The organism is Faecalibacter macacae (genome assembly GCF_003687725.1).
In the GTDB taxonomy this organism is placed as follows: Bacteria; Bacteroidota; Bacteroidia; order Flavobacteriales; family Weeksellaceae; genus Empedobacter; species Empedobacter macacae.
Genome location: NZ_RDOJ01000001.1, coordinates 178,209 through 235,879 on the forward strand (window position 1 = coordinate 178,209; position 57,671 = coordinate 235,879).

At 31.4% G+C, this 57,671-nt stretch carries 62 protein-coding genes and 1 other RNA gene (2 of these 63 cut by a window edge); 44 read left to right on the top strand and 19 right to left on the bottom strand.

Translation table 11 applies throughout. The annotated features are described in order from the left end of the window. The 7 genes in view from EAH69_RS00840 to EAH69_RS00870 are tightly spaced (at most 6 nt apart) and all read left to right on the top strand, a layout consistent with a single transcriptional unit that may run on beyond the window. On the top strand, positions 1-528 hold the 3' portion of the coding sequence (locus EAH69_RS00840) for a glycosyltransferase family 2 protein (protein WP_121933311.1). Its footprint begins 462 nt before the window's first position; the window shows 528 of its 990 coding nt (coding positions 463-990); its start codon lies off the left edge, out of view; its stop codon occupies positions 526-528. A 6-nt stretch (positions 529-534) separates the two neighbouring features. Then, the gene (locus EAH69_RS00845) at positions 535-1,653 is read left to right on the top strand and encodes an EpsG family protein (protein ID WP_121933312.1); all 1,119 of its coding nucleotides are present in this window, start codon (positions 535-537) and stop codon (positions 1,651-1,653) included. Continuing rightward, positions 1,641-2,390 carry a glycosyltransferase family 2 protein gene (locus EAH69_RS00850; RefSeq protein WP_121933313.1) on the top strand — a complete coding sequence of 250 codons (750 nt, stop codon included), beginning with the start codon at positions 1,641-1,643 and terminating at the stop codon, positions 2,388-2,390. The genes EAH69_RS00845 and EAH69_RS00850 overlap by 13 nt, the downstream gene beginning before the upstream one ends. After that, positions 2,377-3,474 carry a glycosyltransferase family 4 protein gene (locus tag EAH69_RS00855; RefSeq protein ID WP_121933314.1) on the top strand — a complete coding sequence of 366 codons (1,098 nt, stop codon included), beginning with the start codon at positions 2,377-2,379 and terminating at the stop codon, positions 3,472-3,474. Before EAH69_RS00850 ends, EAH69_RS00855 begins: the two co-directional genes overlap by 14 nt. A 5-nt stretch (positions 3,475-3,479) precedes the next feature. Then, positions 3,480-4,286 carry a polysaccharide biosynthesis/export family protein gene (locus tag EAH69_RS00860; protein WP_230466652.1) on the top strand — a complete coding sequence of 269 codons (807 nt, stop codon included), beginning with the start codon at positions 3,480-3,482 and terminating at the stop codon, positions 4,284-4,286. After that, positions 4,286-6,733: an exopolysaccharide transport family protein gene (locus EAH69_RS00865; RefSeq protein WP_121933315.1), complete on the top strand. Its 2,448-nt coding sequence runs from the start codon at positions 4,286-4,288 to the stop codon at positions 6,731-6,733. The genes EAH69_RS00860 and EAH69_RS00865 overlap by 1 nt, the downstream gene beginning before the upstream one ends. 2 nt (positions 6,734-6,735) lie before the next feature. Beyond that, positions 6,736-7,308, top strand: a complete 573-nt coding sequence (locus tag EAH69_RS00870) for a sugar transferase (protein ID WP_121933316.1) — start codon at positions 6,736-6,738, stop codon at positions 7,306-7,308. A 39-nt stretch (positions 7,309-7,347) separates the two neighbouring features. Here the strand turns inward: EAH69_RS00870 and EAH69_RS00875 are convergent, their stop codons facing one another. The 4 genes from EAH69_RS00875 to glmM all read right to left on the bottom strand — a co-directional run bounded on the left by EAH69_RS00875 (position 7,348) and on the right by glmM (position 12,499). Next, on the bottom strand, positions 7,348-8,976 hold the full coding sequence (locus tag EAH69_RS00875; protein WP_121933317.1) for an acyl-CoA carboxylase subunit beta: 1,629 nt from the start codon (positions 8,974-8,976) through the stop codon (positions 7,348-7,350). Between the two features lie 56 nt (positions 8,977-9,032). Next, complete coding sequence (locus EAH69_RS00880) at positions 9,033-9,617, bottom strand: acyl carrier protein phosphodiesterase (protein WP_121933318.1); 585 nt, start codon at positions 9,615-9,617, stop codon at positions 9,033-9,035. 59 nt (positions 9,618-9,676) lie between these two features. Then, positions 9,677-11,029: a tetratricopeptide repeat protein gene (locus EAH69_RS00885; RefSeq protein ID WP_121933319.1), complete on the bottom strand. Its 1,353-nt coding sequence runs from the start codon at positions 11,027-11,029 to the stop codon at positions 9,677-9,679. Positions 11,030-11,116: 87 nt separating this feature from the next. Further along, positions 11,117-12,499: a phosphoglucosamine mutase gene (gene glmM, locus EAH69_RS00890; RefSeq protein ID WP_121933320.1), complete on the bottom strand. Its 1,383-nt coding sequence runs from the start codon at positions 12,497-12,499 to the stop codon at positions 11,117-11,119. 127 nt (positions 12,500-12,626) lie between these two features. Between glmM and EAH69_RS00895 the strand changes: the two genes are divergently transcribed. After that, positions 12,627-12,911: a GlsB/YeaQ/YmgE family stress response membrane protein gene (locus EAH69_RS00895; protein ID WP_121933321.1), complete on the top strand. Its 285-nt coding sequence runs from the start codon at positions 12,627-12,629 to the stop codon at positions 12,909-12,911. A gap of 59 nt (positions 12,912-12,970) precedes the next feature. Here EAH69_RS00895 and EAH69_RS00900 read toward each other — a convergent pair whose 3' ends face one another. The 4 genes from EAH69_RS00900 to ffs all read right to left on the bottom strand — a co-directional run bounded on the left by EAH69_RS00900 (position 12,971) and on the right by ffs (position 17,475). Further along, complete coding sequence (locus EAH69_RS00900) at positions 12,971-13,540, bottom strand: acetate uptake transporter (protein ID WP_121933322.1); 570 nt, start codon at positions 13,538-13,540, stop codon at positions 12,971-12,973. A gap of 284 nt (positions 13,541-13,824) precedes the next feature. Next, positions 13,825-15,666, bottom strand: coding sequence for a membrane protein insertase YidC (yidC, locus tag EAH69_RS00905; protein ID WP_121933323.1), 1,842 nt, complete (start codon positions 15,664-15,666; stop codon positions 13,825-13,827). Beyond that, a complete protein-coding gene (locus EAH69_RS00910) occupies positions 15,644-17,296 on the bottom strand; it encodes a CTP synthase (RefSeq protein WP_121933324.1) in 1,653 nt (550 codons plus the stop codon). Before EAH69_RS00910 ends, yidC begins: the two co-directional genes overlap by 23 nt. Positions 17,297-17,376: 80 nt before the next feature. Then, positions 17,377-17,475, bottom strand: an RNA gene (gene ffs, locus EAH69_RS00915) — signal recognition particle sRNA small type. A 248-nt stretch (positions 17,476-17,723) separates the two neighbouring features. Here ffs and EAH69_RS00920 point away from each other — a divergent pair. From EAH69_RS00920 to EAH69_RS00935, 4 genes are read left to right on the top strand one after another with little or no spacing between them, the layout of a single operon-like run. Next, on the top strand, positions 17,724-18,290 hold the full coding sequence (locus EAH69_RS00920) for a DUF4199 domain-containing protein (protein WP_121933325.1): 567 nt from the start codon (positions 17,724-17,726) through the stop codon (positions 18,288-18,290). A gap of 4 nt (positions 18,291-18,294) precedes the next feature. After that, complete coding sequence (locus EAH69_RS00925) at positions 18,295-19,257, top strand: glycosyltransferase family 2 protein (RefSeq protein ID WP_121933326.1); 963 nt, start codon at positions 18,295-18,297, stop codon at positions 19,255-19,257. Between the two features lie 24 nt (positions 19,258-19,281). Beyond that, the gene (locus EAH69_RS00930; RefSeq protein ID WP_121933327.1) at positions 19,282-19,986 is read left to right on the top strand and encodes a GIN domain-containing protein; all 705 of its coding nucleotides are present in this window, start codon (positions 19,282-19,284) and stop codon (positions 19,984-19,986) included. Between the two features lie 8 nt (positions 19,987-19,994). After that, on the top strand, positions 19,995-21,710 hold the full coding sequence (locus tag EAH69_RS00935; RefSeq protein WP_121933328.1) for a phospho-sugar mutase: 1,716 nt from the start codon (positions 19,995-19,997) through the stop codon (positions 21,708-21,710). A 79-nt stretch (positions 21,711-21,789) separates the two neighbouring features. Here the strand turns inward: EAH69_RS00935 and EAH69_RS00940 are convergent, their stop codons facing one another. From EAH69_RS00940 to EAH69_RS00950, 3 genes are all read right to left on the bottom strand, one after another. Next, complete coding sequence (locus EAH69_RS00940) at positions 21,790-22,887, bottom strand: inorganic phosphate transporter (protein WP_121933329.1); 1,098 nt, start codon at positions 22,885-22,887, stop codon at positions 21,790-21,792. 103 nt (positions 22,888-22,990) lie between these two features. Continuing rightward, positions 22,991-24,103 carry an inorganic phosphate transporter gene (locus tag EAH69_RS00945; RefSeq protein WP_230466653.1) on the bottom strand — a complete coding sequence of 371 codons (1,113 nt, stop codon included), beginning with the start codon at positions 24,101-24,103 and terminating at the stop codon, positions 22,991-22,993. A 26-nt stretch (positions 24,104-24,129) separates the two neighbouring features. Then, positions 24,130-24,774 (bottom strand): DUF47 domain-containing protein, encoded by a 645-nt coding sequence (locus tag EAH69_RS00950; RefSeq protein WP_121933330.1) that lies wholly within the window; start codon positions 24,772-24,774, stop codon positions 24,130-24,132. A gap of 331 nt (positions 24,775-25,105) precedes the next feature. Between EAH69_RS00950 and rpsL the strand changes: the two genes are divergently transcribed. The 32 genes from rpsL (at position 25,106) to rplQ (ending at position 42,517) form a co-directional block, all read left to right on the top strand. Beyond that, a complete protein-coding gene (gene rpsL, locus EAH69_RS00955; RefSeq protein ID WP_019974211.1) occupies positions 25,106-25,489 on the top strand; it encodes a 30S ribosomal protein S12 in 384 nt (127 codons plus the stop codon). 8 nt (positions 25,490-25,497) lie between these two features. Then, on the top strand, positions 25,498-25,974 hold the full coding sequence (rpsG, locus tag EAH69_RS00960; RefSeq protein ID WP_121933331.1) for a 30S ribosomal protein S7: 477 nt from the start codon (positions 25,498-25,500) through the stop codon (positions 25,972-25,974). Positions 25,975-25,980: 6 nt separating this feature from the next. Next, positions 25,981-28,101: an elongation factor G gene (gene fusA, locus EAH69_RS00965; RefSeq protein WP_121933332.1), complete on the top strand. Its 2,121-nt coding sequence runs from the start codon at positions 25,981-25,983 to the stop codon at positions 28,099-28,101. Positions 28,102-28,121: 20 nt separating this feature from the next. Further along, positions 28,122-28,427, top strand: a complete 306-nt coding sequence (rpsJ, locus tag EAH69_RS00970) for a 30S ribosomal protein S10 (RefSeq protein WP_121933333.1) — start codon at positions 28,122-28,124, stop codon at positions 28,425-28,427. A gap of 243 nt (positions 28,428-28,670) precedes the next feature. Continuing rightward, positions 28,671-29,300, top strand: coding sequence for a 50S ribosomal protein L3 (rplC, locus tag EAH69_RS00975; protein ID WP_121933334.1), 630 nt, complete (start codon positions 28,671-28,673; stop codon positions 29,298-29,300). Beyond that, positions 29,300-29,929, top strand: coding sequence for a 50S ribosomal protein L4 (gene rplD, locus EAH69_RS00980; protein WP_121933335.1), 630 nt, complete (start codon positions 29,300-29,302; stop codon positions 29,927-29,929). The genes rplC and rplD overlap by 1 nt, the downstream gene beginning before the upstream one ends. Before the next feature lie 8 nt (positions 29,930-29,937). Next, on the top strand, positions 29,938-30,222 hold the full coding sequence (rplW, locus tag EAH69_RS00985) for a 50S ribosomal protein L23 (RefSeq protein WP_121933336.1): 285 nt from the start codon (positions 29,938-29,940) through the stop codon (positions 30,220-30,222). A gap of 15 nt (positions 30,223-30,237) precedes the next feature. Beyond that, positions 30,238-31,062 (top strand): 50S ribosomal protein L2, encoded by an 825-nt coding sequence (rplB, locus tag EAH69_RS00990; RefSeq protein WP_121933337.1) that lies wholly within the window; start codon positions 30,238-30,240, stop codon positions 31,060-31,062. A 3-nt stretch (positions 31,063-31,065) separates the two neighbouring features. Beyond that, on the top strand, positions 31,066-31,344 hold the full coding sequence (gene rpsS, locus EAH69_RS00995) for a 30S ribosomal protein S19 (protein ID WP_121933338.1): 279 nt from the start codon (positions 31,066-31,068) through the stop codon (positions 31,342-31,344). A gap of 9 nt (positions 31,345-31,353) precedes the next feature. After that, entirely contained in the window at positions 31,354-31,770 is a 417-nt protein-coding gene (gene rplV, locus EAH69_RS01000; RefSeq protein ID WP_121933339.1) for a 50S ribosomal protein L22, read from the top strand. Between the two features lie 4 nt (positions 31,771-31,774). Then, complete coding sequence (gene rpsC / locus EAH69_RS01005; protein WP_121933340.1) at positions 31,775-32,494, top strand: 30S ribosomal protein S3; 720 nt, start codon at positions 31,775-31,777, stop codon at positions 32,492-32,494. 36 nt (positions 32,495-32,530) lie between these two features. Beyond that, complete coding sequence (gene rplP / locus EAH69_RS01010) at positions 32,531-32,950, top strand: 50S ribosomal protein L16 (RefSeq protein WP_121933341.1); 420 nt, start codon at positions 32,531-32,533, stop codon at positions 32,948-32,950. Positions 32,951-32,974: 24 nt separating this feature from the next. Beyond that, a complete protein-coding gene (gene rpmC, locus EAH69_RS01015) occupies positions 32,975-33,163 on the top strand; it encodes a 50S ribosomal protein L29 (protein WP_121933342.1) in 189 nt (62 codons plus the stop codon). Between the two features lie 16 nt (positions 33,164-33,179). Beyond that, on the top strand, positions 33,180-33,434 hold the full coding sequence (gene rpsQ, locus EAH69_RS01020; RefSeq protein WP_121933343.1) for a 30S ribosomal protein S17: 255 nt from the start codon (positions 33,180-33,182) through the stop codon (positions 33,432-33,434). A gap of 8 nt (positions 33,435-33,442) precedes the next feature. Beyond that, positions 33,443-33,811, top strand: coding sequence for a 50S ribosomal protein L14 (gene rplN / locus EAH69_RS01025; protein WP_092907634.1), 369 nt, complete (start codon positions 33,443-33,445; stop codon positions 33,809-33,811). 9 nt (positions 33,812-33,820) lie between these two features. Continuing rightward, positions 33,821-34,135 carry a 50S ribosomal protein L24 gene (gene rplX / locus EAH69_RS01030; RefSeq protein ID WP_121933344.1) on the top strand — a complete coding sequence of 105 codons (315 nt, stop codon included), beginning with the start codon at positions 33,821-33,823 and terminating at the stop codon, positions 34,133-34,135. A gap of 2 nt (positions 34,136-34,137) precedes the next feature. Next, complete coding sequence (gene rplE, locus EAH69_RS01035; RefSeq protein ID WP_121933345.1) at positions 34,138-34,701, top strand: 50S ribosomal protein L5; 564 nt, start codon at positions 34,138-34,140, stop codon at positions 34,699-34,701. Between the two features lie 3 nt (positions 34,702-34,704). Continuing rightward, complete coding sequence (gene rpsN, locus EAH69_RS01040) at positions 34,705-34,974, top strand: 30S ribosomal protein S14 (RefSeq protein ID WP_121933346.1); 270 nt, start codon at positions 34,705-34,707, stop codon at positions 34,972-34,974. A 247-nt stretch (positions 34,975-35,221) separates the two neighbouring features. Continuing rightward, positions 35,222-35,623, top strand: coding sequence for a 30S ribosomal protein S8 (rpsH, locus tag EAH69_RS01045; RefSeq protein ID WP_121933347.1), 402 nt, complete (start codon positions 35,222-35,224; stop codon positions 35,621-35,623). Positions 35,624-35,642: 19 nt separating this feature from the next. Next, positions 35,643-36,188, top strand: a complete 546-nt coding sequence (rplF, locus tag EAH69_RS01050) for a 50S ribosomal protein L6 (protein ID WP_121933348.1) — start codon at positions 35,643-35,645, stop codon at positions 36,186-36,188. 13 nt (positions 36,189-36,201) lie between these two features. Beyond that, on the top strand, positions 36,202-36,549 hold the full coding sequence (rplR, locus tag EAH69_RS01055; protein ID WP_121933349.1) for a 50S ribosomal protein L18: 348 nt from the start codon (positions 36,202-36,204) through the stop codon (positions 36,547-36,549). Between the two features lie 16 nt (positions 36,550-36,565). After that, entirely contained in the window at positions 36,566-37,090 is a 525-nt protein-coding gene (gene rpsE / locus EAH69_RS01060; protein WP_394338555.1) for a 30S ribosomal protein S5, read from the top strand. An 8-nt stretch (positions 37,091-37,098) separates the two neighbouring features. After that, complete coding sequence (gene rpmD, locus EAH69_RS01065) at positions 37,099-37,275, top strand: 50S ribosomal protein L30 (RefSeq protein WP_394338556.1); 177 nt, start codon at positions 37,099-37,101, stop codon at positions 37,273-37,275. A 29-nt stretch (positions 37,276-37,304) separates the two neighbouring features. Continuing rightward, positions 37,305-37,763: a 50S ribosomal protein L15 gene (gene rplO / locus EAH69_RS01070; protein ID WP_121933352.1), complete on the top strand. Its 459-nt coding sequence runs from the start codon at positions 37,305-37,307 to the stop codon at positions 37,761-37,763. A 13-nt stretch (positions 37,764-37,776) separates the two neighbouring features. After that, positions 37,777-39,150 carry a preprotein translocase subunit SecY gene (secY, locus tag EAH69_RS01075; RefSeq protein ID WP_121933353.1) on the top strand — a complete coding sequence of 458 codons (1,374 nt, stop codon included), beginning with the start codon at positions 37,777-37,779 and terminating at the stop codon, positions 39,148-39,150. A 12-nt stretch (positions 39,151-39,162) separates the two neighbouring features. Next, positions 39,163-39,378 (top strand): translation initiation factor IF-1, encoded by a 216-nt coding sequence (gene infA, locus EAH69_RS01080; RefSeq protein WP_121933354.1) that lies wholly within the window; start codon positions 39,163-39,165, stop codon positions 39,376-39,378. Positions 39,379-39,462: 84 nt separating this feature from the next. Further along, positions 39,463-39,579 carry a type B 50S ribosomal protein L36 gene (gene ykgO, locus EAH69_RS01085; protein ID WP_013598490.1) on the top strand — a complete coding sequence of 39 codons (117 nt, stop codon included), beginning with the start codon at positions 39,463-39,465 and terminating at the stop codon, positions 39,577-39,579. A gap of 12 nt (positions 39,580-39,591) precedes the next feature. Beyond that, positions 39,592-39,969: a 30S ribosomal protein S13 gene (gene rpsM, locus EAH69_RS01090; protein WP_121933355.1), complete on the top strand. Its 378-nt coding sequence runs from the start codon at positions 39,592-39,594 to the stop codon at positions 39,967-39,969. Between the two features lie 10 nt (positions 39,970-39,979). After that, entirely contained in the window at positions 39,980-40,369 is a 390-nt protein-coding gene (gene rpsK / locus EAH69_RS01095; protein WP_121933356.1) for a 30S ribosomal protein S11, read from the top strand. Between the two features lie 46 nt (positions 40,370-40,415). Then, complete coding sequence (rpsD, locus tag EAH69_RS01100) at positions 40,416-41,018, top strand: 30S ribosomal protein S4 (RefSeq protein WP_121933357.1); 603 nt, start codon at positions 40,416-40,418, stop codon at positions 41,016-41,018. A gap of 22 nt (positions 41,019-41,040) precedes the next feature. Continuing rightward, positions 41,041-42,033, top strand: coding sequence for a DNA-directed RNA polymerase subunit alpha (locus EAH69_RS01105; protein ID WP_121933358.1), 993 nt, complete (start codon positions 41,041-41,043; stop codon positions 42,031-42,033). Between the two features lie 10 nt (positions 42,034-42,043). Next, positions 42,044-42,517: a 50S ribosomal protein L17 gene (gene rplQ / locus EAH69_RS01110; RefSeq protein ID WP_121933359.1), complete on the top strand. Its 474-nt coding sequence runs from the start codon at positions 42,044-42,046 to the stop codon at positions 42,515-42,517. Between the two features lie 70 nt (positions 42,518-42,587). Here the strand turns inward: rplQ and EAH69_RS01115 are convergent, their stop codons facing one another. From EAH69_RS01115 to dnaK, 8 genes are all read right to left on the bottom strand, one after another. Next, a complete protein-coding gene (locus EAH69_RS01115) occupies positions 42,588-44,852 on the bottom strand; it encodes an NADP-dependent malic enzyme (protein ID WP_121933360.1) in 2,265 nt (754 codons plus the stop codon). 230 nt (positions 44,853-45,082) lie between these two features. Continuing rightward, positions 45,083-46,003 carry a T9SS type A sorting domain-containing protein gene (locus EAH69_RS01120; protein WP_121933361.1) on the bottom strand — a complete coding sequence of 307 codons (921 nt, stop codon included), beginning with the start codon at positions 46,001-46,003 and terminating at the stop codon, positions 45,083-45,085. A gap of 80 nt (positions 46,004-46,083) precedes the next feature. Next, positions 46,084-47,376: a glycosyltransferase gene (locus EAH69_RS01125; protein ID WP_121933362.1), complete on the bottom strand. Its 1,293-nt coding sequence runs from the start codon at positions 47,374-47,376 to the stop codon at positions 46,084-46,086. 6 nt (positions 47,377-47,382) lie between these two features. Continuing rightward, positions 47,383-50,034, bottom strand: a complete 2,652-nt coding sequence (locus EAH69_RS01130) for a YfhO family protein (protein WP_121933363.1) — start codon at positions 50,032-50,034, stop codon at positions 47,383-47,385. After that, positions 50,024-50,290: a hypothetical protein gene (locus tag EAH69_RS01135; protein WP_121933364.1), complete on the bottom strand. Its 267-nt coding sequence runs from the start codon at positions 50,288-50,290 to the stop codon at positions 50,024-50,026. The genes EAH69_RS01130 and EAH69_RS01135 overlap by 11 nt, the downstream gene beginning before the upstream one ends. 5 nt (positions 50,291-50,295) lie before the next feature. Next, positions 50,296-51,348, bottom strand: a complete 1,053-nt coding sequence (locus tag EAH69_RS01140) for a DUF6263 family protein (RefSeq protein WP_121933365.1) — start codon at positions 51,346-51,348, stop codon at positions 50,296-50,298. A 162-nt stretch (positions 51,349-51,510) separates the two neighbouring features. Next, positions 51,511-57,525 (bottom strand): alpha-2-macroglobulin family protein, encoded by a 6,015-nt coding sequence (locus EAH69_RS01145; RefSeq protein ID WP_121933366.1) that lies wholly within the window; start codon positions 57,523-57,525, stop codon positions 51,511-51,513. Positions 57,526-57,624: 99 nt separating this feature from the next. After that, a protein-coding gene (gene dnaK / locus EAH69_RS01150) for a molecular chaperone DnaK (protein ID WP_121933367.1) crosses the window boundary here: on the bottom strand, positions 57,625-57,671 show its end. The gene runs 1,840 nt beyond the window's last position; only the last 47 of its 1,887 coding nucleotides appear in the window; its start codon lies beyond the right edge, outside the window; its stop codon occupies positions 57,625-57,627.

The window sequence follows — 57,671 nt, forward strand, 5'->3', positions numbered from 1 at the left end:
GAAATGAGTTGTTTTGCGTGTAATAAGATATTTAAGAAATCATTATTTAATAATCATAGATTTAAAAAAGGAATTCATTTTGAAGATATTGAATTGATTCCTAAATTGATCTTAGATTCTAAAATAATATCAAAAATTAACGAACCTTTTTATAAATATTTTGAAAGGCAAGATTCTATAACAAAAACACATACTAATAAAGGTTTAGATATGTTTGTAGCTGTTGAAGCGGTGTCAAATTATTTTAAAAAATCGGAATATTCTAATCAACTAAACGAATTGAAAAGATTTCAGATTATTCAGGGATATTATTCATTTTTAGCTTATGTCGCTTATGTAAAAGATAAGAAACTAAAATCTGAAATGATTAATAAATTAAATGAGTTTACAATTTTAAATTCAATTAAAAAGTCAGACATTATTAATTATAGAAGATTTAATGTAAATTACTTAGTTTCTTTACCATTAAGAAAAAAGATATATTATTTTATATCTATTTTAGATCTTAACTTACTGAAAAGATTGTAATTAATTATGAGTTTTATTTACTACTTTATATTCTCTTTATTAGTTATTACCTCTCTAATAGAATTTAATAAAAATGAAAGAGGAAACAAGTACTGGTATTCAATTATTGTTATAATAATGATTTTGACTGCTGGTTTAGGTTATGATTTAAGTCCAGATTGGGTAGCTTATCATGAAACATTTAAGTTATTACAAAAAACAGATTGGTCTCAATTGACTAGATTCTCTGATATGGCTTCCATGGAAGTTGGTTATCTAAGTCTTAATAAAATATTAGGGTCTTTTAAATTTGATTTTGGAGCTGTTACTTTATTGATGGCAACACTATCTTTAATTTTAAAATCGACAACTTTTTACAAGTATGGAGGAATACCATTTTTTGTTTTATTTATGTATGCTATGCCTAATTATATGTTTGAGGATCATATACATATTAGACAAGGTTTGGCTACAGCTATTGCCGTATATTCAGTTAAATATATCATAGATAGAAAATTATTGAAATTTTTAGTCTGTATTGTAATTGGTTATCAGTTTCATGAATCTATAATAGTTTTTATTCTTGCATATTGGGTAGTAAAGGTTAAGTTTAATGAAATTGTTATTGGTTGGTTAGTTACTTTAACTATTATAGCAAATTATGTAGGAGCTTTATCAGTAATTGAAATTGTTATGCAATATATGCCTATAGCTCAAGAGAAATTTGAAGATTATCAATATCAACTTGTAGGAAACGAAACTGGTGTTGCTTTAGGGGATATTGTTAAAATATTAACTGTAATAGCTATATTAGTTTACAATAAATATGCAGATCATGATAAACTATATTGTATATTTAGAAATATATTTATAGTTGGAGTATTGATGTATTTTTTCTTTGGTAAAGGAATTTTTGGTATTCGACTACCTGGGTATTTTTTAATTTTCTTAGGATTAACTTTAGGTAGAATGCTTTATGTTTTTACAGGAGATAAATTATTTAGAGCATTTGTTTATTTTAGTTTCTTAATTTATACAATAGCATTAATATTTTGGTTTCAAGTACAACAGGGTAGTGTTACAAACTTTGATAAATATAGAACATTTTTTAGCTCAGGATCAGTGTACGGATTATGGAAAGATTAATATCAATAATAACACCTTGCTATAATTCTGAAAAATTTATACAAGAAACTTACTACTCGATTTATCATCAATCTTATACAAATTGGGAATGGATTATTGTTGATGATAATTCTACAGATGATTCTGTGAAAATTATTAAAGAATTTAATGATAAAAGGATCATTTTAATAAGAAATAAAAGTAATAAAGGAGCTGCTTTTTCAAGGAATGTTGCATTACGTCAAGCCAAGGGTAGATTTATCACATTTATTGATAGTGACGATTTGTGGGAAAAAGAATTTTTAGAGAAGTCTTTAAATTTTTTAAATGATAATAATGAAGAATTAGTCTATTCATCTTATAAAAGGGTTGATGAAAGCTTGAATCCTATATTGGATGATTTTATAGCGGAAGATTATATCAATTCAAAAAGAATATTATTTAATTGTCCAATACCAATGTTAACTTCAATGTACGATTCGAAAAGAATTGGAAAAGTTTATTTTCCAGAAGTAGAGTTAAGAGAAGATCATGCAATGTGGATTGAATTATTAAAGAAGATTAAATTTGCTAGAGCAAATAAGGAATCTTTGGGTATATATAGGATGCGAGCAAATTCAGTATCTAGGAATAAGTTAGATATAGCTCATAAACAATTTAATTTATACTACAATCACTTAAATATGAATCTAATAAAATCTCTGTATTATACTTTTAATTGGGGGATAAATGGTTTGAAAAAATATGGAAAACTTTAAATTACTAGAATATTTATATCATTTAAATATATCACCTATTTATATTAATATTTTTGGAGCATTTTTCTTTGCTTTTGTAATAGTACAGGTAGCAATACCCAAAATTATTCAGATATCTCATAAAAAAGGATTGATGGATGATCCAAATGAAAGAAGCTCTCATTCTCATAAAGTACCAACTTTAGGTGGTGTTGCTTTATTCTTTGGTTTAGTTGTTTCAACTTCTATTTTTGCTACAGAATTAGGAGTAAATTATGCGTTCTTTTTATCAGCTATTACAATATTATTTTTTGTAGGTCTAATGGATGATTTATTAGTTGTAGCTCCCGATAAAAAATTATATGCACAAATTATAAGTACGACGTTTATTATTTTTGGATCAGGTATAATGATAAATTCATTATACGGTTTATTTGGAATATATGGAATTCCATATTGGTTGGGTGTTTTGTTAACACTTATTGTGTTCATTGTTTTAATAAATGCGTATAATTTAATTGATGGGGTAGATGGATTAGCATCAGGTATAGGTATTGTTATTTCCTTAGCATTTATATTTATATTTTATAGAATATATGACTATAGTATAGGAATATTGGCAGTATCGGTTGTTGCAGTTTTACTTAGTTTCTTGAAATTTAATTTGTCAAAAAATAAACGAATATTCATGGGAGATACTGGATCAATGGTTATTGGTTTTATATTAACTTTTATGGCTATTAGATTCCTCTACGTATCTGGATTGCCAAGTTATAGTATTCAAGCAGCACCGGTAATATTACTTTTTATATTTTGTATTCCAGTTATTGATACATTAAATGTGTTTGTTATTAGAATATTAAATAAAACAAATCCATTACATCCAGATAAAAATCATTTACATCACCAATTTTTAGAATTAGGATTTAATCATTTTCAAACGTCTATTTGTTTGGTTATAATAAATGTAATATTTGTAATTATTGGTTATACATTACGCTATATAGAAATTAATAAACTTTTTTTGATATTTTTATTACTTTCAGTTAGCTTTGTTGTCATAGTAAAGTATTTTACTATTAAAAAAAAGAAACTTACTAAATAAAATCTATGAAAAAGATTATTTCAAAAATCTTATTATTTTATGTCTTTTTAATGATAGCTTCATGTGTATCACTGCAAGATATAAAACTAATACAGCCAGATGAAAAATTAAAACTTGATAATAAAGGAATGATCGAATTTACTGTTCCTGAATATTATATACAAAAAAATGATTTAATAGCTATTAATGTGTCTTCTGTTGATCCAACTACATTAGGGATTTTAAGTGATTTTACTGCAAAAGGAAATGGAGCTTTATTAAATAGTGCTCAATCTAACATTATGTATCAGAATCAAGGTATTCTAGTTAGAGAAGATGGTAACATTGAATTACCAAGAATTGGTAAAATTCATTTAGAAGGATTAACCATTAAAGAAGCAAGAGAAAAAGTTAAATTAGAATTTTATAAAATCTATAAACCAGAGGGAACATACATTGATGTAAATTTAGCAGGTATAGAATATACTATTGTAGGGGAAGCTAATAATGGTGTTTTTAGAGCGACTCGAAGAGATTTAACAATTATAGAAGCATTTGCACAATCTGGAGGAAATAATATTTATGCAGATTTAAAAAATGTTAGAATAATTAGAACGACTCCTGATGGTACTAAACAAGCTTATATTGATTTAACAAAGGAATCTGTAATGAATTCAGAATATTACTGGATACAGAATAATGATATAATTGTAGTAAATCCTAGAAATGAAAAAGTATGGGGTGTTGGGTTAAATCCACTTTCAGTTGTAACAGCAATAGTAGGAGGTTTAAGTGCTATTTTAGGTATAATATTGGTTTTTGATAGATTTTAATGGATACTACAAAAAAGAAAAAATCGGTTGATTTAATTGATTTAGAAAGATTATTACCAAGATTATTATATGCTTGGCCTTTATATATCATTTCTATAATCATATGTTTATTAATAGCTTTTTATTTAAATAATTGGAAATTTGATAAAATATATAATGCTACAACTACTTTTAAAATAAACTCAAGTAATAGTAACAACAATTTAAATAATAATTCAATTAATTTTATTTGGGGAGGAAACTCAAATAAAGTAGATGCCCTATCTTATACTTTATCATCTCGTATTCATAATGAGAAAGTTGTAAAAAAATCAGGATCTTACGTATACTATTATGAACAAGGTAAAATTAAAAAATCAGATATTTATAAAACTGACGCACCATTTATTGTTGAAATAGATACCACACATAAGCAACTTATTAAATTTGAAATAGGTGTTGAACCGATTAATAACAATTCATTTAAATTAAGTCTAATTAATGAGAATGGAAGAGGGTATTATTATCACAAAGATAGTTTAGTAGATAATGAAGTTTTATCTATTCCTAAATCAGGAAATTATGATCAATGGTTAGTTGGGAAAAATTATAAGTTCAAAATTAAACGAAACCATATGGTCTACGGAGAGGATAGTAAATATTCATTTACTTTTGTAAGTATACCCGAAGCTACATGGCGAGTAATGCAAAATTTTAATGTAAGTAATGTTACTAATTTAACTAATATTATTTCTGTAAATAAAACTTCTAAGAGTTTGAATGAATCTGTTGATTTATTAAATAACTCGGTAAAAGTGTTAATTGAATCAGAATTAGCAGAGAAGAATGTTACAGTTTTAATGACTAAAAAGTATTTAGAAAAGCAAATCGAAATTATTAAACATAATTTAGATAGTGCGACTAATAATTTACAAGAATTACAGAAAAGAACTGGAATTAATGATTTCGACTCTAAAAAAATTGAAGTATTAAAAGATTTAGTTGAATTAGATAAAGAGAAAATAAAAATTGAAGAGCAAATCAGCGCTTTATCTAGATTGACTCCAAAATCTAATAGTAGTGTAAATAATTTAATAGCATTAAATATTGCAGGATTAGATGTTACTTACTTTATGACTAACGTAACAAAACTTGAGGAATTAGAAAATGAAAAATCTAAATTACTTAATTTATATCAGGATGATACAAAGGAGATTAGAGAAATAAACGATAAGATTTCCGATGCAAGAAAATCTATTGATAATATTGTAAGTGCTCATAAAACTAAATTAAATACAGATTTAGTTCATATTTCAAATAAAATATATGAAATAGAATCTAAAATATCTATACTACCATATCAAGAAATTGAATTTTTAGAAGCAAATAGATCTTTTGAATTAAATAATCAAATTTATTCTGATTTAATAACTCAACTTAATGCTGCTAGTTTAACTTTAGCATCTACAATTTCAGATGTTTCAATTATTGATCCTGCTGTTAATCAGGGGCAATCCTCTATTGGTCCAAATCTAAAGAAAAATTATGTAATAGCTGTTTTAGTGGGTCTGTTGTTACCAATGTTGTATATTATTATTAAAGAATTATTAGATTTCAAAGTAAGAATTTTTAAAGATATATCTTCTAGAACTGAAATTCCAATTGTTGGTACAGTAGGTGATTTAGGTGATAATTCTCCGTTAATTGTATTAAACAGTCCAAAATCAGGTATTGCAGAATCTTTTAGAGCTTTGCGATCTAACTTAAAATTTTTATATAGAGAAAAGCCATTACACGATAAAAATAAGACAATTTTAATGACATCTTTTATTGGTGGTGAGGGTAAAACCTTTAATTCAATGAATCTTTCTACTGTATTAGGATCTACTGATAAAAAAGCTATTTTAGTAGGTATGGATTTACGTAAACCTAAGATTTTTGACGATTTTAAAATCAGTAATAAAGTTGGTGTTACGAATTATTTATCAGGGGGTTCTGATTTGAATAGTATTATTCAGAAAACAGTTTTACCTAATTTAGATATTATTACTGCAGGACCAATTCCTCCTAATCCATCAGAATTAATCTTAAGCACAAAAGTTGAAGAATTTTTTAAAGAATTAAAAAATCAATATGATTTTATTGTAATAGATTCACCTCCTCTTGGATTAGTCGCAGATTCATATGACTTAATGAAATATGCAGATTGTACTTTATATGTTACTAGATATGGTTATTCAGAGAAAAACTTCATTAGTACAGTATCTAAAAAATACGATGAGGGAGAAATTTCTAATATAGGAGTCATATTTAATGGTTATAAAATTAATACTGGTTATGGTTACGGCTATGGCTATGGCTATGGTTATGGCTACGGTTATGGCTATTTTTCAGAAGATCAAGAATTTGATGATTCTTTGAAAGGAAAAATAAAAAGGTTGATTCTAAGAATTAAGAATGGAGCATAGAAATGTCTTTATTTAAAAACATATTTGATTATATACTTGCATTAATCCTACTAATTTTATTGGTAGGATTAATCATTTCTATGATTTTGATTTCGTCTTTAGATACAAAAGAATTTGGTTTATTTACTCAAGATCGGGTAGGGAAGAATGGTCAGATTTTTAAAATCTATAAAATTCGTACAATGAAAGGTATTCAAAAAGATACGATTACAACATCAGAACATCGTATAACTAAAATTGGTCAAATTTTACGAGATTATAAATTAGATGAATTACCGCAGCTTATAAATATCTTAAAAGGTGAAATGAGCTTTGTAGGTCCACGTCCAGATGTAAAAGGTTATGCAGATGCATTGAAAGGTGAGGATCGTATAATTTTGACTGTGAAACCAGGTATTACAGGTCCAGCTCAGTTAAAATATAGAAATGAAGAAGAAATACTTTCAAAAGTAGATGATCCTATTTGGTATAATGATCATGTGCTTTGGCCTGATAAAGTCGAAATAAATAAAGATTATGTACGAAACTTATCTTTTAAAAACGATATAAAATATATTATTCAAACAATATTATAAAAGTAAAAAGAGAGCTATTAAGCTCTCTTTTTTTAAGTTTTATACCTGAATAACACCTAAATTAAATGGTGTTTCAATTGGTGCATGATCTGCAGCTTCAATTCCTAAAGAAATCCATTTTCGTGTATCCAACGGATCAATAATTCCGTCTGTCCATAAGCGTGATGCTGCATAATATGGACTAGTTTGTGCATTATACTTATCTGTAATTTCTTTTAATAATTCATCTTTTTTAGTTTCATCAATTTCAACTCCTTTACCTTTCAAAGTAGCTTCTTGTATTTGTAATAAAACTTTGGCAGCTTGTTCACCACCCATTACAGCTAATTGTGCTGATGGCCATGCCGCAATTAATCGTGGATCGTAAGCTTTTCCACACATTGCATAGTTTCCTGCTCCGTACGAGTTTCCTACTACAATTGTGAATTTTGGAACTACAGAGTTAGAAACAGCATTTACCATTTTAGCTCCATCTTTGATTATTCCTCCATGTTCAGATTTTGATCCAACCATAAAACCAGTTACATCCTGTAAGAAAACTAAAGGAATTTTCTTTTGATTACAATTTGCTATAAAACGAGTTGCTTTATCAGCAGAATCTGAGTAAATCACACCGCCAAATTGCATTCCGTCTTTAGCAGATTTTACAATCTTACGTTGATTTGCAACAATTCCAACAGCCCAACCATCAATACGCGCATAAGCACAAACGATAGTTTTTCCGTAATCTGCTTTATATTCATCAAATTCTGAATTATCAACCAAACGCTTAATGATTTCATACATATCATATTGTTCAGCTCTTGATTCAGGTAAAATACCATAAATCTCTTTTTCGTCTAAAGTTGGTTTAGCAGGTTCAATTCTATTAAATCCAGCTTTTTCATAATCACCAATTTTTGACATTACAGATTTTATACGATCTAAACAATCATAATCGTCTTTCGCTTTATAATCTGTAACACCAGAAATTTCGCAATGTGTAGTTGCTCCACCTAAAGTTTCGTTGTCAATATCTTCTCCAATAGCAGCTTTTACTAAGTAACTTCCTGCTAAGAAAATAGAGCCAGTTTTATCAACAATTAAAGCTTCATCGCTCATAATAGGTAAATATGCACCACCAGCGACACAACTTCCCATAACGGCAGAAATTTGAGTAATACCCATCGAAGACATTTTTGCATTATTTCTGAAAATGCGCCCAAAGTGTTCTTTGTCTGGGAAAATTTCGTCTTGCATTGGTAAGTAAACACCTGCACTATCAACCAAATAGATAATAGGTAATTTATTTTCCATTGCAATTTCTTGTGCTCTTAAGTTCTTCTTTCCAGTAATTGGAAACCATGCACCAGCTTTTACTGTAGCATCGTTTGCAACAACAATACATTGTTTTCCTGATACGTATCCAATTTTGATAACAACACCTCCAGAAGGGCAACCTCCATGTTCTTTATACATTTCGTCGCCAACTAATGCACCGATTTCAATCGAATTGGTATTGTCATCAAATAAATAATCGATACGTTCTCTTGCTGTAAGTTTTCCTTTAGCTTTGTGAGCATCAATTCTTTTTTGTCCACCACCTATATAAACTTCGTTTAGTTTATGTTTTAATTTAGATAGTTGTAATTTATTATAATCTTCTCTTTTATTAAATGTTAGATCCATTGTGGTTTTTGTTTGAAGTCTAATCTTTGTTTGAAGTTGAAAGATAGTATATTTTGTTATTTTGATTGTATAAAATCTTGACTAAACTGAACTAATTCTGGGAAAAAATTAGAGAAGTCTTTTTCTAATTCAGCTTCGAATTGATAAATTATTGGTGTAGTATTGTCTAAGTTGTTTTCGAAGTTAACTCTTTTACTAATTCCGGTCAAAGTCTTTTGGATTCCTTCTATTGTACTGTAATTTTCGAACCAATCATATCTCAATAAATAGTCTAGCATTTCTTGTAATTTTACAGGAAAGTTGTCATAATTTAAACTAAATAATTGATAGCAATCCTCCTTGAATAGTTGAAATGTTTTTGGGTGATAATTACGCCAATGCTTGATTAAGAAATAATCATAAATAATATCGACAACAATAGGAGCATATTTATGCTGTGTAGAATGAAAATAGGCTGTGCTTTTCTTTACAATTTCGTGCGAATCTGTGAAAGAATCAATTTCTCGATGTAATAAAATTCCTTTTTTTATATCATTAGGATAATCATTGTATTTATTGCCTTTTACAACTTCACCTAAAAGATTTCCGAGTTGTAATGAAGGGTTATTGAAAGATAAATACTGATGAGCAACTAGATTCATAAACAATTTATTGACAATTAAATATAGTTTATTTTTTCCGAATTAAAGTTTTCTCTCAGTTATTCTTCTAATTTTTTTAATTCAGGGTAGCGATCAAAAAATTCTTCCTTCATACTTTCGTCTAAATTTTTAGCACTTATAAATGCTTCTTTAGCTAAATCTTTTTCACCTTTAAAAATATAACAGTATGAAAGTTGGTAATAAATTTCGGCACGATTAAAATGGATTAAAGCTAATAGTGCTTCTTTAATAGCAGTATCATATTCTTCCATCACAATATTTGCTTCAATTAAAGCAATCCAATTATTAAGACGTAATGGCTCTATTGCTACAATGCGGCGATAACTCTCAATAGCTTCTTCGTATTGACCAACTTTAATTAAGATAAAACAATGTGTTTTCCAATATTCTACATTTAGTTCGTCTAAATCAAGAGCTCTATTAACATAAAATAATGCTTCTTGATAATTTCCTAATTTAGAATATAAATTAGCAGTTTTTCCCCACACTTTATCTAGTTGAGGGTCTTCTTTTATTGATAAATGATATGCTTTTAAAGCTTTGTATGGAAGTTCTAATTTTTCGTAGCATTCTCCAATTCTAAAATACGTAATTGCAGAAGAATCTTCTAATTCTAAAATGTCTTCAAAAGTTTCTATAGCTTCTTCGTAACGAGTTAGTTTCTCTAATATTGAAGCTTTATGGTTAATTCCTGAAATATTTGTAGGATTAATAACAATTACATAATCGTAAGCATCTAAAGCTTTTTCTAAATTACCATTTTTTTCATAAAGATGTCCTAACTGAGACCAAGCGATTTCTGAATAGGGATTATCATCGATGTATTCTAAAAGAAATTCAATACATTCTGAAGTTGCATGAAGTTCTTCGTAACATTGCAAAATAGAGTAGAAGGAGTAATCATTTTCATCTCCGTGTTCTAATGCTTGTTTAAAATAAATAAGTGCAGTGCCAACTTCGTCAAGGTTTAAATATTCGTTTCCAATGCAATTGAAAATGAAATCTAAATCTTCACCATGCTCCAAAGCTTTTTCATAAAACTGAATAGCTTTTTTTGGCATATTTTTAATTCCCCAATATCTTGCAACAACCAATTGATATTCTAAATCTTCGGAAGCAAAATCTTTAATTTCTTGAATTAATTCTGAGGCTTTCTTTAACTGTGTTAAAGAGATATGATATTCTATCTGTTTAATTTTTAATTCATAGTTGTCTGGATGCAAAGCAAAAGCGTAGTTTAATGCTTTCTTTGCATATTCAAAATCACTTACATCTAAGTAAAAAGATATGATTTCTTGTAATTGTTCAGAGTCAAAATATATTTGCTCCTTGTGATCCAACATATGTTCGAATTGTTCAATCAATTCGTTGTTTAAAAACTCATCCTCCATAAATACCTATCTAAAATAGAAAAATGCTTTTATAAAAAAGCATTTTTCATAATTTATAGTTTTGCACAACTAATTAACAATAGAATATTAAATGATAGCTTTAATACTTTTAATCATTTTATCTGCTAATAAGTTTGCGTTTTCTTCTGATGTACTTTCAGTGTAAATTCGAATGATTGGTTCTGTATTTGACTTACGTAAATGAACCCATTCTGTTTCGAAATCAATTTTAACTCCATCAACTGTATTAATTTGTTCGTCTTTGTACAATTCTTGAACTTTAACTAATAACTCGTCAACATTAATTTCTGGTGTTAATTCGATTTTCTTTTTAGCCATAAAGTAAGCAGGGTAAGAAGCTCTTAAATCAGAAACTGTAATATCTTGCTCAGCTAAATGTGATAAAAATAAAGCAATACCAACTAAAGAATCACGACCGTAGTGTAACTCTGGATAGATGATACCACCGTTTCCTTCACCACCGATTAAAGCACCGGTTTCTTTCATTTCAATAACAACGTTTACTTCACCAACAGCAGATGGCGAGTAAGTTTGTCCATGTTTTACAGCAATATCTCTTAATGCACGAGAAGAAGATAAGTTAGAAACTGTAGCAGATGGAGTTTTTCCTAAAACATAATCAGCAACGGCAACTAAAGTATATTCTTCACCAAACATGTTTCCTTTTTCGTCGATAATTGCTAAACGATCAACATCTGGATCAACAACAATTCCGAAATCAGCTTTCTCCTCGATTACTTTAGCACAAATATCACCTAAATGTTCTTTTAAAGGTTCTGGATTGTGAGGGAAATGACCTGTAGGTTCGCAATACATTTTGATGTAATCTACATCTAATTTGTCTAATAAATTTGGAATTGAAATACCACCAGTAGAATTAACAGCATCAATAGCTACTTTGAATTTTTTAGCTTTAATAGCTTCAACATTAACTAATGGTAATGCTAAGATTTTTTCGATATGTAAATCAATTGCTCCTTCAAAAGTTTCGTAAGATCCTAAATCATCAACATCAGCAAAGATGTAATCATCAGCATCAACAGTTGCTAAAATTTGAGCACCATCTTCAGAAGAAACAAATTCTCCTTTACCGTTTAATAATTTTAAAGCATTCCATTCTTTTGGATTGTGAGAAGCTGTTAAAATAATACCTCCATCAGCATCTAAATGTGTTACCATTACTTCAACTGTAGGAGTAGTTGATAATCCTAAATCGATTACATTAATACCTAATCCTTGTAAAGTAGAAGTTACTAATTGTGAAACCATTTGACCAGAGATACGTGCATCTCTTCCGATTACAACTTTATATGATTTCTTATTTGATTGTTTTTTTAACCAAGTTCCGTAAGCTGCAGCAAATTTTACAGCATCAATAGGTGTTAGATTGTCTCCTGGATTTCCTCCAATAGTTCCTCTAAATCCTGAAATTGATTTAATTAAAGACATAGTGTTTTTATTTTGATAACAAATGTACAAAAAACAATATTTAGAATTTGATTAATAGATTGGTATGATTTTAGTTTAGAAATATTTAACAATTAAACAACGCTATAACTTTAAAAATGAATTTATTATGATTACATCAGTTTTGATTATTTCTTTTCTTTGGAATTGGATTTCATGGGGGATTTTCGGCGTTATTGCCGGAGCATTAGCTAAAGCAATTATGCCAGGAAGAGATCCGGGAGGATTTTGGGTTACTATGTTAATCGGAATTATTGGAGCTATGTTAGGTGGTTTTATTTCAACATTGGTGTTGAATTACGATCCTAATAATTGGTCATTTGGTGGATTTGTGGTCGCTATTCTTGGTGCATTATTACTATTATTCATCTATAGAAAAGTAGCAGTTAAATAAGCTTAACAAAAAAAGCCTTAATCATTAATGATTAAGGCTTTTTTATTTATTCAAATATTTTAAAGAGGAAGAATGTTCTTTTCGTAAGTTTTATTAATCATAATAGCAGATGCTTCGTAAAAGGCAATGAATCCACACACGATTCCAACCCAACCAGCAACATTCAAGATTTGTTCACTATCAGCGAAATTACTTGCAGCTAATAAGAAAAATAATAAGGTTAACGAACCAAATAATAATTTACCAACTGTATGTCCTTTTAAAGTTTGTAAGAAATTTACTAATGTAAATAATCCCCACATTCCTAAGTAACATCCCATTGCATTACCATCTGGTTTTTCAGCACCTAATACACCTGGTGCTAACCATGTAAATACTAATGTAAGCCAAAATGCTCCGTATGCCATAAAAGCAATACTACCAAAGTTGTTTCCTTTTTTCCATTCCATTGCACCAGCTATAAACTGTGCTCCTCCACCAAAGAAAACTCCCATTCCCATAATCATACTATTTACTGGAAAAAATCCAGCATTGTGGATATTTAGTAAAATAGTAGTCATTGCGAAACCATATAATCCTAATGGTCCTGGGTTAGCTGTTTTGTCTGTAATTGTGTAAATATTTTCCATAATACTTATTAATATGAGACAATAATAAGATGAAAATAATAAATAACAAACAATTTATTAATAAATGTGTATATGATACACTAAAATTATTTTTTAATAAATCTAACTATTTATATATTAATAAGTAATGATAAATAATCTCTAATGTCTTGATATGATAAATAATGTTAAAATTATCAAAAACAGATGGATTTTTCGCGAGGATATAACACTAGTATTAATTCATAAAAAAAAATCCGTTAATACTTATTAACGGATTTTTTTTTATGAATTTGTAAACTTTATTATTTACGATTCTTTTTAATTTGTTCTTGTTGCTCTTGCATTTCTTGAGCTTTTTTCATCATATCTTGCATACGAGAAGCAAATTTTCCTTCTTTCTTAGGTTTAGCTTTATTAGCTTCTAAGATTTGGTGAACTTTACTTTCGTTAATCATTACTTTTTTAATATAAAGAACGATGAAAACATTAAGTGCATTAGAAACTAAATAATACCAAGATAAACCTGATGCATAATTGTTAAGGAATACGAAGAAGAATACAGGCATTATGTACATCATGTATTTCATAAACTCCATATTTGGCATTCCTTCTTGCTGTGGCATTTGGAAATTATCCATCGATCCAGATACTTTAAAGTAAACCATCATTGCAACGATATATAACATTGCGAAGATAGATAAGTGACCGTTTAATAACGGAATCCAATCTGGAATTTGAATAATATCATCAAAAGCAGTTAAATCTTCAGCAAATAAGAAAGGAACTCCTCTTAAATCAATTAAGTTAGGGAAGAAACGGAATAAAGCATAGAAGATAGGAATTTGTAATAAGGCAGGTAAACATCCAGCTAATGGATTTACACCAGCGTTACGATAAATTTCCATCGTAGCTTGTTGTTTCTTCATTGCATCTTTAGAATCTTTGTACTTCTCGTTGATCTCGTTTAATTCAGGACGTAAAACCTTCATTAAAGCAGATTGACGGTATTGTTTGTACATAATTGGAGATAATACCAACTTAACTACAATTGTAAGTAAGAAAATTGCCCAACCTAATTCAATACCAAAGTTTGCTAAGAATTTAAATACAGGTAAGAAAAAGTATTTGTTTAACATACCAAAGATTCCCCATCCAAAGTCAATTAAGTTTTGGAAACCTTTGTCGTTGTAGTCTTTTAAGAAATCAAAATCTAATGGTACAAAATCAAAAGTTAACTTATGGTTTAATTCAGCATTTTTTAATTCTAATTCTGAAGTAAACGAGTAGTGCTTACTGAATTTTGCATCCTCTTCGTCAGCATTTAAAGATCCACCTTTAGTGTTTTTAAATCCCTCGTCAGATGATAAGATAGTAGAAAAGAACTGTTGTTTATTTGCAACCCAAGAGATTGCTTCAGTTTCTTCCCACTCATCTGACCCAAATAATTCGTACTCGATATCTTTAGATTCTTTAAATTGGAAATAAGTATGAGCCCAATATTTTTCTTGGTCTTTACCTTTTTCTGTACTAAATCCGTCCATTAACCAGCTTAGACCAACTTTGTTGTCAGCAGTAATGTTTGATAAACCTTGAGATTTAACCTCTAAGTCGATACCGTAAGAATTACCTAAAGTATAGATGTATTGGATTTGTCCTCCTTGCGCTTGTGCAGTCATGGTAATAATAGTATTTGCACTATTTTTTTGAACTGCTGGCACGAAAACTAAATCTTTAGTGTTGATTTGTACACCATTTTTAGTCTTAAAAGATAAGTTAAAAGAGTTTGAACCATCTTTAGCTAAATATAAAGGTGTGTTTTTGTCGTGCTTGTCATAAGATGTATAATCTTTTAACTGAACAGCATCAATTTGTCCACCTTTAGCAGCGAATTTAACGTTAATTTTTTCATTAGACACCTCAATGTCTTTTGCATCACCAGTAACTGGTTGAAAGACATTTTGTGCTTGTTGAACGTTCGCCGCTTTTTTAGCTTCTGCGTTTTTCTCTTTTTGAACTAACTCTTGCTTTTGTTTTTCAACTTCTTCTTCAGATGGTGTATTCCAATACATAACACCAAACAATAGAAGACCCATTAAAACAAAGGCAACTACTTGGTTAAAATCAAATTTTTTCTCTTGTTGCATTTATCGTTTCAATTTGTTTATTTGACAAAGCTGCTTCAATAAAGCTTATAAAAAGCGGATGTGGCGAAGCAACTGTACTTTTATATTCCGGATGGAATTGAACTCCAATATAATATGGATGTTCTTTATGTTCTAAAATTTCTACTAATTCAGTTTCTGGATTTTTTCCAACAGGGATTAATCCATTGTTTACAAATTCATCATAATATTCGTTATTGAATTCGTATCTGTGGCGGTGACGCTCTAAGATATCTTCAGAACCATATACGTTTCTGATTTTTGATCCTTCAGCTAATGTACACTTCCAGTTTCCTAAACGCATTGTTCCTCCTTTATCAGAAACATCTTTCTGATCTTCCATTAAACTAATAACTGGATGTGGAGTTGTTAAATCCATTTCGGCAGAATCGGCTTTTTCGTAACCTAAAACATTACGAGCAAATTCTATTGCCATTATCTGCATTCCTAAACAAATTCCTAATGTTGGAATATTGTTACGTCTTGCGAAATTAGCAGCAATTATTTTTCCTAAAATACCACGATCTCCAAAACCTGGTGCAATTAATACCCCTGAAACTCCTGCTAATTTTTCAGCTACAGTTTCTTCAGTAAGATCGCCAGAATATACCCATCTTACCTTAACTTCTGTTTCTGTAGCAGCTCCGGCGTGAGTAAATGCTTCTGTAATCGATTTATAAGAATCGTGCAAAGATACATATTTACCAACTAATGCAATCTCTACAGTATTTTTAGGATTTTTATGACTATTTAAGAATTTTTTCCAAACTGTAAAATCTGGTTCTTGATCGTAAGGTAAATCTAAACCTTTTAAAACAACTTCATCAAAATTTTGTTCGTGTAATAAGAATGGAACATCATAAATAGTATCAGCATCAATACTTTGAATTACGTTTTCTTTACGAACATTACAGAATTGAGCTAATTTAGCTTTTACTTCTTTTGATAAATTGTGTTCTGTACGTGTTACTAAAATGTTAGCGTTGATACCACTTTCCATTAAAGTACGAACAGAGTGTTGTGTAGGTTTTGTTTTTAATTCACCTGAAGCAGCTAAATAAGGAACTAAAGTTAAGTGAATAACAGAAGAGTTATTTTCGCCTAATTCCCAAATTAACTGACGGATTGTTTCGATGTAAGGTAATGACTCAATATCACCAACAGTACCACCAATTTCAGTAATAATAATATCGTAATCACCAGTGTTACCTAATAATTTGATACGACGTTTGATTTCGTTTGTGATATGCGGAATAACCTGAACTGTTTTCCCTAAATAGTCTCCACGACGTTCTTTTTCAATAACTGTTTGGTAAATGCGTCCTGTTGTAACAGAATTTGCTTTTGAAGTTGCACGATTTAAATATCTCTCGTAGTGTCCAAGATCTAAATCAGTTTCAGCACCATCCTCAGTAACGTAACACTCTCCATGTTCGTATGGATTAAGTGTTCCTGGGTCGATATTAATATATGGATCAAGTTTTTGAATTGTTACTCGATATCCTCTCGCTTCTAATAGCATTCCTAAAGAAGATGCTACGATTCCTTTACCTAATGATGATGTTACTCCTCCGGTAACGAAAATGTACTTTGGTGTTTTGTTTGTCTCCATTGAATCTCTAAATCAATGGGTGCAAAATTACGAATAAATTGTGGGGTAAAAAAAACTAAAGTGAAACTTTAGTGAATAAAAAAAGGCAAGCGACCTACATCACACCGCTACGACCGTATACCTTTGCTACGTTCCCGTCCTGGAGGATTCTACAGGAGCTGGTTGTGTAGGACTTGCCTGATGCAAATGTAAGAATACTTTTAAAAAAACAAAGTAATTTATGAAAAAAATAAAGTGTAAATATTTGTTTAAGGGTTAAATCAATTGATAATGAAATAAATAATTATTGATTTTTTTTAAAAATATTTTATTTTTAGTCAGATTTAGTATCTCTGATACAGAATTATTCTTGAATTTTAGTATGAAATTAACGTATAAACATTAATTATTTCATAGTAAAAACACTTTGATATATTATCTTTGCGGCATGGATACACTTAATAAGGTTTTAAGAAGCGCATTTATATTAACAGCTATCGTGTTAATATTGTTTTTTGGGTTATACATTGCATATTCTACAAATGGAACTATCGATGCCAAAGACTATTATAAATACACAATGCTTATTTGTTGCTTTATTTTAGTGCCTTTATTTGCTACTTTTTCATTCTTCACGATGTTGAATGTTTCTAAAGCAAAAGCGAAAAATGCGACTACATACGAAGAGTTAATGACATTTAAAGAAGGATTCAAAATAGGATTTTATACAATGTTCATTGCTGGTATAATTAGTTTAGCAGTAATATTTATTTTCTTCAATACAAGTGGAGAGTGGGCACAGGAGGCTCTTAAAAATGGAATTTTAGAAACTTTTATGGGTAATATGGATCCTGAAATGGCTGCTGAAATTGAAAAATCAAGAAAACAACCAGAGATTATGAATATTAATTTATTCTCTTTTAAGCATTACTTTGGTTTATTATCTATGTTTTTATCTTTTTACATGGGGGTTTCCGCTATTTTTGCTCAGTTCTTAAAAAAACGTACTTATTAACACAATGGATTTATCAATAGTTGTTCCTTTACTAAACGAACAAGATTCTTTAGAAGAATTATTTACACGTATAAAAACTGTCTGTCACGAAAATGGATATTCTTTTGAAGTTTTATTTATTGACGATGGTAGTACAGATGATTCATGGGAGATTATAGAGTATTTATCTAAGTTTCATCAAGAAGTAAAAGGAATTAAATTCCGTAAAAATTATGGTAAATCACCAGCTTTAAGCGCTGCTTTTAAAGAAGTAAAAGGTAATGTTGTGATTACGATGGATGCGGATTTGCAAGATTTTCCAGAGGAAATTCCGGCATTATATAATACATTAATTAATAAGAAGGCTGATATTGTTTCTGGATGGAAACAAAATCGTCAAGATAACAAGTTAACAAAAAACTTACCTTCTAAATTATTTAATGCAGTAGCTCGTAAAACTTCTGGAGTTGAATTACACGATTTTAACTGTGGTTTAAAAGCGTACCGTTGGGAGGTGACGCAGAACATCGAGTTATATGGCGATATGCACCGTTACATTCCAGTATTAGCTAAAAATGCAGGTTATCATAAAATATTAGAGAAGCAAGTTCGTCACCAAGCACGTAAATATGGAGTGTCTAAATTTGGACCAAGCCGTTTTATTAATGGATTCTTAGACTTAATTACGCTTTATTTTACAGCAAAATTTGGAAATAGACCAATGCATATCTTTGGTTTGATCGGAACGATTATGTTTGCTTTAGGCTTTTTAGCTACTTTCTATTTAGGTATAGATAAATTATTTAAAGTATTTATTTTAGATAAACCAGCACGTTTAATTACAGATAATCCTTATTTTTATATATCTCTTACATCAATGGTTTTAGGAACACAATTGTTTTTAGCAGGTTTCTTAGGAGAATTAATTGTAAGAAATAGTAGAGATCGTAAGATTTATAGTATTCAAAAGGAATTGAATTTGAATTAGTCTAAAATATAACAACCAAACTATATGAAAAAATTACTAACACTTTCGCTTGCGGGATTAGCGCTAGCTAGTTGTTCTTCATCTGTGGATGGAGAAGGAGTAGCTACAGCACAGAAAAATTTTACAGTAGATCATATCACAAGTTTAGATTTATCATGTAATTGTAATGTGACACTTATACCAGGAAATGAAGTTGGTGTAAAAGTAGAAAGTCATCAAAATATTGTTGATAATTTATTGGTTGAAGCAAAAAATGGATCTGTTTCTATTTCTGAAGCTTCACAAGTAGATCAATACAGTGCTTATGATGTTTTCGTATATGTAACAAGAGATTTAAAAGAAGTAGATTTTTCTAAACAAGCTACAGTTAAATTCGCAGGAACTTTAAATGTTGATGATTTAGAAATGGATGTGAATGATCAAGTAAAAGTGGAAGATGCGTATTTAATTACGAATAATTTTAAACTTTCTGTTTACGATCAAGCGGCAGTTAGATTAAAAGGAACTTCAATATCATTAATTTATAATGGTAAAAGTCAGTCGAAAGGAGAGTTATTCGATTTTGAAACTAATGACGCTCAAGCATACACTTCTGATAATGCTATCTTAAATATTAATTCAAGAAAATCTATTGCCGGATCAGCAAAAGGTAATTCAGTTATCACTTATGTAGGGGAGCCTTCAAAAGATACAAAAATTGCTGACAACGCGCAGGTAGTAAAAAAATAAATTCATTAATGAGTACAAGTTTAGAAAGAGCTCAGTTATGGCTTTCTGATTCATATGATGCAGAAACAAGAAATGCTGTACAAGGTTTAATTGATAATAATCCAACAGAATTAGATGATTCTTTTTACCGCGACCTTGAGTTTGGAACTGGAGGTATGCGTGGAATTATGGGTGTTGGTACAAATCGTTTAAACAAATATACATTAGGTGCGGCTACGCAAGGATTATCAAATTATTTAAACGAACAATTTCCAAATAAAGAAAAATCGGTTGCAATTGCATTCGATGTACGTCATAATTCGGATACTTTTGCTAAAATGGTTGCTGATGTTTTAACAGCAAACGGAATTAAAGTTTATTTATTCGAATCTTTCCGCCCAACGCCAGAATTATCTTTCACTGTTCGTCATTTAGGATGTGATGCAGGAATTGTATTAACAGCTTCGCACAATCCTCCGGTTTATAACGGATATAAAGTATATTGGAATGATGGTGCGCAAATTGTACCACCACATGATAAAGCAATTATTACAGAAGTAGAAAGTGTAAAAGTTGATGAAATTAATTTTGAAGGTAATGATGAGTTAATCACAATTATCGGAAAAGAAATTGATGAAGCTTTTATTAATGCTGCTGTTGAAAACGGAAGTTTTACAAAAGAAGGTAAAGAAGATGTAAAAGTTGTATTTACTTCTATCCACGGAACTGCAGTTGCTATAACTCCAAAAGCTTTCGAGCAAGCTGGCTTTACTCAAGTTCATCAAGTTGCTGAACAAGCGATTCCAAGTGGAGATTTTCCAACAGTAAAATCACCAAATCCAGAGGAGCCAGAAGCATTAACAATGGCAGTTGCTTTAGCAAACGAAATTGATGCTGATATTGTTATTGGTACTGACCCTGATGCTGATCGTGTTGGTGTTGCTGCTCGTAATAACGAAGGGAACATGGTTTTATTAAACGGAAACCAAATGAATACTGTTTTATCTTACTATTTATTAGAAAAATGGCAAGAAGCAGGTAAATTAACAGGTAAAGAGTTTATCGGTTCAACAATTGTAACTTCAGATATTTTCTATGATATCGCTTCTAAATTTGGAGTTGATTGTAAAGTTGGATTAACAGGATTCAAATGGATTGCTGATATGATCCGTACTTTCGGAGGTCAAGAAAAATTTATCGGTGGAGGTGAAGAGTCATTCGGTTTTATGGTTGGTGATTTTATTCGTGATAAAGATTCTGTAACAACAGCTTTATTAGTTTCTGAAATTGCTGCTGTTGAAAAAGCGAAAGGAAGTACTTTATACAATAAATTAGTTGATATTTATATTGCATTAGGAAAAGCGTATCAAGAAGATTTAATTTCTATTGTTAAGCCAGGTAAAGAAGGAGCCGAGTTAATCGCAAACATGATGGTTGATTTCCGTGCTAATCCTCCTAAAGAATTAGCTGGATCACCAGTTGTACGTGTGAAAGATTTCCAATCTTCGATTGAAAAAGATTTAGTTTCAGGTGAAGAAAAGTCAATTGATATTCCTAAATCTAATGTATTAATTTTCTATACTGAAGATGGGAGTAAAGTAGCTTGTCGTCCTTCTGGAACTGAACCTAAGATTAAATATTACTTTTCTGTAAATGGACCTTTAGCATCAAAAGAAGAATACAAATCTGTTCAAGATATATTATTAGCTAAAATTGATCAATTAAAAGTTGATTTTAGTAAATAATTGCAAATTATATAAAACGAAAAGGTCGGAAATATTAAATTTCCGACCTTTTTTATGAATTATATTAAATAGTTATTGACTAAAATAATAATGACAAAAAGTAATAAAATGCAGTAGCAATTAAGGCAGAAACTGGGATTGTTAATATCCAAGCCCAAAGTAAACTGAATGTTACACCCCAACGAACAGCAGAAACTCTTTTCACCATTCCAACTCCAATAATTGAACCGGTGATTACGTGTGTTGTTGATACAGGCATTTTAATATGTTCTGTAAAGAATAATGTTACGGCAGATGCTGTCTGAGCTGTAAAACCTTCGATGGGAGTAATCTTGGTAATTTTATTTCCCATTGTTTTTAAAATTTTCATTCCTCCGCCTAATGTTCCAATTGCAATAGCAGAAAAACATACGATAGGTACCCAATCATGAATGTCTTTACTGTCTGTAGTAATGAACCAATCTTTCCAATGGAAAGTATCATTCATAATCCAATTACTCATATCTGAATCTATAATTTGAGCTTGATTAGCTAATAACGCAAAAGTGATTACACCCATTACCTTTTGTGAATCATTTAATCCGTGTCCTATACTTAATAAAGCAGAAGAGACTAATTGTAATCTTTTAAACCAAGTGTCAGCTTTGTGAGGTTTAGCATTTCTACAAATGTTTAAAGTAATAATACTGATTATATTTCCAGCAAGCAAACCAATTAAAGGGGCTACGAAAATAAATGCTACGATTGTTAAAATGATTTCAATATTGATTGCAGATATATTAAAATTTGTTGCAGCTAAAGCACCACCTGCTAATCCTCCAATTAATGTATGCGAAGAGGAAGAAGGTATACCTAATTTCCATGTTAAGATATTCCATGTAATTGCCGCTAATAATGCAGCCATGATAACAATAGAAGGATTTGCTCCGAAAGAAGTTACTATATCTTCTTTAATTATTTTTGAAATTGTATCAGCAACCCCAAATTCGCCAATAATATATTTAGCAATAAAAAAAGCAACGAAATTAAAAAAAGCTGCCCAGATGATAGCTTGAACTGGAGTTAAAACTTTCGTTGCAACTACTGTGGCGATTGAATTGGCGGCATCGTGAAAGCCGTTTATGAAGTCAAATATAATTGCAAGTGCAATTACAATGAATAAGATTGTTAAGCCCATTAATTGATGGATTGTTAATTACAAATTTTCGGCAAATTTAAAAATAAAAAAAGAGGTCTTGTAGAAATAAGCCTCTTTTTTTAAATATTTTAAATTTATATTATTAGAACAGTCCAATAACAAAATAACATAATCCAGCAATTACAGCAGAGATTGGGATAGTTAAAATCCAAGCCCATAATAAACTAATTGTAACTCCCCAACGAACAGCAGAAACACGTTTCGTCATTCCAACACCGATAATAGAACCAGTAATTGTGTGAGTTGTAGAAACAGGAATACCAAAGTGCTCAGAGATGTATAATGTCATTGCTCCGGCTGTTTCAGAAGCTACACCCTCTAGTGGAGTTACTTTTGTAATCTTAGATCCCATTGTCTTGATGATTTTCCATCCACCAGCCATAGTTCCGGCTCCAATAATGATGAAAGATGTGATTGGAACCCATCCCCAGTGGTCAACGAAGTATCCAAATTTATCTTCTGCATCTACATATGCTTGGTCAAAATCTACATTTAAGTGGTAGAAAATAACAGCAGCTCCAATGATACCCATTACCTTTTGTGCATCATTCATACCATGTCCTAAAGAGAATAAAGCAGAAGAAACTAATTGTAATTTCTTAAACCACCATTCTGCAACAGCAGGTTTGGCGTTCTTACAAATATGTAGAATAATAATGGTTAATATACTCGATAATACCATTCCAATAAATGGTGCTAAAAAGATAAATGCAAAAATTGGTAATACTTTATTGTAAACAACAACATCCATTATTGAACCTAAATCAGGATTCATAAAAGAGTGTGTTAATGCAGCTCCAATGAAACCACCAATTAATGTATGTGATGAAGATGATGGAATCCCAAATTTCCAAGTAATCAAGTTCCACGTAATTGCAGCAATAATACCAGCTAAAATAACTTCAAGTGTAATGAAGTTTTCGTTAACGGATTTTGCAATGGTGTTACCAATCTTGAATTCACCAATCCAATAAACTGAAATAAAGTAAGCGGCAAAATTAAATGCAGCAGCCCATAATACAGCTTGGAAAGGAGTTAAAACTTTTGTTGCAACAATTGTTGCAATTGAGTTAGCAGCATCATGAAATCCATTAATGTAATCGAATACGAAAGCTAAAAAGATAATCACTAGTAAGAATATCCCAGCTTTAGAACTCATCATGCCACTAATGATTTCTATAACATCATTAATCATTTCCATTTTGAAATAAATTTAAAAGATTAAGAATGTTTAACAGCGACTGCTTCTAAAACGTTTGCAACACTTTTACATTTGTCAGTTGCAGACTCTAATGAAGATAGAACTTCTTTGTATTTAATGATGTTTTTAGCATCAGTTTCGTTTTCGAAAATTTCTTGAACCGCTTTATCAAAAATACGATCAGATTTGTTTTCTAATTTATTGATACGCTCGCAAATTTCAAAAACTCTGTTTAAGTCTTTAAAGTCTTTAATATTATCAATACCCTCAACGATTAATTGACAAGCTTCTAAATTTACAGCAGTAATCTTACGGATAGATTTTGTAATTTTTTCTACTTGGTAAATTTTGATACGGTTAGCTGCACCATTTAAGTTATCAGCAACATAATCAATAGATTTAATTAAAGAATAAATATCTTCTCTATCAAAAGGAGTAATGAAGTTACGTCCTAACTCTAAGTTTGTCTTTTGAGTTAAAAACTCAATTTTGCTTTCTAAATTTGCAATTTTAGTAAAATAATCTTCACGTTCCTCTAAAGGAGCGTTAACACATTCGTGTAATAATTCTGCTAATTCTACTAATGATTTAGAAGATTCTTCAAACAAAGGGAAGAAAGTTTTATCCCTTGGTGTAAATAATTTAAAAAATGAATTTACTGACATCTAAAAATGTTTTTGTGATGCAAAAGTAAATCATCTAATGTAAACTTAATGTAAAGTTTTATAGAAATGATTTGTGAAGAATAATTTACAATCAAAAAAATATAATAGACTATGATTCATTATTTATCATTACGCTTTAATAGAAGGTGTTTTTGTTATTATTAATGAAGAATTATAAGGCTGTATATTAGTTAGTAATTAGATTTGAAAATTTCCTTAATTGCAAGAAAATCAAAAAAATAATTCATTTATAGTTTGCGGGTTTAATATTTTTTGTAGTTTTGCAGACCCCAAAATGGGTTTAAATTAATTTTTAAAAAGGTAAATTAGTATGCCAACAATTCAACAATTAGTTCGAAAAGGTAGAAAAAAACTAACTAAGAAGAGTAAATCGGCTGCTTTAGAGTCATGTCCACAACGCCGCGGTGTTTGTACACGTGTTTACACAACTACTCCAAAGAAACCTAACTCAGCAATGCGTAAAGTTGCTCGTGTTAGATTAACAAACGGAAAAGAAGTAAATGCGTACATCGGTGGTGAGGGTCACAACTTACAAGAGCACTCGATAGTATTGGTTAGAGGAGGAAGAGTTAAAGACTTACCAGGTGTTCGTTACCACATTGTACGTGGAGCATTAGACACAGCAGGAGTAAACGGACGTACTCAGCGTAGAAGTAAGTATGGAGCGAAACGTCCTAAAGACGCTAAAAAATAATTTAAGAAATGAGAAAGACAAGAGCTAAAAAAAGACCTTTACTTCCAGATCCTAAATTTAACGATCAGTTAGTTACACGTTTCGTAAACAACTTAATGTACGATGGTAAGAAATCTGTTGCATTCAAAATTTTTTATGATGCATTAGAAATCGTAGATTCTCGTAAAGAAGATGCTGAGAAAACTTCGTTAGATATTTGGAAAGAAGCATTATCAAATGTAATGCCTCACGTAGAAGTACGTTCTCGCCGTGTTGGTGGAGCTACATTCCAAATTCCAATGGAAATTCGCCCAGATCGTAAGATCTCTACTGCAATGAAGTGGTTAATTTCTTATTCACGTAAGCGTAATGAGAAATCTATGGCACAAAAATTAGCAGGTGAAATCATCGCTGCTGCTAAAGAAGAAGGTTCTGCTGTTAAAAAACGTCAGGATACTCACAAAATGGCAGAAGCTAATAAAGCGTTCTCACACTTTAGATTCTAGTAAACGATGGCAAGAGACTTATTATACACTAGAAACATTGGTATTGCTGCTCACATTGATGCAGGAAAAACTACAACTACAGAACGTATCTTATTCTATTCAGGTAAGAACCACAAAATTGGTGAAACTCACGAAGGAGGTTCTACAACTGACTGGATGGAGCAAGAAGCAGAAAGAGGTATCACAATTACTTCTGCAGCTGTAACTGTAGCTTGGACATTCCCAACAGAACAAGGTAAACCATTACCAGACGCTAAAGGGTACCACTTTAATATTATCGACACTCCTGGTCACGTTGACTTTACAGTAGAGGTAAACCGTTCTTTACGTGTTTTAGATGGTTTAGTTTTCTTATTTTCAGCAGTAGATGGAGTTGAACCTCAGTCTGAAACAAACTGGCGTTTAGCTGATAACTATAAAGTTCCTCGTTTAGGATTCGTAAACAAAATGGACCGTCAAGGATCTGACTTCTTAAATGTTTGTCGTCAAGTACGTGAAATGTTAGGGTCAAACGCTGTTCCTATCGTTTTACCAATCGGTGATGAAGCAGACTTTAAAGGTGTTGTAGATTTAATTAAAAACCGTGCTATTGTATGGCATGATGATAATTACGGATCTACTTTCGATATCGTAGAAATTCCAGCTGATATGATTGATGACGTGAAGCAATTCCGTGGTCAATTAATCGAAGAAGTTGCTGCATATGACGAGAATTTATTAGAGAAGTATATGGAGGATGAAAACTCTATTACTGAAGAAGAAATTCACGCTGCTTTACGTGCTGCTACTTTAGATATGTCTATCATCCCAATGACTTGTGGATCTTCGTTCAAAAACAAAGGTGTACAATTCATGTTAGATGCTGTATGTCGTTACTTACCATCTCCAATGGATAAAGAAGCGATTCCAGGAACTGACCCAAAAACTGACGAGCCTATCTCAAGAAAGCCTTCAGTTGATGAGCCATTCGCAGCATTAGCATTCAAAATTGCTACTGACCCATTCGTAGGTCGTTTAGCATTCTTCCGTGCTTACTCAGGAGGATTAGACGCTGGTTCTTACGTGTTAAATACTCGTTCTGGTAACAAAGAACGTATTTCTCGTATTTTCCAAATGCACGCTAACAAACAAGAGCCAATCGAGCGTATCGAAGCTGGTGATATTGGAGCTGCAGTAGGTTTCAAAGATATTAAAACAGGAGATACTTTATGTGATGAAAAAGCACCTATCGTATTAGAGTCTATGGACTTCCCTGATCCAGTTATTGGTATCGCAGTTGAGCCTAAAACAAAAGCTGACGTTGATAAATTAGGTATGGCTTTAGCTAAATTAGCTGAAGAAGATCCAACATTCCAAGTAAAAACTGATGAGGCTTCAGGTCAAACAGTTATTTCTGGTATGGGTGAGTTACACTTAGATATCATCGTTGACCGTTTAAGACGTGAATTCAAAGTTGAAGTTAATCAAGGTGAGCCTCAAGTAGAATACAAAGAGTCATTCTCAAGACAAGCGAACCACCGTGAGGTTTACAAAAAACAATCTGGTGGACGTGGTAAATTTGCTGATATCGTTTTCGAAATGGGACCAGCAGATGAAGGTAAAACTGGATTAGAATTCATTTCAGAAATTAAAGGTGGTAACGTTCCAAAAGAATTTATCCCTTCAATTGAGAAAGGATTTAAAGCTGCGATGAAAAACGGACCTTTAGCAGGTTTCGAAATGGATTCATTAAAGATTACTTTAAAAGATGGATCTTTCCACCCTGTGGATTCTGACCAATTATCTTTCGAGTTAGCTGCTCAAATGGGTTATAAAGCTGCTGCTAAAGCTGCTGGTGCTCAAATTTTAGAGCCTATCATGAAGTTAGAGGTTTTAACTCCAGAGGAAAACATGGGAGACGTTGTAGGTGATTTAAACAGAAGACGTGGACAAGTTTCAGGTATGGATGACAGAAATAACGCTAAAGTTATTAAAGCTATGGTTCCATTATCAGAAATGTTCGGTTATGTAACTGCGTTACGTACATTATCTTCTGGTCGTGCTACATCGACTATGGAATTCGATCACTACGCTCCAGCACCAACAAGTGTGTCTGAAGCTGTAATCGCTAAAGCAAAAGGAAACTAATCGCTTAATTAAATTAAGAAATGAGTCAAAAAATTAGAATCAAATTAAAATCTTACGATTACTCTTTAGTTGATAAGTCAGCTGAGAAAATCGTAAAAACTGTAAAAGCTACAGGAGCTGTTGTTAATGGTCCTATTCCATTACCAACTCACAAAAGAATCTTTACAGTTTTAAGATCTCCACACGTAAACAAAAAATCTCGTGAGCAATTTCAATTATCAGCTCACAAAAGATTATTAGATATCTATTCTTCATCTGCAAAAACTGTTGATGCATTAATGAAGTTAGAATTACCTAGTGGTGTAGAAGTTGAAATTAAAGTGTAGTTATACGCACATTAATTAAAATATATTAAAAAAACCCTGAGAAGTGCACATCTCAGGGTTTTTATTTATTTCAAAGTCATGTTTTATATTACTCAAAAACATTGATTTAAAAATAATTAGCAAAATATTTGTGATTTGTGAAATAATTCATACATTTGCAAACTGATTTTAGGGAAGCTCTCTAGTAGATTAAGTTCTACATTCTCTGAAATTTTATTTAAAATAATAACATAAATTAATCAAATGTCAGGTATCATTGGTAAAAAAATCGCGATGACTAGCTTATTTGATGAGAACGGGAAAAACATTCCAGTTACTATCATTCAAGCAGGGCCATGTGTGGTTACTCAAGTCAGAACCTTAGAGAAAGATGGGTATGTTTCTGCTCAACTTGGTTTCGATGACGCAAAAGAAAAAAACACTCCGAATGCTTTAAAAGGTCACTTCAAAAAAGCTGGAACAACTCCAAAACGTAAGTTAGTTGAGTTTTACGGTAACGATTGGGTTGAGTCTTTAAACTTAGGAGATGTAGTAGGTGTTGATTTAATCAACGAAGGAGAATTTGTAAGTGTTACAGGTACTTCTAAAGGAAAAGGTTTCCAAGGTGTTGTTAAACGTCATGGTTTCGGTGGAGTAGGTCAAGCTACACACGGTCAACATAACCGTTTAAGAGCACCAGGTTCTATCGGTGCTGGTTCTGATCCTTCTCGTGTATTCAAAGGAATGCGTATGGCTGGAAGAATGGGTGGTAAACAAGTTACTGTTCAGAACTTACAAGTTTTAAAAGTGGATACGGAACAAAACCTTTTAGTTGTTAAAGGTGCTATCCCAGGTCCAAAAAGTTCATACGTAATCGTTAGAAGATTCAAGTAATGGAAGTAGTAGTATTAAACATAAACGGTCAAGAGACTGGAAGAACAGTTTCTTTAGACGAGACAGTTTTTGGAATTGAGCCATCTGCACATACTGTGTATTTAGAAGTTAAGCAATACTTAGCTGCTCAACGTCAAGGAACTCACAAATCAAAAGAAAGAGCTGAAATTGCGGGATCTACTCGTAAAATCAAAAAACAAAAAGGTACAGGTACTGCACGTGCGGGATCTATCAAATCTCCGGTTTTCCGTGGAGGAGGTAGAGTTTTCGGACCACGTCCAAGAAACTACTCTTTTAAATTAAACAAAGCTCAAAAGAGATTAGCTAAAAAATCTGTTTTATCTCAGAAATTAGCTGATAACGAAATTAAAGTTGTTGAAAACTTTACATTCGAAACTCCTAAGACTAAAGAATTTAAAGCTGTTTTATCTAACTTAGGTTTAGAGAACAAAAAGTCTTTATTCATTATGGGTGAGTCAAATAATAACGTATATTTGTCTTCGCGCAATTTACAAAGAACTAAAGTTGTAACTACTTCTGAATTAAATGTTTTCGATTTAATCAATGCTTCAGAAATTGTTTTCTTAGAAGGTTCTTTAGCGTCTGTTCAAGAAAATTTAAGTAAATAAAACGAGAAATGGGAATATTAATTAAACCAGTTATTTCAGAAAAAGCTACTAGTAACAGTGAAGTATTAGGGCAATATTCGTTTTATGTAGATACAAAAGCTAACAAGATTGAAATTAAAAAAGCTATTGAAGCAACTTACGGTGTGAATGTAGTATCTGTTAGTACTTTAGTTTCTGCTCCAAAAGTGAAAACTCGTTACACAAAAACAGGTTTTCAAACTGGAAAAACTAATAAAATGAAAAAAGCGATCGTTAGCTTAGCTGAAGGTCAAGAAATTGAGTTGTTCGGATAATTTAAGAATTAAAAAATGTCAGTAAGAAAATTAAAACCTATCACCCCAGGACAACGTTTTAGAGTCGTTAATGATTTCGCAGCTGTTGATAAAAACGCTAAGCCTGAGAAAACATTATTAGAAGGAAAATCTAAATCGGGTGGACGTAACAACACTGGTAAAATGACAATGCGTTATATCGGTGGTGGACACAAACAAAAATACCGTATCATCGACTTCAAACGTGATAAAGAAGGTGCTGCAACTGTTGAATCTGTACAATACGATCCAAACAGAACTGCATTTATCGCTTTATTATCTTACGAAGATGGTGAAAAACGTTACATTATCGCTCAAAATGGGTTAAAAGCAGGACAAGTAGTTGTTTCAGCTGATGCTACAGAGCCAGAGGTAGGTAACGCAATGAAATTAAAAAACATTCCTTTAGGTACAGTAATCTCTTGTATTGAGTTACGTCCAGGTCAAGGAGCTGTTATGGCACGTAGTGCTGGTACTTATGCGCAATTAGTTGCACGTGATGGTAAATACGCTATCGTTAAGTTACCAAGTGGTGAGGTGAGAATGATTTTAGTGGAGTGTAAAGCAACAGTAGGTGTTGTTTCTAACACTGATCATCAGTTAGAAGTTTCTGGTAAAGCAGGACGTTCTAGATGGCAAGGTCGTCGTCCAAGAACTCGTCCAATGGTTATGAACCCTGTAGATCACCCAATGGGTGGTGGTGAAGGTCGTGCGACAGGAGGTATTCCTCGTTCTCGTAACGGTATTCCAGCGAAAGGTTACAAAACTCGCGACAAGAAAAAAGCGTCTAACAAATATATTGTTGAAAGAAGAAAAAAATAATTTATGGCACGTTCATTAAAAAAAGGACCATTCATCCACTATAAATTAGAAAAGAAAGTTCTTGCTAATGTTGAATCAGGAAGCAAAAACGTAATTAAAACTTGGTCGAGAGCATCAATGATTTCTCCAGATTTCGTAGGTCAAACGATCGCAGTTCATAACGGGAAACAATTTATCCCAGTTTTTGTTACTGAGAATATGGTAGGTCATAAATTAGGTGAGTTCGCTCCAACACGTACTTTTAGAGGTCATGCCGGAGCTAAAAACAAAGGAAAAAAATAGTAAAAGGCCATGGGATCTAGAAAAAGATTAAGTAACGAAAAAATCAAAGAAGCTAACAAGCAGGTAGCTTCTGCGAAATTAAATAATGTTCCTACTTCTCCTCGTAAGATGAGATTAGTAACTGATATCATTCGTGGTGTTGAAATTCAAAAAGCTTTAGGTATTTTAAAATATACTAAAAATCACGCATCTATCCGTTTAGAGAAATTGTTATTAAGCGCTATCGCTAACTGGCAAGTTAAAAACGAAGGAGCTGATATTGAAGAAGCTGGTTTATTTGTTAAGACTATCTCTGTTGATAGTGCGCGTCAATTAAAAAGAATTCGTACTGCACCTCAAGGTAGAGCACACAGAATCAGAAAACGTTCAAACCACGTAACTTTAGTTTTAGGAACTAAAGAAGATAAACAAAAAGTACAAGATTAATAATATGGGACAAAAGACTAATCCAATCGGAAATCGTTTAGGAATCATCAGAGGATGGGATTCTAACTGGTACGGTGGTAATGACTATGGTGATAAAATTGCTGAAGATGCGAAAATTCGTACTTACTTAAGAGCTCGTTTATCTAAAGCCGGAGTTTCTCGTATTTACATTGATCGTACTTTAAAATTAGTTACTGTAACTGTAACTACTGCTCGTCCAGGTATCATTATTGGTAAAGGTGGACAAGAGGTTGATAAATTAAAAGAAGAGTTAAAGAAAATCACTGGAAAAGAGGTTCAAATTAACATTTTTGAAATTAAGAGACCAGAATTAGATGCAATCTTAGTAGGTGATAGTATCGCTCGTCAAATTGAGAATCGTATTTCTTACCGTCGTGCTATTAAAATGGCAATCACTTCTGCTATGAGAATGAACGCAGAAGGAATCAAAGTTCAAATCTCTGGACGTTTAAACGGAGCTGAAATGGCACGTTCTGAAACTTACAAAGATGGACGTATTCCTTTATCTACATTCCGTGCAGATATTGACTACCACATTTCAGAAGCTCACACAACTTACGGTCGTTTAGGTATCAAAGTTTGGGTTATGAAAGGAGAGGTATATGGTAAGAGAGAATTATCTCCATTAGTTGGATTACAAAAGAAACAAAAGAAATCTGACAATAGAAAAGGAGGTGAAAGATCTAATAATAGAAAGCGATAATTTAGTTTTAAACTAACATAAAGAAATTAAGTAGATATGTTATCACCGAGAAGAGTAAAATTTAGAAAAACCCAAAAAGGTAAGATGAAAGGAGTTTCTCACAGAGGAACTGAATTAGCTTACGGGACTTTCGGGATCAAATCTTTAGACGAAGCGTTTATTACAGCTCGTCAAATCGAGGCAGCTCGTATTGCAGCAACTCGTTTCATGAAGAGAGAAGGTCAATTATGGATTAAAATATTTCCAGATAAACCAATTACTAAGAAACCAGCAGAGGTACGTATGGGTAAAGGTAAAGGTGCTCCAGAATATTGGGTAGCTCCAGTACAACCAGGTCGTATTATTTTCGAAGTAGGAGGTGTGCCATTAGAGGTTGCAACTGAAGCTTTGCGTTTAGCAGCTCAGAAATTACCTGTTAAGACTAGGTTTATCGTTGCACGTGATTTCCAAAATTAATTAATTACAAAAAATTAAGAAAAAATGAAAGCAGCAGATATTAGAAATCTAAGCGTAGAGGAGATTAAAGCTAAATTAGCTGAAGAACAAGCAAACTATGATTCGTTAAAATTAACGAATGCAGTTTCTCCTGTAGGAAATCCAATCGGTATTAGAGACTTACGCAGAACAATTGCACGTCTTAATACTGTATTAAACGAAAAACAATCATAACAGTAATCTGTAACTGATGGAAAGAAATTTAAGAAAAGAAAGAATAGGTTTAGTTACTTCAAACAAAATGGATAAAACCATTGTTGTTGCTGAGACTAAAAAGCAAAAGCACCCATTTTATGGGAAATTCGTTGTAAAAACGAAGAAATATACAGCGCACGACGAATCTAACGAGTGTAACGAAGGTGACACTGTGCGTATCATGGAAACTCGTCCTTTGTCTAAAAACAAAAGATGGAGATTAGTAGAAATTATTGAAAGAGCTAAATAATATAAGTTATGTTACAACAAGAATCTAGATTAAAAGTTGCAGATAACACAGGAGCTCGTGAAGCATTAGTAATCCGCGTTTTAGGTGGTACTAAAAGAAGATACGCATCAGTTGGTGACAAAATCGTAGTTGCTATTAAAGATGCAACTCCAAACGGAAACGTTAAGAAGGGTGCTGTATCTAAAGCTGTTGTAGTTAGAACTAAAAAAGAAGTTCGTAGAAAAGACGGTTCATATATCCGTTTCGACGATAATGCTTGTGTATTATTAAATACTCAAGGTGAGATGCGTGGTACTCGTGTATTCGGTCCAGTAGCTCGTGAATTACGTGATAAAGAATATATGAAGATTGTATCATTAGCCCCAGAGGTATTATAATATAACAACATGGCAAAGTTAAAAATTAAAAAAGGAGACAAAGTAGTCGTTTTATCAGGTTCGTCAAAAGGACAAACTGGTACAGTATTACGCGTATTCCCTGACAAAGCTAAAGCTATCGTTGAAGGGGTTAATATCGCAAAAAAACGTGTAAAGCCAAGCGCACAAAATCCACAAGGTGGAGTTGTTGAGAAGGAAGCTCAAATCTATTTATGTAAATTGGCTTTAGTTGATCCAGAAACTGGAAAAGCTACGAAAGTTGCTATCAAAGTTGAAGGTGATAAAAAAGTAAGAATTGCTAAAAAATCAGGTAAAGCTATCTAATCATGAGTACAACTAAATACACACCTCGTCCGCAGGTTAAATATAAAGAAGAGATTGTATCTGCTTTAATGGAAGAGTTTGGATACAAATCTATTATGCAAGTTCCTAAATTAGAGAAAATTGTTTTATCTCAAGGTTTAGGTGCTGCTACAGCTGATAAAAAAATCGTTGATTACGCTATCGAAGAGTTAGAGTTAATCACAGGTCAAAAAGCAGTAGGAACTATCTCTAAGAAAGATGAGGCAGCTTTCAAATTACGTAAAGGAATGCCAATTGGGGCAAAAGTAACTTTACGTGGTGAGAAAATGTACGAATTCTTAGAGCGTTTAGTATCTGCATCTTTACCTCGTGTACGTGACTTTAGCGGTATTTCAGCTACAGGTTTTGATGGTAGAGGTAACTATAACTTAGGTATCAAAGAACAAATCATCTTCCCTGAGATTAATATTGATAAAATCAAGAAAATTCAAGGTTTAGATATTACTTTCGTAACATCTGCTCCAACAGATAAGGAAGCAAAATCTTTATTAACAAAGTTCGGTTTACCATTTACTAAAGAAAATTAAGCTATGGCTAAAGAATCAATGAAAGCGCGTGAGCGCAAAAGAGAAGCATTGGTAGCTAAATATGCTGCTAAACGTCAAGCTTTATTAGAAGCTGGTGACTACGATGCTTTACAAAAATTACCTAAAAACGCTTCTCCAGTACGTTTACACAACCGTTGTAAATTAACTGGACGTCCAAGAGGATACATGAGAACTTTCGGAATCTCTCGTGTAACTTTCCGTGAGATGGCTAACGAAGGGTTAATCCCAGGTGTTAAAAAAGCTTCTTGGTAATCTACCAATAAGTTATTAAATATAAATCCTTACTCGTACAGAGTAAGGATTTTTTAATTTAAACAATGTTGTAAATGTAAATATCTGGCTTTTACAAGGTTATTTTGATGCAAATAAATTATTTTATTGCTTGATATGGTTTTATTTAAAAAAAAGATATATATTTGCAACCCAAATGCATAGTGCATTTTGGTCAAAGTTTAATTTTAAAAGTAGGGCGTTAAGCTCTATACTATAGAATTATTTTATGTATACAGATCCAATTTCAGATTTTCTAACTCGTGTTAGAAATGCAATGATGGCAGGGCACAAAGTTGTTGAAATCCCAGCATCAAAAATTAAAAAAGAGATCACAAAGATCTTATTTGAACAAGGTTACATCTTAAACTACAAGTTTGAAGGACAAGATCAACCTCAAGGAACAATCAAAATCGCTTTAAAATACGATAAAGTATCTAAAGAGCCAGCTATCCGTAAAATCAAAAGAGCTTCGACTCCAGGTTTACGTCAGTACGCAGGAGCTAAAGAATTACCTCGTGTATTAAACGGTTTAGGTATTGCTATCGTTTCTACTTCTAGAGGAGTAATGACTGACAAACAAGCTCGTCAAGAGAATATTGGTGGTGAGGTATTATGTTTTGTTTACTAATATTTAAAAGCAAGTAATTATGTCAAGAATAGGAAAAGCATCGATTAATATCCCAGCTGCTGCTACAGTAGAATTTACTAACAATGTTGTAACTGTAAAAGGAAACAATGTTGAAATGACTCAAACGTTAAAAGAAGGATTCGAAATTAATATCGAAGAAGGTGTTTTAACAGTTGTACGTCCATCTGATTCTAAAGAAGATAGATCTTTACACGGTTTATACCGCGCATTAATCAATAATATGATTGTTGGTGTAACTGAAGGATTCAAAAAACAATTAGAATTAGTTGGTGTTGGTTATAGAGCATCAAATCAAGGTCAAAAATTAGATTTATCTTTAGGTTTCTCTCACAATATTTTAATTGATATTGCACCAGAAGTTAAAGTTGAAACTTTAACTGAAAAAGGTAAAAATCCAATCATTACTTTATCTTCTCACGATAACCAATTATTAGGTATGATCGTTGCAAAAATCAGAGGATACCGTAAACCAGAACCATACAAAGGAAAAGGTATTAAGTTCGTAGGAGAAATTATTAGAAGAAAAGCAGGTAAATCTGCATAAAAATCATTGAAAAATGGCATTATCTAAGACAGAAAAAAGACAAAAAATAAAAAGACGCGTTCGTCGTAATATTTTTGGTACAGCTGCAAAACCTCGTTTATCAGTTTACCGTTCAAATAAAGAAATTTACGCTCAAATCATCGACGATAACTCAGGAGTAACTTTAGCTTCAGCTTCATCTCGTGAAGCAGGTGTTGAAGGAGCAAAAACTGAACAATCAACAACTGTTGGTAAAGCTTTAGCTGCAAAAGCAATCGCTAAAGGAATTGAAACTGTTGTTTTTGATCGTAACGGTTTCGTATATCATGGTAGAATCAAAGCTTTAGCTGAAGGTGCTAGAGAAGGTGGTTTAAAATTCTAAAAAAAGAAAAGAAATTATGTTAGGATTTAAAAACGTAGAAAGAGTAAAACCAACAGGTTTAGATTTAAAAGATCGTTTAGTTGGAGTTCAACGTGTTACTAAAGTAACAAAAGGAGGTAGAGCATTTGGTTTCTCTGCTATCGTAGTTGTAGGAGATGGTAATGGAGTAGTAGGATACGGTTTAGGGAAATCTAAAGATGTTGCTTCAGCAATCGCTAAAGCAATCGAAGATGCTAAGAAAAACTTAGTTCGTATCCCATTAGCTGGAAACACAATCCCTCACGAACAAGAAGCTCGTTTCGGTGGTGCGCAAGTATACATCCGTCCAGCAGCTAAAGGTACTGGGGTAATTGCAGGTGGTACTGTACGTGCAGTATTAGAGTCAGTAGGTGTAAAAGATGTATTATCTAAATCTAAAGGTTCTTCTAACCCACACAATGCTGTTAAAGCGTCTATGCGTACTTTATTAAGCTTACGTTCAGCTGAAACTATCGCTCGTCAAAGAGGTATTTCTGTAAGTAAAGTGTTCAACGGTCAATAATTATTATCATGAAAGTAAGAGTAAAACAAACACGTAGTGCTATCAACCGTGATAAGTCACAAAAAGCAACTTTAGTAGCTTTAGGATTAAAAAAGTTGAATCAAGTAGTTGAGCACGAATCTACACCTCAAATTGAAGGTATGATCCGTAAAATTCAACACTTAGTAGTTGTAGAAAGAGCTTAATCGCTTTAACCTTTAAAAGATTATCAAAAATGAATTTAAGTAATTTAAAACCAGCAGCTGGTTCAGTAAAAAATAAATTCCGTAAAGGTAGAGGTGAAGGTAGTGGAAACGGTTTGACTGCAGGTCGTGGACACAAAGGTGCTAAATCTCGTTCTGGTTATTCAAGAAAAATCGGTTTCGAGGGTGGACAAATGCCTTTACAAAGACGTTTACCAAAATTTGGTTTCAAAAACATCAACCGTGTTGAGTACAAAGGAATCAATTTAGATACTATCCAAACTTTAGTTGACAACAACAAAATTACGGATACATTAAACAAAGAAACTTTAGTAGAGTTAGGATTAGCTCACAAAAACGACGTAGTGAAAATCTTAGGTCGTGGTGAGTTAACTGCAGCTGTTACTATTATTGCTGACAAATTTACTCAATCAGCTCAAGAAGCTATTGAGAAAGTTGGTGGTAAAGTTGAATTAATTAACGCTAAGTAATATTTTTTTATAGATGAAAGGGTTTATTCAGACCATAAAAAATATCTGGAGCATAAAAGAATTAAAGGAAAAGTTAATTTTAACTTTTCTTTTAATTCTGGTTTATAGATTTGGTTCTTATATTCCGCTTCCAGGTGTCGATATTAACGAAGTAAATCGTTATGTTGCAGACCAAGCAAGTGCAAGTTCTGGGATTTTAGGATTATTAAACTCTTTTACCGGAGGTTCTTTTAGTAGAGCTTCCGTTTTAGCATTAGGTATAATGCCATACATCTCTGCATCAATCGTTGTGCAATTAATGGGATTAGCAGTACCTTATATTCAAAAACTACAAAAAGAGGGAGAAAGCGGTCGAAACAAAGTAAATCAAATTACTCGTTGGTTAACAATCGGTATCTGTTTAGTACAGGCACCAGCTTATCTAACATTAGTGACGTCACAAATTTTACCTTATGACCCAGCATCACCTTATGCATTTTATTTAGTTCCACCATCGAACTTTTGGTTCTGGTTTCCTTCTGTAATCATATTAATTACAGGGACAGTCTTTTCGATGTGGATGGGAGAAAAAATTACAGACAAGGGAATTGGTAATGGTATTTCAATCTTAATTATGGTTGGTATCTTAGCAGATTTACCTCGTGCTATTTTAAATGCATTTGAAACTGATGCAAGTGGTGGAATCTTTTTCTTGTTAGAGATGTTAGGTTTAATCGTTGTTATTGCATTATGTATTATGATTGTAGCAGCAGTACGTAAAGTACCTGTACAATACGTAAGAAGAGCTCAAACATCAAGTAGTTCGTACATGAGATCTGTTACAGATTCAGTACGTTCATACATTCCTTTGAAAGTGAATGCTGCTGGTGTAATGCCTATTATCTTTGCACAAGCAATTATGTTTTTACCTGGTACGCTAGCAAGTTATGTTTTAGAAGACGACAGTCCAATAAAACAATTCTTTACAAAAATGGCTGATCCATTTACTTTAGAGTATAATTTAATCTTCGGATTCTTAATTATTATCTTCACATATTTCTATACAGCAATTACAATTCCTGTAAACCAAATGGCTGAAGATCTAAAACGTAACGGAGGAATCATTCCAGGAATCCGCCCTGGTAAAGAAACTGCAGATTTTTTAGATGAAATTTTATCAAAAATTACGTTACCTGGAGCAATTTTATTAACTTTGCTTGCTGTTTTACCAGCGATTGTTAAATTATTAGGTGTTGATCAAAATTTGGCAATGTTTTTTGGAGGTACATCAATGTTAATTATGGTTGGTGTAATTCTTGATACTGTACAACAGATCAATACATATTTATTAAATCGTCGCTACGATGGATTAATGTCATCAGGTAGAACGTCAAGTGATATGGCTTAATTTAAATTAAAAATGGCTAAAACAAAACATATAGAACAAGACGGAACAATTACAGAGTCATTGTCAAATGCAATGTTCCGTGTTGAATTAGAAAATGGGCATGTCGTGACATGTAATATTTCTGGTAAGATGCGTATGCACTACATTAAATTATTACCAGGGGATAGAGTAAAAATTGAAATGTCTCCGTATGATTTAAGTAAAGGACGTATTTCATATCGTTACTAAGTAAATTAAAGATATTAATAATGACTGGAGATAGAGTTAATAGGCGATATTAGCTCTATCGGATTATAGATAAATTTTATAAAGATGAAAATTAGAGCATCCATTAAAAAGAGAAGCGCTGACTGTAAAATTGTGCGTCGTAAAGGACGTTTGTATGTGATCAACAAAAAGAATCCTAAGTTTAAACAAAGACAAGGTTAATTATTTAGAATTATGGCAAGAATTTCAGGTGTAGATTTACCTAAGAACAAAAGAGGGGTAATCGGACTTACATACATTTACGGTATTGGTAGAAGTACAGCTTCTAAAATTTTAGCTGAGAACAACATCTCAGAAGATACAAAAGTTAGCGAATGGACTGATGAGGAAATCAACGGTATCCGTGCGTCAATCAACGACAACGTTAAAGTTGAAGGTGAATTACGTTCAGAAATCCAATTAAACATCAAACGTTTAATGGATATCGGATGTCAGAGAGGTATTCGTCACAGATTAGGTTTACCTTTACGTGGTCAAAGAACTAAAAACAACTCACGTACAAGAAAAGGTAAAAAGAAAACAGTTGCTAACAAGAAAAAAGCCACTAAATAATAAGTAGATCATGGCAAAAAATCAAAAAGTAGTTAAGAAAAGAAAAGTAGTTGTTGAAGCTACTGGACAAGCTCATATTCAAGCATCGTTTAATAATGTTATCATTACATTAACTAACAAAAACGGTGAAGTAATCTCTTGGTCTTCTGCAGGTAAAATGGGATTCCGTGGTTCTAAAAAGAACACTCCATACGCTGCTCAAGTAGCTGCTCAAGATGCTGCAACTGTAGCATACGAAGCAGGTTTAAGAAGAGTTAAAGTATTTGTTAAAGGACCAGGTCAAGGTCGTGAGTCTGCTATTAGAACTATTCACAACGGAGGGATTGAAGTTTCTGAAATCGTTGATGTAACTCCATTACCACACAATGGATGTCGTCCTCCTAAAAAGAGAAGAGTATAATTTTATTTTTCTTTAATTAAACATTTAATTTTAATAGTAAAAAATCATGGCAAGATATACAGGACCAAAAACTAAAATTGCAAGAAAATTTGGACAACCAATTTTCGGAGATGATAAATCTTTTGAGAAAAAGAAATACGCTCCAGGGCAACACGGGCCAAACAAAAGAAGAGCTAAAAAATCTGAGTACGCTATTCAGTTAACTGAAAAACAAAAAGCTAAATATACTTACGGTATCTTAGAGCGTCAATTTGCTAACTTATACAAGAAAGCAAACGCATCTAAAGGTATTACTGGTGATGTTTTATTACAATTATGTGAGTCTCGTTTAGACAACGTAGTTTACCGTTTAGGTATCGCTAATTCTCGTGCTTTCGCTCGTCAATTAGTATCTCACAAACACGTTACTGTTAACGGTGAAGTTGTAAATATCCCTTCTTACCAATTAAAAGCTGGTGATGTTATCGCAGTTAGAGAGAAATCAAAATCTTTAGCTCCTATCACTAACTCATTACACGCACGTAAAGAGTATGATTGGTTAATTTGGAATGATGAGCAATTATCAGGAACTTTCACAAAAGCTCCAGAAAGAGTTCAAATCCCAGAAGATATTAAAGAGCAATTAATCGTCGAGTTATATTCTAAATAAACCTTAAAATCAGACTAATAAAATGACTATTTTAAATTTCATCAAACCTGACAAGGTAATCTTAGTAGAATCTGATTCTAACTTTGGACAGTTCGAATTCCGTCCGTTAGAGCCAGGATACGGGATTACTGTTGGAAATGCTCTTCGTAGAGTATTACTTTCTTCATTAGAAGGTTTCGCAATTACTTCAATTAAAATTGAAGGAGTAGAGCACGAATTTTCAACAATTCCAGGAGTAGTGGAAGATGTTACAGAGATCATTTTAAATCTGAAAAAGGTTCGTTTTAAGAAACAAATTGATGAATCAGATGCTGAAACTGTAACTGCTACTATCTCAGGGCAAGATCAATTAACAGCAGGTGATTTAGGTAAGTTTATCTCGGGATTCCAAGTATTAAACCCTGAATTAGTAATCGCTAACTTAGATTCAAAAGTGAACTTGACTATCACTTTCACAATTGAGAAAGGTAGAGGATACGTACCAGCTGAAGAGAATAAAAAGGCTTCTGCGCCAATTGGTACTGTAGCAATTGATTCAATTTACACTCCTATTAAGAATGTAAAATATTCAATTGAAAACTATCGTGTTGAACAAAAAACTGATTATGAAAAATTAGTTTTAGAAATCACTACAGATGGTTCTATAACTCCACAAGATGCTTTAACTGAAACAGCTAAAATCTTAATTCACCACTTTATGTTATTCTCTGATGAAAGAATCACTCTTGAAGCAGAAGAAGTAGCATCTGGCGAGACTTACGATGAAGAAGCATTACATATGCGCCAATTATTAAAAACTAAATTGGTAGATATGGACTTATCAGTAAGAGCATTAAATTGTTTAAAAGCAGCTGAAGTTGAAACATTAGGCGAATTAGTTTCTTTCGCAAAATCTGACTTAATGAAATTCAGAAACTTTGGTAAGAAATCTCTTACTGAGTTAGAAGAATTGGTGGACAGCAAAGGTTTAAACTTTGGTATGGACATCGCAAAATATAAGTTAGACGTAGAATAATTTTATTACAATGAGACACGGAAAAAAATTTAATCACTTAGGTAGAACTGCTTCTCACAGAAGAGCGTTATTATCTAACTTAGCTATATCGTTGATTACACACAAACGTATCAACACAACAGTAGCAAAGGCTAAAGCATTACAAAAGTATGTTGAGCCTTTATTAACAAAGTCTAAAACAGACGATACAAACAACCGTCGTGTTGTTTTCTCATACTTACAAAACAAGGAAGCTGTTACTGAATTATTCAGAACAGTAGCTCCAAAAATTGCTGACCGTCCAGGTGGATACACTCGTATCATCAAAACTGGTTTCCGTTTAGGAGATAGTGCTGATATGGCAATGATTGAGTTAGTAGATTTCAATGATATCTACACTAACGCAAAAGTTGAGAAAAAAGCAACTACACGTCGTGGACGTAAAAAAGCAACTGAAACTGCTGTTGAGGAAACTCCAGCTACAGAAGCAAACGAAGAAGCTTAATCTTAATAAGATTATAGATAATAAAAAAGGACTCCATTTGGAGTCCTTTTTTTATTTTATGGTATTTTGATTAGTTTGTCTGTTGTGCATCGATTACAGCAATTGTAACCATGTTAACAATCTCTCTAATACTACTATCTAATTGTAATAAATGAATAGGCTTTTTCATCCCGATTAGAATTGGACCAACAGCTTCTATATTTCCAAGTTCTTGTAATAATTTGTAAGAAATATTAGCCGATTCTAAGTTTGGAAAAATTAGCGTATTCGCATGTGTTCCGGCTAATTTACTAAAAGGATAATTACTTTCTAATTTTTGCCTATTTACTGCAAAATTTGCCTGAAGTTCACCATCAACAATAATATCTGTATGATTTTGATGTAAATAATCAACTGCTTTTTGAACTTTTGATGGAGTAATTCCTTTATTTGATCCAAAGTTAGAATATCCTAATAAAGCTATTCTAGGCGTTATATTAAACTTCTTTATTGTATCATTAATTTGTAAAGTAATATCTACTAACTCTTCTGAAGTTGGATTTAAGTTTACAGTAGTGTCTCCTAAGAATATAGGCCCTTTTTCAGTAAGCATCATATACATACTTGCTACTTTAACATCTTCTCTGGCACCAATCAATTCTAAAGCAGGTCTAATTGCTTGAGAATAGTTTTTTGTCATACCTGAAATCATTGTATCAGCATATCCAAATTCAACCATACATGATCCAAAGTAATTTCTGTCTCTAAGCATTTTCTTTGCATCATTTAACGAAACACCTTTTCTTTGTCGTTTGTTATAGATAAACTCAGCAAATTCATTGTAACGTTCTGTATTTTCTTCTGTATATGGATCTATGATTTCAACATCATCTAAATCTAGCATATACTCTTTGATCATTTTTTCAATCTTAGTTTTATTACCTAAAATGATTGGAATTGCAATTTTTTCTTCCTTTACAATTTGTGCAGCTCTTAAGATTTCGAAACGATCACCTTCAGCAAATAATACTCGTTTAGGACTAGTTTTAGCTTTCTGAGTAAGATTACGCATGATTGTACTTTCTTTATTAATACGTTTAATTAATGAATTTTTATATTCATCAAAATCTGTAATTATATTTTTAGCAACGCCTGTTTCTATAGCAGCTTTAGCAACAGCGGCCGAAACTTCTGGTAATAATCTTGGATCATTTGGTTTTGGTATAATGTAATTTTTCCCAAATTTTAAAGAATGATTATTGTACGCTTGTGTTACAACTTCTGGAACTGGTAGTTTAGCTAATTCCGCAATAGCACGAACAGCAGCAATCTTCATTTCCTCATTAATTGTTGTTGATCTAACATCTAAAGCACCTCTAAAAATGTAAGGGAAACCTAATACATTGTTTACCTGGTTAGGATAATCAGAACGTCCAGTCCCCATGATGATATCTTGTCGTGTTGCAATAGCAGTTTCGTAAGCAATTTCTGGATTTGGATTTGCCATTGCTAAAACAATTGGATTATTTGCCATTGTGTTTAACATCTCAGTAGATAAAACATCAGCAGCAGAAAGTCCAATGAAAACATCAGCATCTTTTACAGCGTCTTCTAAAGTGTAAATATCACGTGTAGTAGCCCATTCAGCCTTAGATGGATCTAAATTTTCACGATCAGCTCTGATAACACCTTTACTATCTAACATTACGATGTTTTCCTTTGTAGCTCCAACTGAGATATACATTCCTGTACATGAAATTGCAGCAGCTCCGGCTCCGTTCACAACAATTTTAACCTCCGAAATATCTTTACCTTGTAATTCACAAGCGTTAATTAAAGCTGCACCAGAGATAATAGCAGTACCATGTTGGTCATCGTGCATTACAGGAATATTCATTTCTTCCTTTAATCTTCTTTCGATTTCAAAACATTCAGGAGCTTTAATATCTTCTAAATTAATTCCACCAAAAGTTGGTTCTAATGCTTTAACAGTATTAATAAATTCATCAATATTCTTTGTATCTAATTCAATATCGAAAACATCAATATCAGCAAAAATTTTGAAAAGTAAACCTTTTCCTTCCATAACTGGTTTAGATGCTAAAGCCCCGATATCACCTAATCCAAGAACAGCTGTACCATTACTAATTACAGCAACTAAATTTCCTTTGGCAGTGTATTTATATGCGTTTTCTGGATCTTTTTCGATTTCTAAACAAGGTTCTGCAACACCAGGAGAATAAGCTAAAGATAAATCTCTTTGTGTATTAGTTGGTTTTGTTGGCACAACGGCAATTTTACCTGGCTGACCCATCGAATGGTAATTCAATGCATCTCTTTTCTTGTTGTCATTCATTAATTTGTAGTTTATATTTTTTCCATATTAAAAATAGGAATTATTTATAGTAACAAATTATGACAAATATTATAAGTTGATAATTTTTTATATAATATTTTATTAAGTTGAATATTTAAGACTATTAAAATTATCTAGTTAATAATTTTAGTTGTAGTCTTATTTAAAAAATTATGTAGTAGATGTTTTCTTTAAAAGAAAAAAGGACTCAATTTTGAGTCCTTTTAGAATTAATTCTTTATGAATTTTCTATTGATTTTAGTTCCGTCTTTAAAAATTAAAGTAGCAAAGTAAGTGCCTTTTGTTAAGTTACTTGTGTTGATGTTTTTAACATCTTCAGCCTTAATTAAAGTCTGTCCAAGAATATTCTTAATCTCGATTTGAGCAATATTTTCAGTTATACTAATTTGTAAAATGTCTTTAACGGGATTAGGATATAACTTAATATTTTTATTTTTAATATCTAATGTTGTTAATTCTTCTTCATTAATTTTGAAATTATCATAATAGGCGCTACCACCATAATTATTATGCAACATTGTTAAACCTTTAATTTCAGTTTGCGAAAAATTGTTTGTTGTATATATTAATTGATCATTAAAAAAGTATTTAATTTCTTCTGAATTTACTTCAACTTTTATATTATGCCATGTGTTTAAAGCGTAATTAGCAGCAGCATCTGCATACGCAAAATCGTAATCAACGCTAGTTGTTACATATACATAACCACGATTTTCCATTCCGATACCTACAACTGGAACAAAGTTATCGTAGGCATCAATTCCGTATAAATTAAATTCGAAATCAGCACCGTTTCTTTGGGTTACAAACACATCAAATGAAATTGTAAAGTCATCGTATTGAAATGGTGTACCAAATGTTTTACTTGCTCCAAAAATAGGAAACCATTGTGGGTCGTATTCATCTTGGTGTCCATTCTTAAAAGAATATAGACCGTCACTTGCTTGTTCGTCTGTTACGACTTGATTAGTTAAAAATTCGCCTCTATTATCCGTAATTTCCCAACCGTTTTGTGTATTTAGACTTCCTAAGGTATATCCTTCAGCTTGTTCAAATGAGATATTTTCTTGTCCAAAAACGAATGTTTGTGCCATTAAAAGGCCTAATGAGTAGTAAAAATTTTTATTCATATTTAATGTATTAGTTTGATAAAACTACGAATACATTTTATAAATAAAAAAGTCCTCCATAAATGAAGGACTTTAAAAGTTTATATTGTATGAATTATTTCTGCCAATTTTTTGGTTAAATTCTTACGGTTAAATTGCTGAACTTCCTTTTCATTCGTCATGAATTTTGATTTAGGATTAACCAACCATTGATTATAAATATTAAGAATTGTTGATTTAATTTTCTCTACTTCTTGATGATTAAAATATTCGCCAGCCTTTGTTTTAAGTAAAATCTTTTCAACATCGGCTTCGTTTGGACCAACGGCTAATATTGGATTTCCTGTTGCCATATATTCAAATAACTTACCTGGAATAATACCTTTCGAAGCAACGTTATCAAAATTTGTTAATAACAATACATTTGCTTTATTAATTGCGTCTAATGATTCTTGATGAGAAACATAACCATGAACAACTAAATTCGAATTTAAACCTTCATCAACAATTGTTTGTTTTACATCATCAGCCAAAGAACCATAGAAATTAAGTTTTAAATCGTTTTTAAACGATGAATTACTTTTTGATAAATCATTTATCGCTTTCCATAACGAAAGTGGATTACGAAGCATTTCTAAACCTCCAGAATAAGTAATATGAAAGTACTCTTTATCTTTTTCGGTTTCTTGTTTTACTTCTTCGAATCCATTCGTAATAACTTCAACTCGTTTTGCTCCAATTTTTTTGAAATTATCACCGTCCGTATAACTTGTAGCTAAAACTAAATTTGCTTTAGACATTACTTCATGCTCTAAATCTTTATGTTTTTTAGCTGCCCAAGTAGTCAATTTTAATTCTTTGTGATAACTAATTTGTGTCCAAGGATCACGGAAATCTGCAATCCATCTAAGTTTTGGATTTAATTTCTTCAAACCTAATCCAATTAAATGCAAACTATGTGGCGGCCCTGAAGTAACAATAGTATCTATATTTTCTTTTTGAATATAATCTTGAATAAATTCAATAGAAGGATTGATCCAAAATTTACGTGCATCTGGAATAAAGAAGTTTCCACGAATAAAAACAGAAAGTTTCGACATAAAAGATTGTGATTCTTTCTTCTCAAAATGTCCACTTTTGTAAGCTTTATTTTTTGGATTTAATTTTTCAGCAAGCTGATAAGGTTCCCAGATTTTATTTTTGACAATCTTAACCTTTGGATTAATATCCTTAGCTAATGTTTCATCAATAATTGGATAAGATGGATTTTCTGGAATATAAACATGAGGTTCGTATCCAAATTCAGGAAGATATTTAGTAAACTTCAACCATCTTTGAACACCAGGGCCTCCCGCAGGAGGCCAGTAATAGGTGATAATTAATATTTTTTTCATTTCAAATTAAGCAACTTTGTTGTCTTCGTTTTTGAAATTATCTTTTTCCTTTTTACAATTCTTATATCCTAAGAATAATCCACCAAGAACAACAGCGATTAAGATAACGTTTGACGCAATCATAACTGTTTTTCCAGTTTCAATTACTTGAGGTTCGTACGTAAATACGATTTCGTGATTTCCTTTGGTAATTGGTAGCGCACGTAAAATGTAATTAGCTTTTAAGATTTCAACATCTTGTCCATTAACTGTCGCTTTCCATCCATGAGGATAATAAATTTCAGAGAAAACAGCAATTTGATCTGTATTTGTAGAAGCTTTATACACCATTTTAGTAGGAGTATACGATTCTAATTTAATCACAGCTGTCGAATCTTGAGCAATCGTTTTAGGTAAAGTACTTGCTACATCGTTTCTTAAAATTACTTGTTCCTCTAAAAATGTATCATTTAAAGCTAAAATTTCTTCGTTTGCATTATTAACTGCTTTAATATTACCAACAAACCAAGCATTACCAAAAGCTGTCGGGTTCATTTCAATTTTAGGTTCTTGAATTGATCCATGAACGATGTATTTTGTATTTAACATGTTTAATACATTGATCATACCGCTTTCGTCCTTGATTCCGTATTGCTTTGCAGCTGGATTTCCAGAGAAATATAAATCAATAACATCTTGATACTTTCCTAATTTCGCAGCATGATAACCACCGATTGAATTAACGAAGAAAGAAGTTCCGGCTTCGTTAAATGTACTTTGAGTTGTATTGTAAACTCTATATTGAGATTTATCTTGTTTCGCTAATTCAGATAAAGCAAAATTCATTGGAACTTTGTAAGCAATTTGTGCAACGTTGTTATTTGAATTTGCTTCAGATTCTAATTTAACTGATAATTCTGTAGGGAATGGATTTTCTACAATATAATCTGAAACAAAATTATCGTCATTAAAATAACGTTTGTTAACCGTAATACCATCAATTAAAGCTAAGGCTCCGATAGCTAAAACAACAATAGTTGAACTTTTGATTATTTTCTTTTGGTAAGCGTATAATAATCCAATTGTAGTTAAAACAAATATTAATGTACGGATTGTATCACCTTTAAACATGTCGATACGATCCTGAATTAATGCATTGTCTAAATCTCTTAACATTGATTCCCAAAAACCAATTGCGTTAGGATTTGCTTGTCCAATTAATTTTAAAAACTCAGTTGTTGTATAAGAATCTGATGCAGATTGGAATGAGAAAATTGCTCCTGCACCAACATATAGAATTGCTAAAATTGCAACTGTAGCTCCACCAACATAAGTTAATGTTTTTGTTTTGAAAGCTTCAGAATCTTCATCTTTTATAAAATAATATAAAGTGATGATTGCTAATAATGGCATCGTAAATTCTGCAATTACTAAAATAGAAGATACCGCACGGAACTTGTCGTACATAGGGAAATAGTCTACAAATAAATCTGTTAACCATTGTAAGTTTTTACCCCAAGCTAAAACAATACTTAAAATAGTAGCTCCTAATAACCACCATTTGTATTTTGCGTATTGACCACGAACTAAAAATAATCCTAAAATAAACAAGAAAACTACGATAGCACCTTGGTATGCAGGACCAGAAGTTCCCGGTTGTTCTCCCCAATAAGTTGAACGAGGTTGTTGCGCTAATGCTTGAAAAACTTGTTGATTAAATTCATCTTCTCCAACAGCTGAAGCTGTAGTTTGCAATTGACTAAAGTAGTTTTGTAAATCGTCTTCAGTACTCATTGATGATCCTCCCATTAAGTTTGGAATAAATAAGTTTAAAGTCTCTAATTTACCATAACTCCATTGTGTAATATAACTATGATCTAATCCATCTGTATTTGATTTTAATAAAGACATTTCAGATTTTCCACGAGTAGTTTCTTTCGAATATTCGTAAGTTGCTAATAAACGTGAAGCATTTAATCCTAAAGCGATAATTGTAGCAACAACAACTAATCCAGATGCTTTAAAGAAAGAAGGTAATTCTTTCGCTTTGAAGTCATAAATGAATTGTACGATTGCAAAAATCATCATTGCTAAGAATAAATAAAATGTCATCTGGATGTGATTGGCCTGTAACTGTAATCCCATAAAAAGGGTAGTTAAAACAAAACCACTGATGTATTTTTTTCTATATAACAATAAAATACCAGCTACTAATGGCGCAAAGTAAGCAATAGTATGTACTTTGGCATTGTGCCCAGCAGCGATAATAATAAAGAAATAAGCACCAACAGCAAAGAAAATTGATCCTGTTAGGGCGTATTTCCATTTTTTGAACAATGTTAATCCAAGGATAAAGAATCCAGAGAATAATAAGAAAATGTAATCTGCAGGTCTTGGTAAAAATCGAATAACCTTGTCAATACCTTTGATTAAATCAAAATCGTATTGAGCTCCTGTTTGGTAAGTTGGCATACCCCCAAACATCGCATTCGACCAATATACACGATCATTTGTTTGTTCTTGATAAGTTAGCATCTCTTCGGCACTACCACGATAGTTGATGATGTCGGGTTGAATAATTGCTTTTCCTGAAAGTACAGGCGCACAATAAAACAATGCTACAAGAGCAAAGAAAATTAAAGAGCCTAAGATGTAGAGTAAATTCTTATTATTTTTCATTCTTTTCTTCGATTATTTCGAAATCAACAGTTTCTGCCTCAATGTTATATTTAGATTGTTCAATAGGAGTATTAGAATTCCTTTGATTTGTGTTTCCAGTGTCGTAAGTATTATTTTGTTGATATTGTCCACCAAATTGTTGACTTTGGTTGATAGCATCTTTGAATGCTTTTTTAATCATTAAAATTTTACGAACAAAGCGAAAAACAAATAGAAAAATAATACCTAAAATTAAGATCCAAATAATAGTTTTCATGTTTTTTAATTTACGGTTGTCGTAGTCGTAGCAGTTTCAGTCATGGTTTGTTTTTTACCATTCATTTCCATAGTACGTTTCGACGTTTCTTTTTTAGTTAAACTTACATTATTGATCCAACCAGATTTTGTATCTAACACGATTGAACCCGTTACATCTGCATCCATATTTACACTCATTTTCATTCCTTGTTGAGCATCTGATCCACTTAACTTTTGACCACCTTTTACAGTGATTTTAGTATTATTAGAATCGACATTCATTAAAGTTCGAGTTAAGTTTGAATTTCCTTTCAGTCCACCTTCATTTATATTTTGAGAATCTGACCAAGATTCATTTAATTTTAATTTTTTGTCAGGATAAATGTTCATTGTTTCTTCGAACTGAGCAGAGATTGCTTTTTCATTTAAAGAATTTTTCAACATTTCACTGATAAATTTTTGCTCTTCAGCAGATAATTGGCTTTTTACAGAAGCTTCAATTTGTTGTCTGATTTTATCTAATCCAGTTACAGAAATAACTTTACCTTTTTGATCAACCTTCATTGTATAAGGTTTCCCAATCATTCCTTTGTAAATGCTCCAAGAAAATGCAATATCCTTATCAGCTGGTTTCGCTCCACTTGTATCGTAAGACATTGTTTTACCTTCTGGATCAGTCATTTTTTCGCTGTATTGTTTAGAAACAACATCCAAAGTATAAACACCATCTTTAATATCTTTTACAGTATACTCGATTGTTTTTTTACTTTCGTTAGACATTTTGATTGTTTTATTACCATCAGATGCAGTATTGATTCCTTTTACAGCTAAAGTAATCGGGTATGTTTTTCCTTTTTCTAAATTATATCTGAAATCAAAAGTATTGTCTTCATTTTGTTGGATAGCAGTATTTTCTGAAACTTCTAATGGTTTTGCAATCGTATCGGCAGCTTCTACTTTTACAATTGTATCTCCTTTTTCATCAATTACTAATTCTTGTCCTGCTTCGTCTTTGCTTTCTTTTTTACAAGCTACAACAGTTGTGAATATCGCAACTGCTAAGAATATTTTTTTCATATGTTTTTCTAAATACGGTTTTTGAGTTTTAGTATTTATACCAAAATCAATCCAAAAATAACGATTTTAGATGGTATTACAAGATGATATTTTAAATGTATTGATAATGAATTGAATATTGTTTTAAAATAAAATAGCGACTCAGAAATGAGTCGCTACTATTTAGTTGATAATTTTGATTTGATTACTTTTTGTATGTGCTTTATAGCTTGAATTATACATACTTTCTACTTGCGAAATTCCGGCAGAAAAATCACCTAAATGATTTGCTTTTACTTCGTATTCAAACGTATGATTTCCTTTAGGTAAACGATCAATAAAGAAATTAGTTTCTGTATCTTTCGTTTCAAAGTAATAAGGTAAAATTCTGTTCCAACTATAACCGGATGGTTTATAAACAGGTTCGAATCCAGCGGAACGATTGTCTTTTAAATGAACATAACTTATCTCTTCGTTAGCAATTAATGTTAATCTAATTTTTAACTTTTCACCTAATTTGATTTCTCGGTTTAATGGAATCCAATCGTTATTTTCATTGATTAAGATTTCACGTTCAACACGTAATTTGTTTTGATGAGCTTTAATTTCTTCAAACGGAATTTCGTATGTTTTTTCAATGCTTCCGTAAGTATTAAAGGTTTGATTATTTTTAATTGTAAATGAATCCGAAACTTGATTTCTATCCTTCGTTTCAAAAATTTCTTGACCAAAAACTTTTGTCGTTTCCATTTTCTCTAATCCTTGAATTGAAACTTTTTGTTCAGAAATTTCTTTCGATTTTAAAGTAGATAAAATACTCGAAACTGTATAATTATTACTCAATGTATTTTGCCAAGCATTTTGTTTGTGTTTCAACATCATCCATTGGATTAAAGATGTAGTTTCTTTATTATTTGCTTTAAAAGCTTCTACCAAAATAGCCTGTGTAGAAAGCGGTGTTTCTAAGAAATAATGTGTAGCATCATTCCAATACGAGCCATTTTCTTGCTCAGAAATCATTTCAGTTTCTAAACTTGTAATGATATTTTTTGCATGCGTTTTATTCTCTAAAAATTGAGTGATAATTGCAGCTTTTGCACGAGTTGTTAAATCACGTTCACCAACATAATTTTCAATTTTATTGAATTGATTTTGATACATTTTTTTGACTTCGTCCAATTTTGTGTTTGTTATTGGATGAAATTGATAGATGTACATCAAATCAATATAATTTGTTAAAATAGGCGTCGTTTTTTTGTCTGATTTATTTAGATTTAAATTGTATTCAATCAAATAATTTAAACCTTTTTCAAAACTTTCTTTTAATCTATTTGAGACTAAATTAGGATGATTTTTAATTACTCTACCAATGTAAGTTAAATTCTGTTTTGTGATTTCGATATTCGTTTTTCCTCCTTCAAACCAAGGAAAACTTCCGTCTTTTAATTGGCTAGAAATAATTTTATTTTCTAATGCTTTTAGTTCTTTCGAAACGTTTTTACCGTCTAAAGTTTTCGCTAATTCAATTAAATTTTCTTTCTGTGTTTTCGCTTGATTAACCCAACTTGTATTCGTTTTTTTAATTTCGTTTTCGAAAGCTGTCGATACATTTTTATCTTTCAGAATTTCTTCAAAATATATCGTAATCGAAGGATATTGCGTTTTAATTTGTTCCAACATTTTGTACGCATACCATTTACTTGTCGTTTGCTCCGTACAATCGTAAGGATAGGTTGCTAAACGATTCAAAATTGATAAAACTGAAAACAAAGGATTTGATTCAACTTCAATTTTTAAGTTTTTAAAATTCTTTTGATCAATGTTGATTTTAATTTCTTTTTCTTCGTTTGGTAAAACCACAATTGTTTCGGCTTCTGTAACTAAAATTTTATTCGAAAGAATAGACAAAGCTTGTTGTTCACCATCCGAAAAAGTAGATGTTCCGGCAACGATTTTCACAATTACATCATCCAAATTTGCAGGAATTTTAATTCGCCATTCAACCAGTGAAGCCTGTTTAGCATTTACCTCGAACGATTTTTCGTTATTCACAACATCAAATAAATTGTTAATAACTTCATTTGTATGTGGATTAATCAACTCGATACGAGCCAAACCATTTAAATTTTGACTACTTATATTTTGAATTTGAGCTGATAAAACTACTTCATCATTTGTACGTAAAAAACGAGGTAAATGTGGCGAAACCATCAAGTCTTTTTGCGTTTTAGTTGTAAAAGTTCCATCACCTGAATTCAAGTCTTTATCATGAGCAAAAACTAACAATTTCCATTCAGTTAATGCTTCCGGAGACGTAAATTCGATCGCAACATTTCCATTTTGATCTGTTCGTAATGTTGGGAAAAAGAAAGCTGTTTCGTTTAAATTTGTTCTCGTTTTTACTTTTGATAAATCAATCGAATCATCTTTTGTAGATTTTCGGTCTGTTGTAATAACAATTACACCATTTGCACCTCGACTTCCATATAATGCCGTAGCAGATTGATCTTTTAAAACAGTTGTTGATGCAATATTTAGTTTAGAAATATCAAATGTATCTTCTTGTATTACGCCATCTACAACTATTAATGGGTTTTTACCTGTAATTGATGCTGTTCCTCTAATGGTAACAGAATTAGAAATATATCCTACAGTTACTACTTCTTCTAAACTAATCCCTGAAACTTTACCAGCTAACATTTCGTCAACTGAAAATTCTGACCTTTGATTAAAGGTTGTGTTTGCTCCTACTGAAAATGATTTTTTAATTATATCATAATTCGTGTTGAACAGATAAAATGGCTGAAAAGTTCTTGTTTTAAGTTGAGGATACTCAAAATTTAATGGATTATATACTTTGGTTTTGTGGTGATTCGTTAAACTACTTGTATCATAAAAATCATACATAAATTCATTTATCCTAAAAGGGTAATTTGGCCATGAATACCAATTGATTTTTCTTGAAAAATTATTACTCGCAAATTGATCTAATGAAGCATCATACATAGTTGCTAAAACTTCTGCATTTGCTTGTTCATTACTTGTATTTTTTACTTTAATACTCCAAGTTTCTTGTTGTCCTGGCTGAATTTTATCTCTAAAAACTTCCGTTTTTATGTCTAATTGATGTGTTGAAAACTGAATAGGAATTTTAACGCTTCCTGATTGATATTGATTATGATGAATCATCAAATAATCAATCTGGAAATTAGCATCAATTAGCGCTTGTGTAACTTTTGTAGAATAAGTAGCTTTTCCATTTTTGAACGGAATTACAAGTGTGGTTTTGAATTTATTTTCTTCTTGTAAATACAATAAAATAACGGCTTCATCTTTAAAATCAGTTTCGAAATTAACAGAGAAAGTTTCTCCGACTTTGTAAGTTGGTTGAGAAAATCCTACAGTTAAAAATTCTTTATTAGAAAAACGAAACGATTCGTCTTCTGCAATTTTTATGATTTTAAAATCGCTAATTGTATCATTGTTTACAATTGAAATTGCCTCGATTAAATATTTACCTTTTTTAAGTTTTTCGGGCTGATTAATTGTGATAAATTTCTTTTCGTTGGTATCAAAAGATGAAGTTTGAATTACTTTGTAATTCTTCCAATATTTTTTTTTATTATCTAAATTTTTATCGTCTAAATTATATTTACCGAAATATTTTTTCTTTTCTTCGGTTGATAAAATTGCATAATCACTATCAAAATTATACTCATGTTTTCCATAGATATTATCTGCTTCTGGAAGTTGATAAATTGTAACATTCCCTTTTAAAGGCGCAAACTTTTTATTATAATTTTCTGTGTTGATGATTACATCTTTCCAATCTTTATTTAGAGCAATAGATGGTATAGAAATATTAATTTTATACGGATTTTTACCATAATAATAGGTTAACGAAGTCGATTGTGATTCACCAGTTGTATTGATCGCATCTGTGAAAATCGTAATATAATCGAAAGAACTTTTTCCTTCTAATTTTAGTTTAATTATAAATTCTCCATTTTCATCTGTAACGGTTTCGTTAGTTGTATTTTCACTTTCAAAAGATTTAGAGATTTTATAATTAACTTTTACATTATTCAATCGTGCACCAGACAAAGACTCAACAAAGCCTTTGAAAATAGCTTCGTCACCATAATTATAGTTTACAGCAGGTTGTTCCAAGACAACTTTATACGTTGGTCGTTTATATTCTTCTACTTGAAAGGATTGATCTGTTAAATATATTTTGTTATCTAAAATTGAAATTCTAAAATAACCATTTAATGTTTCTTCAGGAAGTTTAAATTTTCCGTTAATTGAACCAAATTCATTTGTAGTTAAAGTTAAACTATCAATTTTTTGGTGATTGGCATCGTGTAAAATAGCTTTCAGTTCAAGATTCGGAAGCACCTTTCCTTTTTTGTTATCTTTTTCAAAAGCAATTGCTTTAAAAAATACTTCTTGACTTGGTCTATAAATCGCACGATTTGTTAATATTGTGGCACTTTTTTCTATTTTAGATTCATTGTCATTCTCATTAAATTCATCTAAATCATAATCTGATAAATCAATAAATTCTTTCGTACTTGGGATGTATAAGTATAAATATTCCAAATCTTCTTTTAGATCGCTATCGTCGTCAGATGTGTAGAAAAATTCACCCGCTTTATTGGTTTTAACAGTTTTTACTTTGTCATAATCTTTCTTTTCACCATCGTTATAAATCTCAATTTTTGTGTTGGCAAGTGGAAAACCAGTTTTACGATTAATGATTTGAGTTTTATAATTATTTCCATTTTTAGCTTCACCAATTTCGAATAATTTCACAAAATAATCTGAGATTTTAAATGAAGTGTATTGCACAATATTTGTTTCATCATCATTCGTAAACGAAGGATTATTACTTGCTACGATAAAATATTCTCCCGTTTCTAAAGGATTAATTTTGTATAACGTTTCGTGATTCAAATAATCATCAAATGCTTTTAATTTTACGTTTTCTTCGTACTCTAAAATGGCGTTTGTTTGGTAACTTTTTGTAATTGTATCGTATTTAAAATCGAAAACTTTTTTATCAAATGGATGATTATTTTTATAAATTTTAAGATAAAGTTGAGGAACTTTTGCAGAAGTTATATTGATCGGAATAAATTCCTTCGTTGAATACGAATCTGGAATTTCGATTGAGAAACTTGGTCGAGTAATTTTCTTCTTTAATTGGATAAGATTATTTGTCCAAATTGTATTGGGATATAATTCAATCGCTTGATCTATTTTAGGAATTGCATCCTGAATGTATTTTCTGTTGTAATAATACGTGTAATCTTGAGAGTTGATCGTATTGAATAGTATTTGCGCATTAAAATCTGCAGTATTTTTCTTTAATTCAGAAATTAATTGTTCAAAATCTTGTTCGTTTCTATTATATCCAAGATTCAAATAATACTGATACGCTTTGGCTTCGTTGTACTTTTTTTCTGTATTTAATCGTTCAATTTCATTTTGAATAAAAGTGATTTTTTGTTTTAATATTTGATTACGAGATTCTTTATCATTTATAAAATTTCCATAGATATTATTAATTCCGTTGAGATATAAATTTCCAATCAAATGAAAAAGAGTAGGAGCTATCGAAAACGAATTATAGTTCGCATAACTTGTTTTAATGTCCTTATTTTTCTCGTTGTCGAATTGATTTGATGTAAAAAGAAGTTTCCAATTTTTGGCAGGTTCTTGTTGTAAAATGTGATAATCTTTAACAGATTGAACCAATAACGAATCGACAAAATCTAATTTTTTTACCTTAGACCAGTTTAAGAAATTAGTTGATGTATCGTCTTCTTTTATCGGTTTTATATGGATCCGATCAAAGAGTAAATTGGCGTAATAATGATTTAAAATTGCTTGTTCCGGTTTCGAACCTGTTTTGATTTCATTTTCTAATATTATAGCTGCTTTTTCTACGAAAATAAATTGATTGGTATGTGTATGTCGTAACGATTGAATTTCTTGAAAAACTGCAAACAGATATTCAGACTTTTTATTCTCATTTAGTGCATTTGTCTTCGCTTGGTTGATAAACAAATTTGCATTTTGATAATTCTTTTTGGATAGATTATCCCGAATCGAATCCCATGTTGAGGTAAAATTAAAATTTTGTCCAAAAGTAGAGATCGAAAGAAATAAAAAAAGTAGAGCTTTGAATTTCATATTTATGTTTAATTGCTTAAAAATAAGAAATTAAACCAAACAAAAAAAAGCTGCCCAAATAGGACAGCTTTTTAAAAATATTTAAAAGAATGTATCTAATTATTTAACTTCTTCGAAGTCTACATCTTCAACACCATCTGCTTTCG

What these genes read in the sequence shown, in the direction of transcription:
- fusA (WP_121933332.1), top strand. Translation starts at nt 25,981, where the DNA reads ATGGCAAGAGACTTATTATACACTAGAAACATTGGTATTGCTGCTCAC.
- EAH69_RS01130 (WP_121933363.1), bottom strand. Translation starts at nt 50,034, where the DNA reads ATGAAAAATAATAAGAATTTACTCTACATCTTAGGCTCTTTAATTTTC.
- EAH69_RS00910 (WP_121933324.1), bottom strand. Translation starts at nt 17,296, where the DNA reads ATGGAGACAAACAAAACACCAAAGTACATTTTCGTTACCGGAGGAGTA.
- EAH69_RS00870 (WP_121933316.1), top strand. Translation starts at nt 6,736, where the DNA reads ATGTCTTTATTTAAAAACATATTTGATTATATACTTGCATTAATCCTA.
- rpsD (WP_121933357.1), top strand. Translation starts at nt 40,416, where the DNA reads ATGGCAAGATATACAGGACCAAAAACTAAAATTGCAAGAAAATTTGGA.
- rplV (WP_121933339.1), top strand. Translation starts at nt 31,354, where the DNA reads ATGGGATCTAGAAAAAGATTAAGTAACGAAAAAATCAAAGAAGCTAAC.
- rpmD (WP_394338556.1), top strand. Translation starts at nt 37,099, where the DNA reads ATGAAAGTAAGAGTAAAACAAACACGTAGTGCTATCAACCGTGATAAG.
- ykgO (WP_013598490.1), top strand. Translation starts at nt 39,463, where the DNA reads ATGAAAATTAGAGCATCCATTAAAAAGAGAAGCGCTGACTGTAAAATT.
- rplR (WP_121933349.1), top strand. Translation starts at nt 36,202, where the DNA reads ATGGCATTATCTAAGACAGAAAAAAGACAAAAAATAAAAAGACGCGTT.
- rplD (WP_121933335.1), top strand. Translation starts at nt 29,300, where the DNA reads ATGGAAGTAGTAGTATTAAACATAAACGGTCAAGAGACTGGAAGAACA.
- EAH69_RS00920 (WP_121933325.1), top strand. Translation starts at nt 17,724, where the DNA reads ATGGATACACTTAATAAGGTTTTAAGAAGCGCATTTATATTAACAGCT.
- rpsN (WP_121933346.1), top strand. Translation starts at nt 34,705, where the DNA reads ATGGCTAAAGAATCAATGAAAGCGCGTGAGCGCAAAAGAGAAGCATTG.
- EAH69_RS01120 (WP_121933361.1), bottom strand. Translation starts at nt 46,003, where the DNA reads ATGAATAAAAATTTTTACTACTCATTAGGCCTTTTAATGGCACAAACA.
- rpsM (WP_121933355.1), top strand. Translation starts at nt 39,592, where the DNA reads ATGGCAAGAATTTCAGGTGTAGATTTACCTAAGAACAAAAGAGGGGTA.
- rplO (WP_121933352.1), top strand. Translation starts at nt 37,305, where the DNA reads ATGAATTTAAGTAATTTAAAACCAGCAGCTGGTTCAGTAAAAAATAAA.
- EAH69_RS00865 (WP_121933315.1), top strand. Translation starts at nt 4,286, where the DNA reads ATGGATACTACAAAAAAGAAAAAATCGGTTGATTTAATTGATTTAGAA.
- rpsK (WP_121933356.1), top strand. Translation starts at nt 39,980, where the DNA reads ATGGCAAAAAATCAAAAAGTAGTTAAGAAAAGAAAAGTAGTTGTTGAA.
- EAH69_RS00860 (WP_230466652.1), top strand. Translation starts at nt 3,480, where the DNA reads ATGAAAAAGATTATTTCAAAAATCTTATTATTTTATGTCTTTTTAATG.
- rplX (WP_121933344.1), top strand. Translation starts at nt 33,821, where the DNA reads ATGGCAAAGTTAAAAATTAAAAAAGGAGACAAAGTAGTCGTTTTATCA.
- EAH69_RS01145 (WP_121933366.1), bottom strand. Translation starts at nt 57,525, where the DNA reads ATGAAATTCAAAGCTCTACTTTTTTTATTTCTTTCGATCTCTACTTTT.
- rplF (WP_121933348.1), top strand. Translation starts at nt 35,643, where the DNA reads ATGTCAAGAATAGGAAAAGCATCGATTAATATCCCAGCTGCTGCTACA.
- EAH69_RS00950 (WP_121933330.1), bottom strand. Translation starts at nt 24,774, where the DNA reads ATGTCAGTAAATTCATTTTTTAAATTATTTACACCAAGGGATAAAACT.
- rpsL (WP_019974211.1), top strand. Translation starts at nt 25,106, where the DNA reads ATGCCAACAATTCAACAATTAGTTCGAAAAGGTAGAAAAAAACTAACT.
- rplB (WP_121933337.1), top strand. Translation starts at nt 30,238, where the DNA reads ATGTCAGTAAGAAAATTAAAACCTATCACCCCAGGACAACGTTTTAGA.
- EAH69_RS01140 (WP_121933365.1), bottom strand. Translation starts at nt 51,348, where the DNA reads ATGAAAAAAATATTCTTAGCAGTTGCGATATTCACAACTGTTGTAGCT.
- rplW (WP_121933336.1), top strand. Translation starts at nt 29,938, where the DNA reads ATGGGAATATTAATTAAACCAGTTATTTCAGAAAAAGCTACTAGTAAC.
- rpsJ (WP_121933333.1), top strand. Translation starts at nt 28,122, where the DNA reads ATGAGTCAAAAAATTAGAATCAAATTAAAATCTTACGATTACTCTTTA.
- EAH69_RS00935 (WP_121933328.1), top strand. Translation starts at nt 19,995, where the DNA reads ATGAGTACAAGTTTAGAAAGAGCTCAGTTATGGCTTTCTGATTCATAT.
- EAH69_RS01135 (WP_121933364.1), bottom strand. Translation starts at nt 50,290, where the DNA reads ATGAAAACTATTATTTGGATCTTAATTTTAGGTATTATTTTTCTATTT.
- rpmC (WP_121933342.1), top strand. Translation starts at nt 32,975, where the DNA reads ATGAAAGCAGCAGATATTAGAAATCTAAGCGTAGAGGAGATTAAAGCT.
- secY (WP_121933353.1), top strand. Translation starts at nt 37,777, where the DNA reads ATGAAAGGGTTTATTCAGACCATAAAAAATATCTGGAGCATAAAAGAA.
- EAH69_RS01125 (WP_121933362.1), bottom strand. Translation starts at nt 47,376, where the DNA reads ATGAAAAAAATATTAATTATCACCTATTACTGGCCTCCTGCGGGAGGC.
- rplN (WP_092907634.1), top strand. Translation starts at nt 33,443, where the DNA reads ATGTTACAACAAGAATCTAGATTAAAAGTTGCAGATAACACAGGAGCT.
- rplC (WP_121933334.1), top strand. Translation starts at nt 28,671, where the DNA reads ATGTCAGGTATCATTGGTAAAAAAATCGCGATGACTAGCTTATTTGAT.
- rpsE (WP_394338555.1), top strand. Translation starts at nt 36,566, where the DNA reads ATGTTAGGATTTAAAAACGTAGAAAGAGTAAAACCAACAGGTTTAGAT.
- rpsC (WP_121933340.1), top strand. Translation starts at nt 31,775, where the DNA reads ATGGGACAAAAGACTAATCCAATCGGAAATCGTTTAGGAATCATCAGA.
- glmM (WP_121933320.1), bottom strand. Translation starts at nt 12,499, where the DNA reads ATGTCTTTAATTAAATCAATTTCAGGATTTAGAGGAACTATTGGAGGA.
- EAH69_RS00850 (WP_121933313.1), top strand. Translation starts at nt 1,641, where the DNA reads ATGGAAAGATTAATATCAATAATAACACCTTGCTATAATTCTGAAAAA.
- EAH69_RS00875 (WP_121933317.1), bottom strand. Translation starts at nt 8,976, where the DNA reads ATGGATCTAACATTTAATAAAAGAGAAGATTATAATAAATTACAACTA.
- rplE (WP_121933345.1), top strand. Translation starts at nt 34,138, where the DNA reads ATGAGTACAACTAAATACACACCTCGTCCGCAGGTTAAATATAAAGAA.
- EAH69_RS00940 (WP_121933329.1), bottom strand. Translation starts at nt 22,887, where the DNA reads ATGGGCTTAACAATCTTATTCATTGTAATTGCACTTGCAATTATATTT.
- EAH69_RS00845 (WP_121933312.1), top strand. Translation starts at nt 535, where the DNA reads ATGAGTTTTATTTACTACTTTATATTCTCTTTATTAGTTATTACCTCT.
- EAH69_RS00930 (WP_121933327.1), top strand. Translation starts at nt 19,282, where the DNA reads ATGAAAAAATTACTAACACTTTCGCTTGCGGGATTAGCGCTAGCTAGT.
- rpsS (WP_121933338.1), top strand. Translation starts at nt 31,066, where the DNA reads ATGGCACGTTCATTAAAAAAAGGACCATTCATCCACTATAAATTAGAA.
- EAH69_RS00945 (WP_230466653.1), bottom strand. Translation starts at nt 24,103, where the DNA reads ATGATTAATGATGTTATAGAAATCATTAGTGGCATGATGAGTTCTAAA.
- EAH69_RS01105 (WP_121933358.1), top strand. Translation starts at nt 41,041, where the DNA reads ATGACTATTTTAAATTTCATCAAACCTGACAAGGTAATCTTAGTAGAA.
- EAH69_RS00895 (WP_121933321.1), top strand. Translation starts at nt 12,627, where the DNA reads ATGATTACATCAGTTTTGATTATTTCTTTTCTTTGGAATTGGATTTCA.
- rpsQ (WP_121933343.1), top strand. Translation starts at nt 33,180, where the DNA reads ATGGAAAGAAATTTAAGAAAAGAAAGAATAGGTTTAGTTACTTCAAAC.
- rplQ (WP_121933359.1), top strand. Translation starts at nt 42,044, where the DNA reads ATGAGACACGGAAAAAAATTTAATCACTTAGGTAGAACTGCTTCTCAC.
- EAH69_RS00880 (WP_121933318.1), bottom strand. Translation starts at nt 9,617, where the DNA reads ATGAATCTAGTTGCTCATCAGTATTTATCTTTCAATAACCCTTCATTA.
- EAH69_RS00900 (WP_121933322.1), bottom strand. Translation starts at nt 13,540, where the DNA reads ATGGAAAATATTTACACAATTACAGACAAAACAGCTAACCCAGGACCA.
- yidC (WP_121933323.1), bottom strand. Translation starts at nt 15,666, where the DNA reads ATGCAACAAGAGAAAAAATTTGATTTTAACCAAGTAGTTGCCTTTGTT.
- EAH69_RS00885 (WP_121933319.1), bottom strand. Translation starts at nt 11,029, where the DNA reads ATGGAGGATGAGTTTTTAAACAACGAATTGATTGAACAATTCGAACAT.
- EAH69_RS00855 (WP_121933314.1), top strand. Translation starts at nt 2,377, where the DNA reads ATGGAAAACTTTAAATTACTAGAATATTTATATCATTTAAATATATCA.
- EAH69_RS01115 (WP_121933360.1), bottom strand. Translation starts at nt 44,852, where the DNA reads ATGAATGACAACAAGAAAAGAGATGCATTGAATTACCATTCGATGGGT.
- rplP (WP_121933341.1), top strand. Translation starts at nt 32,531, where the DNA reads ATGTTATCACCGAGAAGAGTAAAATTTAGAAAAACCCAAAAAGGTAAG.
- rpsG (WP_121933331.1), top strand. Translation starts at nt 25,498, where the DNA reads ATGAGAAAGACAAGAGCTAAAAAAAGACCTTTACTTCCAGATCCTAAA.
- EAH69_RS00925 (WP_121933326.1), top strand. Translation starts at nt 18,295, where the DNA reads ATGGATTTATCAATAGTTGTTCCTTTACTAAACGAACAAGATTCTTTA.
- infA (WP_121933354.1), top strand. Translation starts at nt 39,163, where the DNA reads ATGGCTAAAACAAAACATATAGAACAAGACGGAACAATTACAGAGTCA.
- rpsH (WP_121933347.1), top strand. Translation starts at nt 35,222, where the DNA reads ATGTATACAGATCCAATTTCAGATTTTCTAACTCGTGTTAGAAATGCA.